The organism is Acidisoma sp. L85, from assembly GCF_009765865.1.
In the GTDB taxonomy this organism is placed as follows: domain Bacteria; phylum Pseudomonadota; class Alphaproteobacteria; order Acetobacterales; family Acetobacteraceae; genus Acidisoma.
Window position 1 is genome coordinate 238,312 of record NZ_LMUQ01000061.1, and the last position, 56,222, is coordinate 294,533.

The window sequence follows — 56,222 nt, forward strand, 5'->3', positions numbered from 1 at the left end:
ATGAGTTCCGCGAAACGGTTCTGTCGCAGATCGCCGAACAGAGCCCGAATTTCCGCGACCTGATCCGCCATGTGGAAACCCGCAGCCCCTGGGATATCGAAAACGAGGCCGGCTTGACCGAGGGCAATATCTTCCAGGGCGAACTCACGATGGACCAGCTCATCTTCAACCGCCCTGTACCCGGCTACGCGCAATACCGTGCGCCGATCGCCGGGATGTACATGTGCGGCTCCTCGACGCATCCCGGCGGCGGTGTGATGGGCGCGCCGGGCGCCAATGCGGCGCGTGAAATCCTGCGGGATCTTCGCATCAAAGGCTTCGACCCGCGCGAGGAGCATGACCTGTGAGCACGCGCTACGACCACATCGTCATCGGCGCCGGCCATAACGGCCTGGTCTGCGCCGCCTATCTCGCCCGCGCCGGCCGCAGCGTGTTGGTGCTGGAGGCGGCCGAGGAGGTCGGCGGCGCCGCGCGAACAGCGGAAATCGCGCCGGGTTTCCGCGTCTCGGCCTGCGCGCATCTGCTGTACGGCCTGCATCCGCGTGTGATCCGCGAGCTGAGCCTTCGCCGCCATGGCCTGGACTATGCCTCCGCGAGTTTGCAAACGGCTGTGATGGGCGCGGATGGTTCCGTGCTACGGCTCAAGACCGACCACGCGGCGGGTGCGATCGACGCGGCGGATATCGTGGCGCTGCCGGGTTTTCGTCGCCGCTTGCTGAAGATGGCGCGGCATCTGCGGCCGATGCTGCTTATGCAGCCCCCGCGTTTGGCGGGGCGCGATCTGAAGCAGAACATCGACCTAGCGCGCCTGGGCTTCGCCATCCGGTCGATGGGCCAGGCGGATATGCGCGACTTCCTGCGCATCGCCACGATGAATGTCTTCGATCTCGTGCAGGACAATTTCGCCTCGCCGCTGATCCAGGCGGCCTTCGCGGCGGATGCCGTGCTTGGCACGAATCTTGGGCCGCGTTCGCCCGGCACGGTGCTGACGCTGCTGTATCGCCTCATTGGCGAGGTTGGACCGGTACAGGGTGCGGTTGCCTTGCCGCGCGGCGGCATGGGCGCTGTGACGCAGGCGATCGCCGCCTCGGCCCGGGACTTCGGTGCGACCATCCGCATGGGCGCCGCCGTCGGCCGCATTCGTGTCGAGGGCGAGCGTGTGGTGGGGGTCGAGCTGGCAGATGGCGAGTTCATCGCCGCTGGCAGCGTGGTTTCCAATGCCTCGCCGCAACGGACCTTGCTGGATCTAGTGGGGCCGCGTCATCTGGATGCCGGTTTCCAGCGCGACATCGGCAAGATCCGCGCGAAGGGCAATACCGCGAAGCTGAACCTCGCCTTGAGCGGCCTGCCGGCATTCCGTGGCCTGGACGCAGCCGATCTTGCCGGCCGCATTGTGCTCGCGGGCAGCCCTTCGGCCATTGAGGCGCAGTTCGATCCGAGCAAATACGGCGAGTGGTCGCCCGAACCGCTGATGGAGATCACCATCCCCTCCGCGACCGATGCCACCGCGGCGCCATCCGGCCAGCACGTTCTCTCGGCCGTGGTGCAATATGCGCCCTATCGGCTGAAGGAAGGCTGGGACGCCGCCAGGGCGCGCTACCTGGAGGTTCTGCTCGACCATCTGGAGCGCTTCGCTCCCGGCATTCGGCAGCAGGTGGTGGCACAACAGCTTCTCACGCCGTTGGATCTGGAACGCGATTACGGGATGCCGGGCGGGCATTGGCATCACGGTGAACTCGCGATTGACCAGCTGCTCATGCTGCGGCCGGTCAATGGCGCGGCGCGCTATGCCATGCCTATCGCTGGTCTGTTCCTTTGCGGCGCCGGAGCGCATCCGGGCGGCGGGGTGACTGGTGCTCCGGGGCATAATGCGGCGCAGGCGGTTCTTGCGGAAGCCAAGCCCTTGGAGCGCGCGGCATGAACCCCGATCTCGCTCCGGCGCAGCACGATAGTGCCCGCGCCACCACGCGCATTGGCCTGAAGGAAACGCCCTTCGCGCCGCGCCTGCGTCCGCTCAACCAGTTCGAGGCGCTGGAATATTGGCAGGGCTATTGGTCGCCGGCGCATTTCGGCAATATGGAGCGCGAATACTTCGCGATCCGCAATACCGCGAGCGTCTTCGATATCTCGCCGATGAACAAGTATCGCATCACCGGGCCGGACGCGGATGCATTTTTGCAGCGGCTGGTGACGCGCGATGTCACTAAGATCAGCGTCGGTCGCGTCGCCTATACGGTATGGTGCGACGATGCCGGGCAGGTCATCGACGACGGCACGCTATTCCATCTCGGCGAGCAGGATTGGCGGCTGTGCTGCCAGGAACACCAGACCTTCTGGCTCGAGGCTTCCGCGCGTGGCTTCGATGTTTCGGTGCGTGAGGAAACCGAGGAGGTCGCCGGCCTGTCGCTCCAAGGACCGACGAGCTTTTCGGTGCTGTCCCGTCTCGGGCTGGGTGGGCTGGAGACGCTGAAGCCTTTCGGGATTCGGCGCTGGCCCTTCCGGGGTCATGAGTTGATGGTCTCCCGCACCGGCTTCACCGGCGACCTTGGCTACGAGCTGTGGATCGCGCCCGGCGGGGCGCTCGACCTTTGGGATGCCCTGATGGAGGCGGGCCAGGGCATCGGCGGCGTGGAGCCCACGGGCAGCCACGCGCTGAACATGGCGCGGATCGAGGCGGGGTTCCTCGGCGCCCAGCTCGACTTCATTCCGGCCGACAAGGCTATCCGGGCGGGGCGGACCCGGTCGCCCTACGAGCTGAACCTTGGGTGGCTGGTAGACCTTGCGAAGGGTCAATTTACCGGCCGCAAAGCGCTGGTGGAGGAGAAGGCTCGCGGATCTCGCTACTGCCTGGTCGCGGTCGATATCGAGGGCAAGGAACCGGCCGAAGGGTCGCTTGTCTACCACAAGCAGAAGACCGAGGTGGGCCATATCACCTCGGGCATCTGGTCGCCCACCGCCAAACGGAACATTGGGCTCGCCAGCCTCAAGCGGCCATTCGGCGATACGAAGACCGAGGATCTTTGGGTCGAGATCTATGCCCTGCACGAGCTGCGCTGGGAGAAGGTCATGGCGCGCGTCCGGGTGGTGAAGGCGCCCTTCTTCGAGCCAGCCCGCCGCCGCGCGACCCCGCCGCTGCCCTTCTGATTCGAGCCGGTCGTGGTAGGTTATCCGACGAACCCTGAGGGAGAGAGCGCATGAGCGCGACCAATTGGCATGAGAGAGCGGCGGCGCTGAAGCCGGAGACGCGGTTCTTCATCGGCGGCGACCTGGCGACCGGTTCGGGCGGCCATTTCGAGACCATCAACCCCGCCAATGGCCAGGTCATCGCCGCGGTCAGCGAGGGCACGCCCGCGGATATCGACCGCGCCGTGGCTGATGGGCTGAAGGCCTATCGCAGCGGAAGCTGGTCCCGCATGGCGCCGCGTGACCGCATGGCCGTGATGTATCGCTTCGCCGATCTCATCGAGCAGAATGTCGAGCTTTTCGCGCTGCTCGATACGCTGGATATGGGCAAACCGATCAGCGACATGGTGAATATCGATGTGCCCGCCTCGGTGCATTGCATTCGCTTCACCACCGAATGTATCGACAAGCTGACCGGCTCTACCACGGCGACGCCGTCCAATGTGCTGCATTACATCAATCGCGAGCCGCTCGGCGTGGTGGGCGCCATCGTGCCGTGGAACTATCCGCTGCTCATGGCGGTGTGGAAGATCGCGCCCGCATTGGCCGCCGGTAATTCCGTGGTGCTCAAGCCCGCCGAGCAGTCGCCGCTATCGGCTGTGCATCTCGCGCGGCTTTTCGCGGAAGCCGGCGGCCCCTCGGGCGTCTTCAACGTGGTGAATGGCCCCGGCGAGACGGTCGGCCGGGCCTTGGCGCTGCACAATGACGTGGCGAAGATCAGCTTCACGGGCTCGACCGAGGTCGGCAAGCTGATGCTGCAATATGCCGGCCAGTCCAACATGAAGAAGGTCGCGCTGGAATGCGGCGGCAAGACGCCTCAGGTGATGATGGCCGACCTGCCGGACCTCGCGACGGCCGCCAAAACCGCCGCCGCCGGCATCTATGGCAATATGGGCGAGGTCTGCAACGCCGGCTCCCGCTTGCTGGTGGATCGCAAGATCCATGACGAATTCGTCCATAGCTTCATGCGGGAAAGCGAAAGCTGGATTCCGGGCGACCCCCTGAACGAGGAGACCAATATGGGTCCCCTCGTCACCTTCGAGCAGCAGAAGCGCGTGCTGGGATATGTCGATATTGGCAAAAAGGGCGGCGCTTCGCTGGCCTTCGGCGGCAATGTTCCGCAGGGTCTGGAGAAGGGCGCCTATGTCGCGCCGGGTCTCTTTACGGGCGTCGACAGCGGCATGCGGATCGCCAAGGAAGAGATCTTCGGCCCGATCGCGGCGCTGATCCCCGTCGACGGCGTCGAGAACGCGATCGAGGTCGCCAATGACACGATCTACGGCCTCGCCGCCGGAATCTGGACCTCGAACCTCACCACCGCGCATACGCTCGCTCGCGAGATCGAGGCCGGGACGATCTGGGTCAATTGCTTCGACGAGGGCGACATGACGCAGCCCTTCGGCGGCTACAAGCAGTCGGGCAATGCACGCGACAAATGCTTCGACACGGTGCTGGCCTATACGCAGTCGAAATCGGTCTGGGTGAAGCTGGTCTGACCGTCGGCGGTCAACATGCGCGCGACTTCCCCGCCACCACCATCGCGGTGCGTGACGGGGAAGCTGAGGAAAAGCCTAGGCGGCGACTGCCCAATCCTGCTCGGCCGCCACGACATTGACGTCGATTCTGACTACGCGCTCGTGGTCGGAACGGCCGAGGTCCAGCAGCGCCTGCCCATCCGTCCAGCGCAGTCGGCCGCAGGTCTCGATGCCATGGAAGCCCAGCGCAAGACGGCCGTCATCCAGCGCTAGCGTATCGCCGTTGATGGTGACCGTGGTGATCCCGGCGCCCAAGCGGCGATGATCGCTGGCCGCTCTGGCGGCTACCGAAGCGAGGCGCACAAGGCCACTGCTTCCCGCTGGGACCGTCACGTCATGCGTGCCGACTGCTTCCAGCCATAGCGTCTGGGTCGCGCCTGCGCCCGCGCCGGTGGCGACGGCTCGTCCCTCGACCCGCGCACGGATCACGGCGAGGGCAACCCCGCCCTCGACGAGCGGGGCGCAAGCGCGCGTCCGCCATGCCTCAGAGGCGAGATCGGGGGCGAAGTCCCCGTGCAGATCGGCCGGCACAGCCGCGTTCGCGAACATGCCGCGATTGCCGGTGTCCAGCCAGCTCTCTGCCGCGGCGCCTTCCGCCATGAGCAGGTCGTGCTTCGGCAACTCGACATGGAAATAGGTGATCTCGGCCATGCTCGTGTCGCGAAGGATAGTGCTGCCGTTAACCAACAGCCGCGCCGGAACCAGCTTGCCGTCGAGGCCCATGGCATGCTCAGGGCTGACCAGGAGATCGCGCGACGGTACGCCCGCCGCCAGCGCGCCAGCGCGGATCCGGATCGGCGCTACATCCGGCCGTGCCGCGAGGCTGAAACGACGATGCCCGATCCAGGTCACCGCCGCGGCTTCGCCGGAAGCCGTCACCACGATGTCACCCGCTTTCAGCGACTCGACGGCGACGTAGCCCCCCGTCGTGGCGATCAGTGTGCCGAGCGCGAAACAGGTCGGCGTGCCCGGCGTGGTCACGAAGCCAGCAAGGGTTTCGCCGTTCGAGGTATCGGTGTTTCCGAGCAAAAAAGTTTGAAACTTCCACCCACCGTTCGAGGCGCCTTGGCTGGACGCCTGAACGACAACACCAGAGGAATTGACGCCGAGCACCGTGAAGGTCGTGCTTGCATTCGCCTGGTCGGTCGAAGCCGCTCCGAATGCGAGCTTGCCGCTATAGGTTGAGCCGACGACCAGATCAGAAAATGAAGATACGCCGTCAATCTCGACGAAATAGGCGTCGGTCACTCCGCTCGACAGGTTCTCATGCGATGCCGCGGCATTGAAGGTGCCGTTGGAAAAGCTGCCAGGCGATAAATCTCCGGAAGCTCCGCCATGCTGCGTGAAGCCGTTTGAGTTCTGATTGTAGAAATAGATCGACATTCTGCGGTCCTTCAGGATCGGGGGGCGGCGAAGCCAGGCTGGCTCGCCACGTCGCGGATCCTGTGTCAGTCGAGGACAGTCATCGTCAACATCATGGAAACGATCCGCAGCTCCGATATCAGGTCAATCAACTTTCTGCTGAATAAGCGACGGATTTTTCCAATACAAACACTGGTCACCTCTAATTTTTTCTTGGTGTTCAGCACTTCAGCGATAGTCAATGCTGGGGCTAAGGGCTTGGTTGTGGAGTGACAAAGCGCGACAATGGGTCACAGCGAAGAAACCGACGCAAGCAGCCCGCATGGTGTCACACCATCAGGCTTGCCAAAGCCGCCAGGAGTGCGGGCGGCATGACGATGGCACCGCGCAAGAGGAACTTCGTGAAGCTCACTTCCTCACCCTCCCGCCGCAATGCCGTCAGCCAAAGGATTGTCGCCAGCGAGCCGGTGATCGAGAGGTTCGGGCCAAGATCGACGCCGACCAACAGGGCGTTCGTCACTACTCTTGGAACATGCGCGGCGGCGACGGCGGAGCCCGCGATGAGGCCCGCCGGCAGATTGTTCATCACGTTGCAAAGCAGCGCGAGCAGCACCCCAGCCCCCCAGGCCGTGCTCGCCGTCGAGACCTCAGAGGCGTGATGTAAGAGGTCGGCGATCCCGGCAACCACGCCGGTCGCGGCGAGGCCCTGGACGAGCACGAACAGCCCAGCCACGAGCGGCAGGACGAGCCACGAAACGCCGCGCAAGGTCTCCCAGGGTGCCTCCCGCTTAGCGGCCAGCACCACGGCTGTCGTGACGACGCCCGAGAGCGCGGTGGGCAAGCCGAGCGGGACGTCCGCACCGGAGGCGGCGAGCAAGACAACGGCCGTCGCCAGAATGCCGGCGGCCGCGACCTTGCCTCCGAAGGGAAGCTCGGCATGCGGGATTTCAGCGGCGATCGGCGCCCTGAGACCGCGCCATTCGACCAGCAGCAAAGTCCCGAGCGTGACGAGGACGCAAACGGTGGCTGGCAACAGGAAGTCAGCGAGCCAAGCCATCAGCGCTGGCATGTGATTGCCGTAGAGCACGAGATTGGCCGGGTTGGAGATCGGCAGGATGAAACTCGCCGCATTGGCGATGAAGGCGCAGATGAAGAGATAAGGCAGCGGATCGGCCTTGGCGGCTCGCGTGGCGGCAAAAACGGCAGGGGTGAGCACGACGGCGGTGGCATCGTTCGAGAGGAAGGCTGTGACAATCGTTCCAACGCCATAGACGAGCAGGAAAAGCCGCGTGGCCGAACCTCGTGAATGGCGCACGGCGAAAACGGCGAGCCAATCGAACAGCCCCTCCCGCCGCGCGACCTCGCTCAGCAGCATCATGCCGAGAAGAAAGAGGTAGACATCCGTGCCCTTGCCGATCGCGAGCAGTGCCTGATGCCACGGCAACAATCCGCTCGCGACGAGCAGGACGGCGCCGCCGACCGCCCAAACCGCTTCGGGCAGGCGCCAGGGTCGGACGATCACACCGGCGGTCGAAACGCCCGCTATGATCCAGGTCGGCGCCGCGGCACTTGCGGCGATCATGGGGTCGGGTTCCGCTCACGGCAAAGCGATGCCGGCATTATCGAATTTACTTCGCCGTTCATCGTGGCTGTTTGGCCTATGCGGGTTGGATAGTCGCTCTGGGAGTTCGTCGTCTACGCGCCGTCATACACACTATCTTGGGCGCATCTTGCGAGACGGCTAGTCCTCGCGAGGTGACGACGCAGCGGAATTTACTTGTTGCTGTCGCCTAAGCAGCAGTCGGTGTAGGGGCTGGGCGCGGCGCCCAGCCTGGCTCCAATCCTAGAGGCAATGCGTATTCACCGCTTTCCATCTTGCGTTGAACCGTGGCCAGCGAACGCGGTCGGTCGAAGTAGTATCCCTGCACATAGGTGCAGCCGACGGCACTCAGGAAGTTCCACTGTTCCGCCGTTTCGATGCCCTCCGCCGTCGTCGCCATGCCGAGCTTGGTCGCGAGTTTGATGACGGATTCCACGATGGCGATCGAGTCGCTGCGGGAGCCTAGATCGCCGATGAAGGAGCGATCGATCTTGATCTTGTCGAAGGGGAAATGCCGGAGATAGCTCAGCGACGCGTAACCGGTACCGAAGTCGTCAAGTGCGATCGTCACGCCGAGCGCCCGCAGCTCAAGCAACATGGAGCGCACCTCGTCGCCATCGCGCAGCAGCGCCCCTTCGGTGATCTCAAGCTCGAGCCGCGATGGCTGCAACCCCGCGTTGCGGAGCGCGGATTCCACGACCTTCGTTAGTCCTCGATCCTCGAACTGCGTTGGCGACAGATTGACCGCCACGCGAATATTGGCAGGCCAGTCCGCCGCATCCATGCAGGCACGCCTGATCACTGATTCGCCGATGGGAATGATCAGCCGGGAATCCTCGGCGACAGGGATGAAGCGGCTCGGGAGGATGGTGCCGAGCGTCGGATGGTTCCAGCGCAGCAGGCCCTCGAATTGCGCGAGGTGCCCGGTCGCGACCTCGAAGACCGGCTGATAGAGCACCTCGAAGCGGTCCTGCTCCAAGGCATCGCGAATATCGGCGGCGATGGTGCTGCGGACTTGGACGGCTGTCTCCATCTCGGCCTCGAAGAACCGGGAGGTGTTGCGGCCCTCCGCTTTCGAGCGATAGAGCGCCATATCGGCGCTGCGGAGGAGTTGTTCGGCGTCATTCGTCTCGTCATTGCAGATCGCGATACCGACGCTGACGCCGGCCACGACGCGACGGCCGTCGATGCTGTAGGGCTGACCCACCGCCTCCACCAGACGATGCGCCAGGGTGACGGTCTCGTCCCGTGTGCGGGGCTGCATTTGCAGGATGGCGAATTCGTCGCCGCCGAGCCGCGCGACCACATCCTCGTCGCGCACGCAGCCGCGCAGCCGTCTCGCGATCATCACCAGCAGGGCGTCGCCCGCCAGATGGCCAAGCGTGTCATTCACATCCTTGAAGTGATCAACATCGAGCAGCAATAGCGCGAAGAAGCGATCGGCGGCGCGGTCGCGCAAAGCCTCGGCCATGCGAAGCGTGAACATGAGGCGATTGGGCAGATCGGTAAGAGCATCGTGATGGGCGATGTAGTCGGTATTCGCCTCGACCTTGCGTCTCTCGGTGATGTCCTCATAGGTCGCGACCCAGCCGCCTTCGGCCATCGGCATGTGACCGACCTGGATCGAGCGGCCATCGCTTTCCGCATAGAACGAACCACGCTCCTTCTGGGCGACGAAGGCTTGAGTCTGTTCGCGGATGCGCTCAATCACCGCTCTCGGTTGGGACTGCCGTTGCCCCATTATGCGGAACAGGTCCTCCAGCGCGGCTCCCGCCTCCGCTTCGGCGGGACGCAGGCCGAACATTTCGAGGAACCGGGTATTGGAGACGATGAGGCGGTCGTTCCGATCGGCCATCAGCAAGCCATGCGACATGTTGTTGAGCGCAGCATCGAAACGCGTGTTCTGAATGCGCAGCGCCTCGTCGCGATTGCGGAGGGCCGCGTTCTGCGCCGCCAGATCTTCGTTCGCCTTCGCCACAGCGGAATGCGCGGAAGTGAGCGCCGCCCCCGCGACCTGCAGATCCTCGGTGAGCAGACTGAGATGCCTGTTGGCCTCCATCATCAGGCGATTGTCGCGCAGCAGCATGATGATGAGCAGGACGCCCACGACGATGAGCGCGAATATGACGCCGGACGAAATGAGGTGGAGATTTTTAAGATGCGCCTGGTCGATCTCGATCTGAGTACCCACCAGCGTGCTCGTGATCGACGACAGCCGGGTCATGTCGGGATCGAGCGGCGTAAGTTCCGCGATGATCTGCGCCGCGACGCCCTTCTCGGACAATCGCGGCATGAGCACCTTGATGTCTTTGAGCGCTACAGAGAGTTCATCGAGCACGCCATCAATCTCAGAATGGCCGGCGATGAAGCTCTTGAACGACTCACGGCTGAGAATTTCGAAGCGGTTCTCGAAAATCTCGAGCCTGAGGTTAACGATATCCTCAGATGAATCGGGTAATCCGAGTGCGAAGGCGGAGACCGCGTCCTGGAATCGCAGCAACTCGACGGCGCCTTGCCCAGCGTCGAAGGCATCGTCGTAGCGAGCCAGCCGGTGAACGGTCTGGTCCTGCTGGATCGCCAGGTAGGAGGTGCAGCCGGCAGCCAGCGCGAAGCAGAACAGAATCAGGAGGAGCGGTAGCTTAGCCTGATTTCGTCGCCGCACCTTCCCGGTGGCCGTCAGCGGCATCTTTCAGACGATCGCGAGCCGGTTGAGCTGCCACACGCTACGACCGTAGAAAGTCTGACGCTCCAAGGTCGAGCGGCTGTCGAAGGGATAGACGATAAAAAGTGGTCCCTTGCTAGAGACCGGCATGTATTTGCCGTTCATCTTGGTCGCCAGCAGCGTGCCATATCGCGCGAAGTCGCTGATGGGGAGTTCGGCGCTGTAGTCATTCAGCGCGTAGGCGACGACGGTCTTGCCGCTCGCCCCGACACGCCGCATCAGCGTGTCGAGCAGGACACCCTGAAATTGCGTCTTGCCAGGGTCCCAGGGTGTGCTGGTACTGAACTCAGTCAGACCGAGGGCCTCAAGCGACGGCATGTCGAAGACCGCCGTTTTGCCTCGGTTGGCGTTGCTGATTTTTCCAGAGACAGTCAGGACGATGGGTCCTTTCGGCTCGGCGAGCGGAAGAGGGGCGTCGTCAGCTCTAAGAGGAGACGTGGCCAGAGAGGCGGCCGCGGTGCCGATACCGACCAGGAACGTCCGGCGCATACTCATGGTTAGCCATCCCTTACGTTGCTGAGACCGCGTTTCGTGCCCCCCATGGGCCGGCCCGGTATCAGGAGCACCAAGACATCCTCCGCAATTCGCCGTCCGAGCTAACAAAGCGGACGGCTCGGCTGCGCTCCGCCGAATCCGAAGGATTTGGCGGTTGAGTATCAATAAGGCTTATATCCCCGATCCAGCCATAGTTCTCGCTCTGCAACCAGCGGTTTATAATAAGTGTGACTCTTACGCCAAGCTGTTAGCCGCTTTTACCGCTGGAAAGAGCTCGGCTACCCTCAAACCATGACACCCCCTGAAAGCAGCCTCATGAAGACGGCCCCCGCCCCCTTGCCCGACCCCGATCTGCTGGAAAGCAGCCTGTCCGCTTTGCCCCCCGGAGCCACGGTTCTGGACTATGGCTGTTATGGCTGGTCGGCGGCGCAGCTTGGTCTTCACCTCGGCCGCGACGATCTGGATCACCTTGGGGTTGATCTCTACGAGGAGCCGCCGGGGCGGCCGCCTTCCGCCCGATATCTGCGACTCAGCCATTCCGGAGCCGCGTTGCCCCGGGAAACGGCGGATCTGGTTATCGCCTCTCATGTATTGGAGCATTGCGCTGATGCGGTCGGTGTCTTCGGCAGTCTCATTGCCGCCGTCCGGACCGGCGGCGCCGTCTATGTCGAGGCACCGAGCGAACTGACCGCGCTTCAGCCGAGCGACCCGGATGTCGAGGGCCACGCCTTTACGAGCTTTTGGGACGATCCGACTCATGTGCGGCCCTGGTCCCCGGCGGCGCTTTATCGCCTCGGCCTCTCCTTCGGCGCCAGGCCCGAGCGTTGCGGGCACGCGATGCGCGGCGGCATTCATTGCAGCCTCGCGCTCATCCGCAGAATTGATCCGGAGGCGCCGCGATACCGCTACGTCTCCCTCGCCGGAGTGCCGCGCGGCGTCGAAGCGGCGCTTGCCCATGTCGGGCGGCGCTCGGCATGACGCGCTGCGTTCTCGGGCTAGACATCGGCACGACCTCAACTATCGGCATACTTGTGGCGCTCCCCGACCGGGTTCTCGGCCTCGCCTCCCGCAGCGTGACGCTGCATTCGACGCGGGCGGGCTGGGCCGAGGAGGACCCCGAACAGTGGTGGTCGAACGTCCGCGAGATCACGCGTGAGTTGGTGGCGACGAGCGGGATCGACGCGGCGGACATCGCGGCAATTGGCGTCACCGGCATGCTGCCGGCGGTTGTTCTGCTCGATGCGGATGGGCAGCTCCTGCGTCGCTCCATCCAGCAGAGCGATGCGCGCTGCGGCGCGGAGGTCGAGGAGATTGGGGCGGAAATCGCGGAGGCTCGGTTCATCTCCAAGGCCGGCAATGGCATTAACCAGCAACTCGTGGCGCCTAAGATTCGGTGGCTGGAGCGCCACGAGCCGGAGGTCTTCCGGCGGATCGCGACGGTCTTCGGCTCCTATGACTATATCAACTGGCGGTTGACCGGTGAAAAGGCGGTCGAGCAGAATTGGGCGCTCGAAGGCGGTTTCGTGGATGTGCAAGGCGGCCGCCTGGATGACGAGCTTATCGCGCTTGCCCATCTGCGTCGTGACGCGATTCCCCGGAAAACGATCTCGCACGAGATATTGGGGCGGGTGACGGCGGAGGCCGCGGCGGAAACCGGGCTGGTTTCCGGCACGCCGGTCGTGGGGGGCGCCGCGGATTTCATCGCGTCCGCGCTCGCCGCCGGTGTCGTGCAGGGCGGTCAGGTGTTGTTGAAGTTCGGCGGCTCGGTCGATGTCATGGTAGCGGCCGAGACGGCAACGCCGGATCGCCGGATGTATCTGGACTACCACCTCGTGCCGGGCCTCTTCATGCCCAATGGCTGCATGGCAACCGGCGGCTCCGGCCTGAACTGGTTCGCCCGCACTTTCGCCGGCGGCGAGTTGGAGGCCGCGAAGCAGGCGGGCCTTACGTTGCACCAACACCTGGACCGGCTGGCGGATGCGGTGCCGCCCGGTGCCGAGGGCGTGCGGTTCCTGCCCTACCTGCTCGGCGAGAAGACGCCGGTGCATGATCCCGCCGCGCGCGGAGCGATTTCGGGTCTCACCCTGTCGCACGGGCTAGGCCATCTGTGGCGCGCGCTGCTCGAGTCCTATGCCTACGCCATCGTGCATCACGTCGAGGTCCTCAATGATATCGGCTATCCGACCGGGGTTTTCCTGGCCTCGGATGGCGGCGCGGGCAGCCGGACCTGGATGCAGATCGTCGCGGATGTTCTGCAACAGCCGGTGCAGCGGCTGGAGGGGCATCCGGGCTCATGTCTGGGCGCGGCCTGGACGGCGGCGATCGGCGTCGGCTTGGTCACGGATTGGTCGGGCACTTCGCGGTTTGTGACCTATGGGGAGGTGTTGCAGCCCGACCCCGAGAATGCCGAATTGTATAGGGATGGATATCACGCGTATCGAGCGCTCTATCGTCCGGCGGCCGGGGTTCGCTGATCTCCTGGTGACGGGTTGGCTACGGTCACTGCCGCTTTGTTCGGGCGCGTGCCGCCGCTCAGTAGCGGTGGGTGAAAAGGCCGCGCCGCTGATAGGCGGATGCCGCCTCCTCCATCATCGCGGCAATCCTCTGCGCTCCGAAATCGCGGCGTAGGCGCTCCGCCATGGCGAGGATGTCACTCGCGGCTTTGGCACGGCCCGGCCGCAGGATCTCGTAGGCCGCCAGCAATACGGTTTGCGGGACGGTCGCGAGTTCGGCCGCGCGTTCGAGGTTTTCGGCGAGGCGATCCCGCTGCGCCGAGCGCGCGATCTCGGCCTGCAAAACTAGCGCCGCCGGAGTGATGGTGATGTCCGCGGCCGATACCTCGCCCGCCATCACCGCGTCGAGCGTGAGAGTGTCCAGCGTCTTGCCGGAGGAGGTCAGCACCAGATCGGGCCGATTTTCCGCGAGGGGGTAGAACTCGATCAGCTTGGCGGAATTCGTCATGCGGCGGCCTCTCTGAGGAAGACGGGCCTCACCTCAACGGGTAGCGCCCCGGCTACCGTCAGCGCCGTCTCGACCGCGTGGATAAGCGCCACTTGGACATGAAAGCGCGCGCTGAGTGCCTGGCCGTGGCTTGGCACGACCACTGGGTCAGGCCGGCTTCCGCGCGCGTGTAGCGCGGCATTGCGCGCCAGGGCGTGATAATGCGCGAGGCTGGTAACGGGCGCGTTGGAGAACAGCTCGAGATTGAGATGCGGCAGACGGTCCGCGCGATGCAGCACCGTCGTGCCCTTTGCCTGGAGTCCGATGCCGATCCCCGAACCGGACAGCTTTGCCGCCGTGAGACCAATGAACGAGGTATCCGCCGTGTGGCGGCAGCGCACGAAACGCGCCGTGCCGCCGCCCTCGGAGATGCCCGCCATCAGAGCCCGGATCACCGCGGAAAGCGGATGGCCCGCCGTGGTCTCATGCAGATTCTCGCCGAAGCCGGGACTTATGCCGACTACAACCTCATGCGGGTCGGTTCCCCGAGCCGCTGGTCCCAGATTTTCCAGGGTGTAGCGCCGGCGTTCCTCCGTGCCGCGGATCGCCTGTCCCGCCAGCACGTCCTTGCGTGACAGGGTGCCGCGCAGGCGCTTGATCTTGGCCCATCGCTCTTCCGACATCTGGTAGCCGGTGCCGGGGCCCGCATAGTGGTTCGGATCGTTGATGGCGCTGATGACCCTCCCATCCCGGATGATCGCTGAGGTTTGCAGGTAATCTCCGCTGACCCGCTGCCGAAGCATCATCAGCACATGCTCCGCCTCAGCGACGAAGCCGCGTTTCGCCAAAGCACGCACCACGTCCACCGCCGTGATGCCGCGCGCGTCGATCGCCTCGCTCATCGGCGTGACCGCGCCGGGCTCGTAGCCCTGGGTCTCATCCGATCCCGATGCGAATACGACCGAGCGGCGCATCGCCGCGGTGGGATGCGCGAGGTCCAGCTCCTCCAGCACCGCGGTAATTGCATCGACCGCTCGCGTGCGGAGATCGATCGCCTCATCCTCGCCGATCGCGGTGAGGCCGCCATCGACCCGGAAATCGCGTTGCAGGACCAGGTAGTCCTCGATGTCCTCGCCGTTGAACAGGGAGACATTAAAGGAGTTGTCGTAGCCCTTGATGGAGCCGAAGCCGGAACAGATGAATTCGGAACCAGCAAGGAGAAAGGGCGCGATCTTGGCTCCCACCCGGATTTCCGAAGCACTCGTACGTACGTCGTTGCCTGATGCGCATTCGAGCCCCAGCCAAACGGCGAGAAGGTTCTCCGCCATCAGTTCCCGCACGCCGCTGGGCAAGGATGCGGTCAGTGAAGCGCCATCGACCCCGCCGTTCTGCGTGCCCTGAATGCCCATGGCGCGCTGCAGGCAAAGGCAGCGCGCTTCGAGGTAGAGGATCGACTTCCGCTCATGGAAACCCATGAGCAGTTCCGAGGCCCCGCCCGAGGTGCAACGCGCCTTGATGCCACGCGAGGCATAGGCGGCGGCGAGGAAAGCCTTCGACCAGGGCGTGTCGTCGCCATCGATGAAGCTCTGCTCGGTACCATAGACGGAGACTGTCTCGGCATAGGAGGCGAGACCGCTCATCCCGATCCGCAACTCCTCCGCCTCCTCGATCGAACATTGGAACAACACGCTGCCGCGCCCGACCGCGGAGCCCACGGTACAGGCCAAAGCGTTCGCCCAGGAATTGCTGGCGACCCGCATCGTGGTCTCGATCTCGTCGAAGCCGAGCGCCGCCGCCGTGGCGGCATCGGCGGCGAGTTGCAGAGGATCGTCCTTGGCATTGGTTACGTGGGCCTGGTTGCCGGGCCGCTGCCGGCTCCGCATCTTGGCGAAGGCGAAGGTGATTTCGAGGGCGGACATCTCGGCCACGACCTCAGCGAGCCGCGCGGGCGTCATCCCCGTCGCCAGACGCTGCAAATCCTCTCGCGGGACATGGATATCAACCAGCATCCGGGCGACATCAAGCGGTGCCAGGGCCATGGCCTCATCGACCACGGCGGGATCGAGGTGGTGGCGCGCGACGAATTCGTCGATGAGGTCGAAGTCGTGCTCGCCCTTGCCATCCAGCACCGTGACGCGGCCGGCGGAGATGGAACAGGAAGCCTTGGGATCGAAGGGGCTGCCGATTGCGCAGAAGCCCTGCTCCGGCGCTTCCTCGGCGAAGCGGTCCTGCCTCAGGGGCCGCGCATCCCATTCGTCGAAGCGCCGCCAGCGATTGGGCGTCGGAGGCTCGCGCGGGTCCATGGCGTCCATTCCTTCGCTGCCTCGGCCGATCCAAACACAGCAAGCTTTGGCGCCGCATCGACCGTCGTCGTTGATGCCATCAAGGCGTTGCCCGGCGGCGGTCACCGGCGGGCGCACCCACCCCTAACCCGTCCCTGGAAGGGAGGGGAAGCCCAAGCTCGCGGCTGGCCGCGGGCGGGTAGTGCTTCCTCTATTTTTAGAACGGCTCTAGGCTGAGATAATAGTTTGATCTCATGGCCAAGACGCCACCGAATCACGTTCGGCTTCTCGCTGACCAGCGGCTGGGCTTGCCCAATTGGGATGAAGAGCGCCGTCATTCCGGCCGGTCGCTGTCGCTAACGATTTTGATGGAAAGTCTCGACCAAGCGCGATGATCGCCCCCAAGCCGGCAAAGACCGATCTATTGCAGGGCTGCCTCCAGGCCTCGCGGCTGGGTCTGATGGATCAGGCCCGGGACCTCGCCCATCGCCTGATCGCCGCCGCACCTGCAGCGGAAGCGCCTCGGATCCTCGATGCGCGGATCCGGCTGATCTGGATTGAGTTCCAGGACGGACATCACGCGACAGCCCGGAGCGTCGCCCATACCGCCATCGCCGAAGCGGCGGCATTGGAAGACGTTCCCCGGGAATCGATCGCCCGATCACATTACGCGCGGTTGCTGGCGGAGGACCTCGAAACCTCTCGCGCGGCCGACGAGGCTTTGACCGCGTTGCGCCTCGCCAGGGTCTCGGGCGACGCGCTGGCTCTTTCGATCGCGTTGGTCGTGCCCGCGATCATCTGTTCCCGCGTCGGGCTTTACGAGGCCGCCGTCGAACTGGCGGATCAGGCGGTGCTCGAATCCCAGCGGTCAGGCGATACGGAGGCCATCGCGCATTCCATATCCAACTACGGATCGCTGCACGCGGACTACCTCTACCGCTTCGCGATCGCCACGCCGGAGCAGCGCCGGGAGTATCTGGACATCGCGATCACCCAAAGCCGCCGCGCCACGCAATACGCCCGCGGTCTCGAAGACAGCGAGATGCAGCGGCTGCCGGGCTACAACCTCGTGGAGTTTCTGCTGCTGGCCGGAGAGAAAGACGAGGCGGAAGCCGTGATGCGGGAGACCGATGCGGCGCCTGGCCGCCCATCCCGCCGCTCCGAGGTGCAGCGGGGCCATGTGCTGGCCAACCTTATGCTGGCGCGCGACGATCGCCAGGCGGCCATCGCCGCCCTGCGCGAAAGCCTGGAGCGCTGCGTCAACTATCCTTTTCTCGAACTGGCGGTTTTCGCTGCGAGAAATCTGGTCGATGTGCTGGCGGAGACCAGGGATTTCGAGGCGGCTTATGAGGCGCACCGGCGCTTCGACGAACTCTATTGCCTCCACGTCAACGAGGATGACAGCCGGCACATGCAAACCTCGATCCTGCATGACCGGATCGCCGAGATGCGGCTTCTGATCGCGGCTGAGGAAGGCCGCGCCAGCCGGCTGCTGGAATCGAATGCCAAGCTGGCGGAAGCGGCGGAGCGGCTGGCGCGCGAGACGCTTGAGGATGCCCTGACAGGAGTCGGGAACCGCCGCCAGCTCGATCTCACCCTGACGGAACTCGCGGCGCGGCGCGGTGGCTACGCGATCGCGATCCTCGACGCCGACCATTTCAAGCAAGTCAATGACCGCTATTCCCACACGACCGGGGACGCGGTGCTTCGGGGGATCGCTCAGGTCGTGAGGGACGCGCTTGTGAGGTCGGGCGGCGGTGGCGACTCGGTTGCCCGGCTCGGCGGCGAGGAATTCGCCGTGATCCTGGCCAATCGCTCGGACGTGCTGGCAGCGGCGGTTTGCGAAGATCTGCGGGAGGCCGTGCAGCGCCATAATTGGAATGGCGTCGCGCCGGGCCTCGCCGTGACGATCAGTATCGGTATTGCCTCGTCGGATGAGGCTGAAGATGCGGCGGGCTGCCTCGCTTTAGCGGATCGCCGCCTGTACGAAGCCAAGCGGGCCGGTCGCAACTGCATTGTCTGGGCAGGTTGCGCGCCGCTTGCCCATCAGCATGCGGCTCAACACACCGGCCTGGTGCCATCGGAGGCTAAGCCGGGACTGGCCTCACCACACTGAGCCGCCGCTGGCTTCGCACCTTTCAGGCCGGCACGACATCGGTAGCCCCAGCGTCGCGTAGCGCCGCCTCGGCCTTGGCATGAAGGTCGGCATTCTTGGTCTGGACGGTCAGAATGAGCGTGCCGGCGGAAGCCTTTCCGTCGCGATCGCGCTGCTCTTCGTCATTGGCGACGGTCGTCGCGGCGAAGGCACCGCCCCCTGCGGCCGCGCCAGCCGCCAAGGCGACACCGATGGCCGCAGCGGCGACTCCGCCCGTGCCTATGGTGATCGCCGCACCGGCCAGAGCCGCCACCGTGGCCGCGCCGCTCACATGGAGGGTTCGCGCCTGCTGCGCGTCCTCATCCGTGTAAGCCGTCTTGGCCTGGGCACCGGGTGTAGGCGCTCCCCCGGCCATACCGCCCTCCGAGATCGCGAGATCCGCGCGGTCGAAGCCGAGAAGGCTGAGTCGGCCGATCGCGTCCTGCATCTGGTCGGAGGACGCGAAACGGCCGGCGACACGATGTAGCTCGATTGCCATTGGCGACGGCTGGAGAGTCGGTGAAGCATTCGGGTCGGTCTGGGCCATGATCGCCTCCGCGGGAATGCGCCACCGGAGGGCGCTTCTGTGTCTTGAGCTAGGGTGCGATCGGTCAGCGCGCCGTCACGATCCCTTGAGGCTCGGCCAAGTCAGACAGGTGTCAGCGCACCCCGAGGGCGGCGGTCAGGCCGCCATCAATCCTGATATCCTCGCCCGTCATGAACGCCGCCTTGTCGGAAGCGAGGAACGCGATCAGCTCGGCAACCTCCTCTGGCTCGCCGATCCGGCCGAGGGGATGCGCCGCGCCGAAGCGCGCGAAGGCCGCCTCGAGATCGGCATCCGGACCATCGAAACGGCGCGCCGATTGCTCGAGAATTGGGCTCCGCACGGAGCCGGGGCTGACCGACAGAACGCGGATGCGCGAGGGAGCGAAATCCAGCGCCATGGCCCGCGTCATCGCATGGATGGCGCCCTTCGACGCGACATAGGCCGCGACCCCTGCCTGACAGGCATGGCCCTGGACGCTGGAGAGATTGACGATCACTCCGCCGCCCCGGCGCCGCATCACCGGCACCCCGAAATGCGCCGTCAGGTGAACGCCGCCGACATTGACGGCCAGGCAGCGTGCGAAGGTTTCGGGATCCGTCTCCACCACATCGCCAAAGGGATGCACGGCGGCCGCATTGACGATGATGTCGAGGCCGCCGAACAGGCGGTCCGTTTCCGCGACGGCTGTCGCAACTTCTTCCGGCTGTGAGACATCGGTGAGGCGTGTTTCCACCTGCAAACCCTCGGCGAGGGCTGTGGCCGCCAAGGCGGCGTTGCCGGACGCATCGATTCCGAGCGCCATAACCCGGACGCCGTCACGAGCTAGGCGCAGCGTTGTGGCGCGGCCGATGCCGGTCGTGCCGGTGACCAAAGCGACGCGCTCTTCTTTCTCCGCCATGAAACCTCCGCATGTATTCCGCGTGACGCTACACCCTTTCCAACGGCGGCCGCCAAGGCCAGGATCCGGCGCAACCGGGAGGGCGAACATCATGCTGCAGAGCTGGCGCTGGTTTGGTCCGGAGGATCTGATACCGCTCGACCATGTGCGGCAGGCGGGCGCGACGGGCATCGTGACCGCCCTCCACCACATCTATGACGGCCGCGCCTGGACCTCGGCTGACATCGCCGAGCGCCAAGCGATGATCGCGGCGGCCGGTCTGCGCTGGGACGTGTGCGAATCGATCCCCGTGCACAGCGCTATCAAGCTGCGGAGCGGCGACTGGCGCCGCTATCTAGACAATTGGAAGGACAGCCTCGCTGCTCTGGGCCGCGCTGGGGTGCCGGTGATTTGCTACAACTTCATGCCGGTGGTGGATTGGACGCGCACCGACCTCATGTTCAGGGTATCGAGCGGCGGTTTCGCGCTGCGTTTCGACCTTGTCGATTTCATCGCCTATGACGCTTTCGTCCTGCGCCGCGCGGGGGCCGAGAACGACTACGCGGCGCCTCTCCTCGATCTTGCGGAATCCCGCGTGGCCGTGATGGACGAAGCCGCGACGACCAGATTGGAGACCACCATCATTGCCGGGCTGCCGGGCGGCGAGGATAGCTATTCGCGGGAAGGCATTCGCGCCCGCATCGCCGAGTTCGGCGGGATGAGTGCCGACGAGTTGCGTGCCAACCTCCTCGCCTTCCTTTGCGAGGTCGTGCCGGTGGCTGCCGAGGTTGGCGTCCGCCTAGCGATCCACCCGGATGACCCGCCGATTTCGCTTTTCGGTCTGCCGCGCATTCTCTCAACCGCCGAGGACATTCGCGCCATTACGTCTGGTGTGGATCATTCGGCGAACGGTCTCACGCTCTGCGCCGGGTCTTACGGTTCCCGCCACGACAATGATGTTGTGGCGATCGCCGCGGAGTTCGCGACGCGTATCCAGTTCGCGCATCTGCGCAATGTGACCCTAGACCCTGACGGTTCCTTCATCGAGGACGATCACCTCGGCGGGAGGGTCGATATGCCGCGCCTCGTGCAGTTGCTGCTGCGCGAAGAGTCGCGGCGTCTTGATGCCGACGACACGCGGGAAATCCCCATGCGCCCCGACCATGGCCACCTGCTGGCGACCGATATCGGCACGCGCAGCAATCCGGGATATTCCTATATCGGACGCCTCAAGGGGCTCGCGGAACTACGTGGCGTGATGGCGACAGTGGGTGCGCTGGGGCTGTGATAGGCGCGATCCGTTATCTTGGATGTGCGGGCGCGGGTTAGCGATAGGCGTCCGGGGTGTCGAGGTAGGTGCGGACGAAATGCGTCACCGCCTCCTCCAGTTCTGTGGCCGGACGGTTATAGCCGGCGGCATGCAGGCGGGCTGGGTCGGCTTGGGTGAAATACTGGTAGCGGTCGCGAAGTCCGTCAGGCATCTCGACGAAGCTGATGCGGCGGGGCAGGCCGAGCGCATCGAAGATCGCGCCCGTTAGATCGATGAAACTGCGAGCCCGCCCGCTGCCGAGGTTGAACAGCCCTACGCCGCTCTCCTGGTCGAGCAGCCAGAGAATGACGTCGGTGACATCGGCGACATAAATGAAGTCCCGCAGTTGCTCGCCATCGGCATAGTCGGGACGGTAGCTGCGGAAGAGATCGATGGTCTGGCCCGCCTTGATGGCCGCGAAATACTTCGAGACCAGGCTCATCATCGGGCCTTTATGCGCCTCGTTCGGACCGAAGACGTTGAAGAACTTGAGGCCGATGCAGAGTGGCGGCAAGGCATCACCGGCTTCGCGCCGCGTCGAGACCACCTGATCGAAAAGATGCTTGCTCCAGCCATAGAGATTGAGCGGCCGCAAGGTCTGCAGGTGGCTGAGCGCCATATCGTCATCGAAGCCTTGCGCGCCATCGCCATAGGTGGCCGCGGAAGAGGCATAGATGAGTTTTACCTGGCGCGCGGTGCACCAGTCGAGCAAGCGAAGCGAGAAGCGGAAGTTGCGCTCGATCACCTCATCCGCATCGGTCGCCATGGTCGAGGAATTGGCGCCCATATGCACCACCGCCTCGATATCGTTGCGGGGTTCGAGCCAGGCGAGCAGCTCGGCCGGAGGAATGATGTCCTGCACGATGCGTTTGCGCAGGTTCTGCCATTTGCCGTCGGCGCCCAGCACGTCGCAGACCGCGACGTCCCGCCGCGCCTCTTCGTTGAGAGCGGCGACGACGTTGGAGCCGATGAAGCCGGCGCCGCCGGTGACGACGATCATGCGGGTGATCCTTCCCGGTGGCGTGGCGAGGCGAGCAGCCGATGGGCAAGCACCCCGGCGCAGGTCAGGTGGTAGAGGCTGCTGGCCGGAGCGTGGTCGCGCGTGAAATGACCTTCCGCCACACGCCGCTCGTACCATAAACCGCGCGGCTCGATATCGAGATAAGGTTCGAGCACCGCGAAGGCGGAGCCGATGCGCGCCGTGGTCGCATCAGGGCGCACGAGTTCCGCTTTCAATCGTTCGGTTTGCGGCCAGAGCCTGGCGCCGGTGGCTCGTGGCGCGCCGTCGCTCCAAACCTCGTCGAATAACGCGCCGGTTTCCGGATGCAGGCCATGATTGTCGATGAAATGCAGCAGAGCGCGGATGGCGTGACGGGACTCTGGTGGCGGGACGCGGCCGCGACGGCGGCAGAGCGATCCATGCCAATCGAGCAGCCAGACCCATTCAGCGTGATGGCCCGGCTCGACAACGAAGCGGCCGCCTTCACGCAGAGGGGTCAGCCGGTCATCGTAGAATTCAGGCAGCGCGCCCTCGTGCCATTGGAAGAGATGGCTGAGGAAAACCTCCACCAACTCATCCGCACGCTCGAGGAATTGTGGCTCATCAAAGGCCTCGGCGGCGGCGAGATAGGCTTCCACGAGATGCATATGCGGGTTCTGCCGCCGAGGCAGGCTTGGCGGCAGGCCTTCGAGATAGGCGAGCCCGCGATGGCGCAGCTTGCCCTGTAGAAAGCGGTCGAGCGATTGCACTTCCGCCCGCAGAGTCGAGGATGGCAGCACCCGGTAGGCGGTGGCGAGAGCGAGCAGCACGAAGGCGTGGTCATAAAGGTCGTGCCGCGCATCCGTGACCGCACCTTTGAGGTCGAAGCGCCAGGCATAGCCACCGGTCGGGGTGCGCGCGAAACGGTCGAGGAAGGCGAGGCCAAGCGACACCGCTTCCAGCGCGGCAATGCGAGCCGCTGGCGGCAGCCCGTCATGTTCGAGCCGCGCCGCCTCCGCGAAGACGATGATCTGACGCGTTACGACACGGAGCCGCCGGAAACCGGCGGTGCTGGCGACGGTGTCGAGTGCGAGATGCTCGTGGAAACCAGCATGGGCACGGTCGATGCCTTGAGCGAGCCAAAGCGGCCAAGCATCGTCTCGCAACCACCACAATAATTTGCTGGCAGCCGGCGCAAGGATCGCACGATTGGCAGGCGACAGAATTGTCATCGCCGTCAACCCAGCTGCAGGCTCGGCTCTCGCTCCAGAGACATTCCCTTCGCCATGCGCTTGATCATGAGCGTCGTGCTGGTGTTTGGCACGTAGTCGATGAGTTCGACACGTCCGCCATAAGCCTCCACCACCTCGCGCCCGACAACCTGATCGGGCCGGTAGTCACCGCCTTTGAAGAGGACGTTCGGACGCAGCGCGGCAATGAGTTCCAGCGGCGTGTCATTGTCGAAGACGGTCACCGCGTCCACCGCCTCCAGCGCCGCGGCGACGGTGACGCGCGCGGTCTCATCCTGCACCGGCCGGTCCGGTCCTTTCAGGCGCCGCACCGAGGCGTCGCTGTTGAGGGCGAGCACAAGCCGGTCGACGCGATTGCGGCAGGCGGCGAGATTGAAGATATGGCCGGGATGCAAAAGGTCGAAACAGCCATTGGTGAAACCGACCGATAGCCCTTCGGCCTGCCAGGACCGTACTTGCGCGGCCAGCAGCCCCGCCTCGCGGTAGATCTTGGGCGACACCCGATGCTCATAACGATGCAGCAGGAGATCCGCGAGTTCGTCGCCTTCGGGAAAGGCAGTCCCTTTTTTTGCGACCGCGACGCCCGCTGCGCCGTTCGCGATCCGCAGGGCCTCGGGCAGAGCGGCGCCCGCCGCCATGGCCACCGCCATCGCGGCGACCAGCGTGTCCCCCGCACCGGAAACGTCAACCACGCGGCGCGCAAAGCTGGGATAGCGCGCCGCCGTGCGGCCATTCACCACAAGCTGCACGCCGGCCTGGCTGCGCTTGACCGCGATTGCCGAAACGCCGCTGGCGGCACTTATCTCGCCGGCGGCGCACTCGACCTCGGCATCATCTTGCGCGACGGCGCGGCCGAGCAACAGCGCGACTTCCGCGAGATTCGGGGCGATGACCGTGGCGCCGCGATAGCGCTCGAAGTCTCGCCCTTTGGGATCGACGATGACCGGTATGCCGAGCGAGGCCGCCGCTTCGACCACAGCGCGGATCACCTCCGGCTGCAGGACGCCCTTGGCATAGTCTGACAACACGACGGCGTCACAGCCGGGCACCGCGCCCGCCGCCCGATCGATGAGTTCCGCCAGAACCGCCCCCTCGGCGGGACCGGCGATCTCCCAATCCAGCCGCAGCAGATGCGTGTTGTATTGCGGATTGACCAGCCGGATCTTGAGCGTGGTTGTGCGCGCGGGGTCGGCCACGAGTTCCGGGTGGATACCGTCGAACAGCGCCAGTTCGGCGGCCAGATCGCGCGCCGTGATATCGGTGCCGACCAAGCCCACCAGCCGGCATTCAGCGCCCAGGGCCACCACATTGCGTGCGACGTTCGCCGCACCGCCCAGCATCTGCTCCTGCCGCTCAGCGGCCAGGATGAGGGACGGCGCTTCTGGGGACACCCGGTCCGTGCGGCCATAGACGAAACGGTCCAGCATGAGGTCGCCGACCACGAGGACACACTTCCCCGGCATCGCCAGGAGAATATCTGCGATCGGTTTGCTCATGACGGGCGGTGCCTCCTGCGGCGAAGCAGCCGGAGGTTGCGTCCTTCCGGCTTCGCCAGAGGGTAGCGCCGCAGTCTGAACATTAAATGAAGACGAAGCGGAACGATCCGCGTTCATAACAGTCTCTTCGTCGGTGGGACGGCAGCCGTTAATGCCGCGCCTATTGCCCGGGATTGGCCTTTGCCGCTGGGCCGGGAGTCGCGGCACTGTTGATGAGGGGCTTCGGCGCGGCGTCGTCCAGATCCGCCGCCGAGACCATCACCACGAGGTCGCGCGGGTCAACGAGGTTGAGCATGCTGCGCGCTTGCCCGTCCAGCGCATCGAGATCAAGCCCCCGGTCGCGCATGCCGTTCAGGCGGGCCTGCCACTGTGCCTCCTCGGCATTGGCATGGTCGAGCTGCAGCTGGGCGACCTGGATATCGATCTTATCCTGCTGCTGGGCCACCAAGCCGCGATCGCCACGCGTGGCGTTCCAACCGAAATAGCCGGCCAGCAGAAGGAAGATGAGGGGCGGCAGGGCGGCGCGGAGGCGACGCTTAAACGCCACGGCCATCGACATCGGATACAGCTCCGGCGCGAGATGCGCTGCCGCTCTTCATGCCTTCTTCGCCGTGCCCGACGCAAGCGCGTTCGCGGAACAGCGAGCACTTGCCCGCAGCAAGTATCAGCCGCCCGCGTCAGAAGCCGGCATGAACGATGTCGATCTCCACTCGGCGCGCTTCCTGTGGCGTGAACTGGTAGGTGGTGGCGCCGCGCGACATGGTGACGACGCGGTCACCCGATATCCCATCCGCGACCAGTTGAGCCTCGACCGCCGCCGCTCGGTTGCGGGCCAGATCCATATTGGCCGCCACGTCCCCGACGGTGCTGGCGAATCCGATGACATTGACCTTGGCGTTCGGATCCGCCTGCGCGGCGGCAGCGGCGGAGCTCGCCGCCTTCAGCCCGGCCGCATCGAGCGTGGCAGACCAGGGGCTGAAGAAGACCAGGAATTTCGGAATCGCGTGATGATACTGCTGGGCGGCGTAGTCGGTCGGACTATTGGAATAGCCGCAGCCCGACAGGCCGGTCAGCATAAGGGCAAGCAGCGCGGCGCGGCGGGGCATGTCTTCACTCCAAGAGTCTTCGTTGAGGGCATTCCGGCCTGAGCGCCAGCCACACGTCAAGCGTCAAGCCGCCGCGGCAATCGCCTTACCACCGGAAAGGCGCCAAATCCGGTCTAACTTCTCGACACCGAGAAGTCGATGCGCGATGAGAATAAACGTTCGCCCCCGGCCCAGCGCGTTCAGCGTGGTCAGAAACGCCTGCTCGGTTTCCAGATCGAGGCCCGAGCCGGGCTCATCGAGAATGACGATCATCGCTGGCGACAGCAGCACCCGGGCGAGCGCCAGCCGCCTGCCCTGCCCGCCTGAGAAACGCAGCCCGCCCTCGCCTACCCAGCTATCGAGCCGGTCAGGCAGAAGCCGCACCATGTCGCCGATCTGCGCCGCGTCCAAGGCCGCCCAGAGGGCCGATTCGTCGGCGTCGGGACGGGCCAGCAGGAGATTCGCGCGAATCGTATCGTCGAACAGATGCGTGTTCTGGGACAGCAGCGCGATACGGGAGCGCAGATCCGTGGCCCTCAGTCCTGCGATATCGGCCCCGCCGAGGAGGATCCGCCCCTCCTCCGGCACCGCCAGACGCAAGGCAAGCGCCGCCAGAGTCGATTTGCCGGCGCCCGAGGGGCCGAGAATCGCGACGCGCGTGCCTGGCGCGATATCCATGGTCAGGCCGTCGAGCACAGCCGCCCGGCGCTCCTGCCAACGGAAGTGGACGCCCTCGAAGCGCAGCCCGGTTTCGCGCGGCAGCGGCGCCGGCTCCGGCGGATCGGGCGCGATCAGCGGTTCGGCCACGGCGCCCAGGACGCGCCGCGCGCTAGCGATGGCATAGCCCGCCAAGGCGCCAGCGCGCGGCAGACCGCCGATCGCCTCGAAAGCCGCGATGGTCAGGAAGGCTGCACCCACCGCGGCAGCGGGCGGTGCGCCGGCGCCGAGCAGGACTGCCAGGGTGGCGGCCTGAGCGCAGAGGAAGGAGCCGGCCTGGGCGAGCCGCGCATAACCGGCGACCTGGCGCTGCGCAGCGAGCAGATTCGCTTCCCGGGCCTGCACGGCTGCGAGCATACGCCCCTCGGCACCGAAGACCCGCACTTCGCGGAGACCGGACACGGCGTCCAGCACACTGACCCGGAGCGCCGAGATCGCCTCAGCGAGGCGCTGACCCGCGGCGGCGGTGGCGCGTGCCGCCAGCCAGGGCAGCAGGAAAGCAGCGGCCGCGAAGAGCACGCCGACGATGAGGGCGAGCCACGCATCCTGGGCACCGAGCACGAGCAACAGCAACAGGAGGGTCAACAGCGCGCCCACGACCGGGACGAGAATGCGGGAATAGAGACCGTCCAGCGCCTCGACGTCGCTCACCAGCCGGGACAGGACATCGCCGCTGCGGCGGAACCCGAGGCCTCCAGCCGCGCCGGCGGCAAGGTTGCGGAAGAACCACAGCCGCAGGTCGGCAAGCGCTCGAAAAGTTGCCTCATGCGTGATGATGCGTTCGAGATAACGCAGCACCACCCGCGCGACACCCGTCAGACGCAGCAGGATCGGCGCCGCCAGGACGCCGAGCGTGACGGCCGCCGCGGTCATCCGTCCCGCCAGCGCCATCAAGGCGAGTCCCGCGGCGAGGGCGAGCAGCGACAGCACGAGGCCGGCCGCCATCCAACCGAACCGGCCGCGCCACAAGGCAAAGATGCGGAGGATTTCGGTCATGCGACGCCGCTCCGCTCGCCCTGCTGAAGCCGTCCAGCCACGATATTGAGCCTGCGGCCACTAAGGAGATGCGCCTGAGCGGAGTGGCTCACCATGATCACCGTGCGCCCGAGTGCCAGACGGTTAAGGCTGTCGAGCACCTCGGCCTCGGTCGCCGGGTCGAGATGGGCCGTCGGTTCGTCGAGTAGCAGTAGCGGCGCGTTCTTGAGGAAGGCGCGGGCGATGGCGACCCGCTGGGCCTGACCGCCCGAAAGGCCGTAGCCACCCTCACCGATCAAGGTGTCCAGGCCATCCGGCAGGTCGGCGACAAAGCTCTCGACATGGGCGAGGCGGATTGCTTCATCGAGTTCCTCGGCGCTGGCCTCCGGCCGGGCGAAGCGGATGTTTTCGCGGATTGAGGTGGCGAAGAGCACCGGGCGTTGACCGATCCAGGCGGTCAGCCGCGCCAGCGCCTGCGGAACGATGCTGGAAATCTCGATGCCGTTGAGCAGCACCTTGCCCGAGTCGGGCCGCACGAAGCCGAGCAGGATTTCGATCACCGTGGACTTCCCGGCGCCCGATGGGCCGGCCAGGATCAGCGTGCCGCCAGCCGGCAGCCGGAATGTGACGCCGTCGAGCGCCTTGCCGCGCGCCTTGTCCCAACTCAGGTGGACGTCCTCGAAAGCGATGCTGATGCCATGGGCCGCGACGGTCTGTGGTGCGGTCGCGGGCGGCTCGATGCCCCTTTCGGCTCCGTCTTGTGTTGTTGGGGGCAGCGCCACCACCGCCTCGGCCGCCGCGAGACCGCTCATGCGATCCTGATAGGCAAGCGCGAAGGCACGAAGCGGGGCAAAGAATTCCGGGACGAGGAGGAGCAGGAACAAGGCGCGGGCGATGCCCGGCGCGTCTCCTGGGGTGAGCAGGCTGCGTCCCTGTTCGATCGCAATCGCCACAAGAGCGACGGCGGCGGCGCAGTCGAGCGCGGCGGAGGAGAGAAAGGCGACCCGCAGCACGCGCATCGTGCGCCGGCGCAGGTCGTCAGCTGCGAGCTTCAGCGCCTCGGCCTCCGATTCGGCGCGGCCGGCGAGGACTATTGTGCCGATGCCGCGCATACGGTCCACGAAGCGCGTCTGAAGCCGCGTCATCGCCTGCATCTGGGATCGCGAAGCCGCCGCCGCGCCGATGCCCGCGGCCGCCATGCCGACTGGTACGAAGAGCCCGCACAGAGCGAGGATCAGAGCGGACAACGGGTCCGCGATCAAAGTGGCGAGGAGCACGAGAACGGGGCCTGCGATGGCAAGCGTTGCCGCTGGAATCCAGCGTGCGAAGAGGCCGTCGAGCGCCTCGATCTTATCGACGACGATGCTGCTCAGCGTAGCGCTATGCTCGTGCCTCAATAGGCTTGGGCCGATGGACAGCAGCCGGCCCAGAATCTCGCTGCGAAGCCGCCGCCGTCCCGCCGCACCCGCCGTGAAGGCCGCACTGTCGGCGAGCACTGAGAGCGCGGCGCGGGCGAGTGCCAGCAAGCCGAACAACAGACCGAGCGTGATGAGTGGCGTGCCAGAGGGCTTGATGAGTCCGCGCAACAGGAACGCGGCGACGCCCGCCTGGATGATCGCGAGAAGAATACCGAACAGACCGAGCAGGATAGCTCCGGCGGCCGCACGGCGGCCGAGGCTGCCCTGCTGCTTCAGCCAGGTGGTCGCCGCTTTCTTCGTCACATCCATCGGAGGCGGACATAGCGCGCCCCGAGGCGGCTGCGAAGCGCCTCAGCGGTGCCAGTTGCGCGACACTCGGTCCCGCCGTGTGGGATGACGGCTCACGCCGGAGCGCTAAGCTTGAACGCGAGGCGCATTTAGCGCGTCTCGCGTTCATAAGTGCCGCCCCGGCAGATCGTCAGGCAGGTTCCTGGACGTGGGCCTCCAGGAACCACAGCGACTTGTCGAGGTCGCGGGAAAAGGCGGTGAAGATATCGGCCGTGTCGGCGTCACCCGCCTCATCCGTGTCGTCGATCGCCTTGCGGACGGAATTGGCGACCGCCGCATAGTGCTCGATCAGCGCCGCCAAGTGATCCTCGATCTTGTAGATGTTCGTCGGATAGGGCTTGAGGCTGGAATCGTTGGCCGCCTGGCTGGTGCCGATCGCGGTGCCGCCGAGCTGCACCACCCGCTCGGCAATGATGTCGACATGCTCGTCGATCGTGTCGCGGAACCCGTCCAGCATCTCGTGGATCATGATGAAGCGCGGGCCCTTGAGGTTCCAATGGGCCTGCTTGGTAATGAGCGCGAGGTCGATCGAGTCCGCCAAACGCTCGTTGAGGATCGCGATCGCCACCTTCTTCGCGTTGCTGTCGAGATTGTTGCGCGTCTTGTGCGGCTTGGTCGCGGCGTCAGCCATGCTTCGCTCCTGCTTGTTTTGGAGCCTATGCAGGTAAGCTGCCCTCTGCAGCCGTCAATCCGTCAGGGTCAGGAGGCTCGGTCGACCGTGTATGCCGCGACGTCGATGAGGGCTTGGCGCATCTCGGAATGGGGGAAGATATCGAGCGCATCCTGCGCGCTGCGGACGAAACGAGCGGCGCGGCCGAGGGTGGCGGCGATCGCGTCATGGCGCGCAAGCAGCTCCATCGCGCGCGGCAGATCCGCCTCGGTCTGTTCGCCCACCTCCAAGGTGCGTGACCAGAAAGCCCGTTCCTCAGTATTGCCGGCGGCGTAGGCGATCAGGATCGGCAAGGTGATCTTGCCTTCGCGGAAATCATCGCCGACCGTCTTGCCGAGAACCCGCTCATCGGCCGCGTAGTCGAGGGCGTCATCGACAAGCTGGAAGGCAATGCCAAGGTCCATGCCGTAAGTCGCGAGAGCATTCTCCTCCGCCGGCGGCCGGCCGGCGACCACCGCGCCGACCTCGCAGGCGGCAGCAAACAGGGCCGCGGTCTTGCCACGAACGACCTCCAGGTAGCGTTCCTCGGTCGTCGCCAGGTCATGCTGCGTGACAAGCTGCAACACCTCGCCTTCGGCAATGGTCGCAGCGGCATGGGAGAGGATTTGAAGGACGGAGAGCGAGCCGTCCTCGATCATGAGCTGGAAGGCGCGCGTGAACAGGAAATCGCCGACGAGGACGGGGGCCTTGTTGCCGAAGACGGCATTGGCGGAGGCCAGGCCACGGCGCAGCCGGCTTTCATCCACCACATCGTCATGCAGCAAGGTCGCGGTATGGATGAATTCGACACAGGCCGCGAGATTCACATGCCGCTGTCCGCCCTGGTAGCCGCATAGCCGGGCCGCCGCGAGTGTGAGCAAAGGGCGCAGCCGCTTGCCGCCCGCGGCCACGATATGCGCCGCCAGCTGCGGTATGAGCGCGACGGGACTATCCATCCGGGCGACGATCGCGCGGTTGCAGGCTTCCATATCCTCATGGAGGCTCGCCAGCAGAGTCGCGAGCGCGTCCGGCCCTTCGGCAAGGGCGGGTTCGCGGGAAGACGATGCGGTGGCCAGAACGCCCAAGCTTGATCCCTTCGTGACGCGCGGCCCAGCGGCAATGCGCGCTCCTGCGATCGCTAGCGGGATCGCATAATTCGCGCCGGACCGCTACCGCCCCACAGGCGAACGCGCAACACTTGGCCATGCACGGGAGACCGGTGCAGAGCCGCGTTTAGGAGCATACGGGATTTGGAGGCAAGCCAAGGCCATCTGCTCGGCGGCGCGGTCCGCTACGATCAGCCGCGACAAGGCTATCGCACCGGGATCGAGCCGGTGCTGATGGCGGCCGCGGTCCAGGCTCAGCCGGGTCAGGCGGTGCTGGAGGGCGGCACGGGTGCGGGTGCCGGGCTGCTGTGCCTCGCGCACCGTGTTTCGGGACTGGTCGGTTGGGGCGTCGAGATCATGCCCGAGATGGCCTCCCTCGCGACGGCCAACCTTGATGCCAACGGCTATGATGGGCTTCGTGTATCCTGCAGCGACATCAGGCGGGAAGAAGAAGAAGAAATATCGCGTCCAGAATGGATTGACGCGCTGTTTGACCATGCCATGGCCAATCCGCCGTGGCACGATGATGCGGGCACCGTGCCCGCTGAACCATTGCGACGGGCCGCGAAAATGGCGCGCAAAGGGGAGTTGGAGGCGTGGATCAGCGCGTTGTCTCGCCGTCTACGCCCGCGCGGCAGCATCACGCTCATCCTGCCTTCCGCCGCGACGCCCGCCGCGCTCGCCGCCCTGACTGCCTCGAATTGCGGGGGCGCACGGTTGTTGCCGCTCTGGCCGCGATCCGGTCAGACTAGCCGCATCGTCATCCTGCAGGCGCGCCTCGACGATCGCAGCGAGTTCCGGCTGCTCCCCGGCCTCGTCCTCCACCGCGACGGTGACTCTCGCTACACCGAAGCGGCTGAGGCGATCCTGCGCGGGGGCGCAGGGCTGGCCCTCGACTAGAAGCGGTTGGTCGGATGTCGCAGGTGCCAGAGTCGCTCATGCGCGGCGACCAAGGTCTCCATGGAGCGGCGCCGATTGGCCTCTACCTGGCGCGGGCGCCGCGTTAGCATTGTTTCAAGAACCTGGAGGAGCTGTTGCGCCACCTCAAACTCCTGCTGGTCGCAGGCTTGGTGGAAAGCGATCAGAACCTTGTCGGTCAGCCGGCGAGTATAACGCGGGGCTTCGCCCCGAACCCCAATTTGAACCAGCTCCTGAAGATCTTCCGTCACGGGCTTTCCAAGACCTCTCGCTGAAAATTTTAGGCCGATTCCCGTCTGGGGCGGCGGATCCACGATATACGAGGCTCAAATTAACTAGGTAACTAAAAACACGTCCGTTGAGACGTTGGTCATAAATGATCTTCTAGATGCTGGATCCATCCCTGCCAAGGGTTTTGCGCCAGGCCTGAGCGAGAACCGTCGGGGACAGACCGGGCGGGAACACTCCAGCGAGACGGCCCTTTTCGTCCATCAGATAGATAAAGGCGGAGTGATTGACGGCATAGGGTGCCCCGGAGGTCGCGGCGGGCACTTTCTGGACATAGACGCGATACGCGGAAACCACCCGATCAACCGCCTCCTGGCTTCCTGTGAGACCGATGAGCCTTGGGCTAAAGAGGGCGACATACCGGGCCAGTGCTTCTCGTGTATCGCGGGCCGGATCGACCGTGATGAAGATCGGCACGACCTTGTCGCCCGCCTTGCCCATCTGCTGCAACGCGGCGACGATGCGTTGCAAATCAGTCGGGCAGACATCCGGGCAGAAGGTATAGCCGAAGTAGACCAGCATCCATTTGCCATGGAAGCTCTTGTCGGTGACAGCAGCCCCGGTTGAGGCATTCGTCAGCGAGAAGGGTCCGCCGATCGGCACCCCCGCGAGGGCGGAATCCCCCGTGGTGGGCGAGACGAAGCCGGCATCCTGTTCCAGTCGTGTTGCCCAGCCGCCAAAGACCAGCGCACCGAAGGCGCCGATCAGTACAAGACCGAGCAGGCCAACACCGAACCAGCGCAACGCCCGGATCAGCTGATCGCCTGCGCCCTTCGGCCCCCCCCCGGGTAGCTCGTCGCCCTTATCCGCCACGAATAATCCTCAACCAAATTCTTAGGAATTATACGCGACATGGAGCCAACCGTATGCGGAGCTTTCCTCATGGCTGTACGTGAGATCCTGGGCTTCCCGCATTCAGGCCTCCGGGCGGTGGCGGAGCGTGTCAACTCATTCGACGCCGAGCTTCGCTCGCTCGCGAATGACCTGCTTGAGACGATGCGCGCGGCGCCCGGCATCGGCATAACGGCGCTGCATATCGGCGTTCCGCGCCGCCTAGCTGTTATCGAACTGCCCAGCAAGACGGCCTGCTTCTACGTCAATCCCCAGATCGACTGGGTTTCCGCCGAGTTGGTCCGCTACCCGAAAGCAGCGTTTCAATGCCTGGCGTCACGGATGACGTCGAGCGTCCTTCCCGCATTCGGCTGCGCTACCGGAATCTGGCTGGCCGCGGCGAGGTGGCTGAAGCCACAGGGCTTTTGGCGGTCTGCCTGCAGCACGAAATCGACCAACTCGACGGCATTTTCTGGCTCTACAGACTGTCCCGGCTGAGGCGAGACCGGCTGATCAAGCGCTTCGGGAAGCTGCGTCGTGCATTATGAGTTCTAGGGAAACGCCGCCGCATAGATCTCGGGCTTGAACCCTATGATCAGTTGGCCGCCACCTTCCAGAACGGGGCGCTTGATCACGGAAGGCTGGGCCAGCATCAGAGCGACCGCCTTCGTCTCGTCGAGGTCCGCCTTGTCCGTGTCGGGAAGCTTGCGGAAGGTCGTGCCGGCTCGGTTGAGCAGCCTGTCCCATCCGGCCTCACGAGCCCAGCCCTCCAGCTTGCGCCGCTCCACGCCTTGCAGCTTATAATCGTGGAATGTGTAGGCGACGTCGTGGCCTTCGAGCCAGGCGCGCGCCTTTTTCATCGTGTCGCAATTCTTGATGCCGTAAATCTTGACCGGCTTGGCCATCAGTCTTTGACCCCTGCCCTACCATGTTGCCCGTCGCAAAAGCGCGATTCCGACGAGTTCTCAGTGCGCGATACTACCAGTCCTCGACGGGCACGAGCGGGTGGATTTTGAACTGGTCCCGTGCGGTTCGGACAAATGTCGTGAGACTGGCTGAGGCTATTCGCCGCGCCGGATAGACGGCGCTCACCGGTATCGGCGGCGGCGCGAAGCTTTGGAGGATCCGGATCAGGCGACGGGCCATCACGGACTCCTGGACCTGATAGGAAAGCGCACGCGTGATCCCCATACCGGCCTCCGCGGCCGCGATTGCGGTATCGGCGTTGTTTACGGCCAGGCGGGGCTTTACCCGCACGAGTGCCTCGCCAGCGCTGAAGCGCCATTCATTGGTGGCATTGACGTTCTCGAAAGCAATGATGTCGTGGTCGGCAAGTTTCGCCGGGGAAAGCGGAATGCCATGTTGCTCCAAATAGGCGGGGCTGGCGACCAGGACGCGGCTGACGACACCAAGCCTCACCGCGATCAGATTGCTATCGGCAAGCTCGCCGATACGAACCGCGACATCGATGCCTTCTTCCACGAGATGGAGGTTGCGATCGGACAAAGTGAGCCTAATCGACAAAGCCTGGTGCTGGCGCAAGAGGCGGTCGATGACTCGCAGCACATGGAGGCGACCGAAGACAATCGGAGCCGTGACTTTCAATTCGCCCCGAGGTTCTGCGTTCTCGCCGCGAACTCTTCGCTCGGCGTCGTCGATATCGGCCAAAATCTGCTGGCAGCTTTCCAGGTAGATCCTGCCGCGTTCGGTGACACCGACCGATCGGGTCGTCCGGCTCAGCAGCGTCAGGCCGAGCTCATCCTCGAGCTGCGCGATCGACCGCGTGACGACCGAGGGCGATAGCCGCTTCTGCCGCGCCGCCTCCGCGAAGCTTCCGAGCGTTGCGACGGCGACGAAGATCCGCATGGCGCCAAGGCGGTCCATCGGCTATTGCTGCATTGGCAATAATGTCTTGTCAATCAGGCCTATTATCGCGCCTCGCGCATGATCCCACTTGACTGAAGAGTTGGGGCGTCGCCTGAACAAGCACTCGCCCGCGGAATGTGGAGTGACCGAATGCCCTATGGGTTCCTCGATATGGTCTCGACACCAAGCGTCCGCGCCGCCCAGGCGGCGAATGGCAGCCTGGGAATGTGGGAGCAATTTAGCGGCGACCGCGCATCCGATCGATTCACGGAGAGCGAAACAGCCTTCATCGGCGAGCGGGACAGCTTCTACATGGCGACGGTTACGGAGAATGGCTGGCCCTATGTGCAGCATCGGGGGGGTCCGCGCGGCTTCCTGAAGGTCCTCAACGATAAAACCCTTGGCTTCGCTGATTTTCGCGGCAACCGGCAGTATATTAGTCTTGGCAACGTCGCGGCGGACGACCGGGTCGCGCTGATCCTGGTAGACTATCCGAATCGCGGCCGCCTCAAAATCCTGGCGCATATGGAAACGCGTGATATTCGTGACGAGCCCGCTCTCGCAGAGCGCCTTATCGTTCCGGGCTACAAAGGAAAACCTGAGCGTGCGTTTCTGCTACACCTCGAGACTTTCGACTGGAACTGCCCGCAACACATCACGCCGCGCTTCACCGTGCCTGAAATTGAGAGCGCTTTGTCGCCACTGCATGAAAGGATCGCCGCCCTGGAGTCCGAAAACCAGATACTTCGGGCACAAGTTGCCGGCGCCGCCTGATTGAGCTTGGAGCGCAGATCATGAACCGCACAATACACGAGTATCTGATATTCGAAACCGCGAGCGGTTTTTGTGGCATCGCTTGGAATAGCGCCGGGATCACGCGGTTCCAGTTGCCGGCTCGAAGCGCTAAAGTGACGGAGGGCAATGTGTTGCGCCGTCTGCAGGGCGCCAAAGCTGGCTCGCCCCCGACGAAGGTGCTTGAGGCGATCGCGGCCGTGCAGCGCTACTTCGAGGGCAAACAGGTCGATTTCGGCGATATCCGGCTCGTGCTGGATGGCCAGGAGGAGTTCTACTCGCGGATCTATGCCGCCGCGCGACAGGTCGGGTGGGGCCATACGACCACCTATGGCACCTTGGCGAAAGAAGTGGGTGCCGGGCCCGAGGCCGCGCGCGACGTTGGCCAGGCCATGGCGAACAATCCGGTGCCCTTGATCATCCCGTGCCACCGTGTTTTGTCCGCCGGCGGCAAGGTCGGTGGCTTTTCGGCACCGGGCGGCTCGGTCGCGAAGATCCGTATGCTGGAACTGGAGGGCATACATCTCGGGCCGCCGCCGCCTGCCCAGCGATCGCTTGGGCTTTGACTAGGAAAAGCGGCCTGGCCGAGCCAGACGTCGTGTAGAGCTTTTTTCCGGTCGAAGTGATTCGGAGGAAAGCTCTAGCTCTTTGTTTTGGCGAGCATCTTATCCGATCGAAGAGCAAGGTCGACCGGATGATGCTTTAGCGATTCGGCCCGAATGACGCCATGAGCGGTTCCACGAAGACCATATGGTCATCGACAGCGACGACCCCGGCAAGGTTTTCCACCGCCACACGAATGGCTCCGCGCAACCGCTGGTCATGGATGACGCCGCTGAGCGTTACCACGCCACCTCGTGTTTGGCAGATGACGGAACTGTCTTCCAAACCGGGAATCCCATGCAGCTGGGCGGCAAGTCTCGCCTCGATGTCCTCGTCACTCGTGCCCGCGAGTGGAAGTTCGGCAAGTCTGCGACCTAGCGCCGCAACGAGATCCGCGCGGCTCAGAACACCCATGAGGCGATCGCCTTGGACCACAGGAACCCGCCGGATACGGTGCTTCTCCATAAGATCCACGACCTCGCTGAGCGGCGTCTCCTCGGTGACGGTGACGACCTGCGCGGTCATGATGTCATCGACGCGGCGGCTATGCGTGCGCACATAATCCGCCGCCCTGTCCCTGGGGCCGATCAGCAAACTCAGGAGGCTGAGATGGCGGTCGCTAGTGCCTGTCTCGACCCTCCGCAACAGGTCGCCCTGCGTCAGGATGCCGACGAGTTTGCCATCGCTTGCGACCACTGGAATGCCGCTTACCCGGTTGACCACCATGATGTCGATGGCGGCGTCAATCGACGCAAGTGATCCTATCGTCAGAACGCGCCGCGTCATGATATCGCCGGCTTTCATCGGCCCAGCTCCCTTTCATCATCCGGTCGTCTTGGCAACGAGAAAACCTGGTAGAAGGAGGATGCCTGTGGCGCCGGATTGGCGGATATCGCGATAGGTTAGGCGAGCAATTATGTCCTGTCGATGTCGCGCCTATGCCGTCAGCGGGCTTTCCCAAAATCACTCACGGCTGGCCGCCAGTTCCGGCATATGGGAGAACAATGGCGTGTCTATTGGGGAGCAATTGCGATGATTGAGGTCGGCCTCGCCGGTGTCTATCAAGATTACATTGCATGCCTCAATGAGCAGAATTGGCCGATGTTGAAACGATTCGTTCATGATGAAGTTCGCCACAATGGTCGAGCCGTCGGAATAGCGGGTTATCGCGAGATGCTGGAGAAGGATTTTCGTGACATTCCAGACCTTTATTTCAATATCCAGCTTTTGATCTCCGATCCCCCGTTTATAGCAAGCCGTTTGCAATTCGACTGCACCCCGAGGGCAAACTTCCTCGGTCTCGCTGTGCACGGAAAGAGAGTCATGTTCACCGAACATGTATTCTATGAGTTCCGGACAGAGAAGATATCGCAGGTTTGGTCGATTGTAGACAGGGCGGCGATCGAAGCTCAGCTTTAGCGCGTTTTTATTGCAGTCGGGTGTTGGGCCATGAAGATTGCTACCTTCAACGTCAACGGGATCAACGGGCGGCTACCCGCGCTTTTGAGGTGGCTGGAAGAAGCCAAGCCGGATGCCGTCTGCCTCCAGGAATTGAAGGCGCCGCAGGAGAAATTCCCTGACGTGGCCCTGGTGGAGGCCGGATACGGAGCGATTTGGCACGGGCAGAAGAGCTGGAACGGCGTCGCTATTCTCGCGCGCGGTCAAACGCCGGTGGAGACGGCACGCGGCTTGTCAGGAGAGCCCGAAGACACCCATAGCCGCTATATCGAAGGCGCTGTGAGCGGTGTCCTCATCGGCTGCCTTTATTTGCCGAATGGCAATCCTGCGCCCGGACCAAAGTTTGACTACAAGCTTCGGTGGTTCGATCGCCTCATTGCCCACGCCAATGAGCTGCTCCTGTCCAAAGCCCCAGTGGTTCTCGCGGGTGATTACAACGTCATGCCGACCGACCTCGACGTCTATAAGCCGGAGCGCTGGGTCGATGACGCTCTCTTTCGGCCCGAAGTTCGCGACGCTTTTCGCCGACTACTTGAGCAAGGCTGGACCGATGCGATCCGCGTACTGCACCCGCAGGAAAAGATCTACACGTTCTGGGACTATTTCAGGAACGCCTATAGCCGGAATGCCGGCCTCCGCCTTGATCATTTGCTCTTGAGTCCGTCGCTCAAGAAGCGCCTCATCAGCGCCAATGTAGACCGTGAAGTCAGAGGCTGGGAAAAAGCGAGCGACCATGCGCCGACATGGATAGAACTTGAGGATGACGAGAGGACGGCTTCACGCGGTCCCGACGCGACCGGAAAGACCCGGCATCGAGGATCTCCGCGCAAATCCTAAAACGCCAGACTTATGCCGCCGCCCAGCGCTCTGTCGCTGCCGCCCTGATACCAGGTGTCCTCTCCGTAGGCGGAGAGCCGAAGAGCCGCATTGAGGTTCCAATGGATGGTGCCACCGAAGCTGTTCTGACGCACATAGCTCCCGGCGGTATAGTTGCGATTTGCGGGCAGGTAAGATGCCACGATGTACACCTGGTCAAGAGGATGGAGCACGGCTATGAGCGTAACGCCGCGAATCGTTTGCGGCTGGTAATATTGCGTGGCGCTGATTGGTGTGATGTTCTCGAAGTTACCAAAAGCGTAGCCGATTTGTAGCTGCGGCAACCAGGCGGCGACATCGAGATCGAGTTTCGGCATGACCTGAGAAAAATTGCCCCGAACGTAGTTCTCGAAGGTGGTATCGGCCTCAAGCGCAACTCGCTTCTTGCCCTCGAAGCTCCAGGGCAAAACATACTGCGGCGATATATACGTGCTCCACTGATAGGTGTAGAGGGCATGGACACCTACGCCCGCGGTGACGTTGAGGCTGATGTCGTCGTTGGGCTTGTAATTGAACCCGCCAACAAAGTTAGCAAGGGTGATCGAGCCCTGTTGCTGGTAGAGTTCCTGGCCGAGAATCTTCCAGCTTTCGTTGATCCGGTAGAAGCCCTGGGCAGCTTCGGTGTACAGATCGCTTAGCGCTGGTCCGCTCGTCCAGCTCTGGATATTGCCGGAGATGGAGATCGGCAGGGGACCGGGTTGGCTCGCGAGACTCACCTGGTCTGACGTTGCCTGTAGATGCGAGGTGTCGCCGAAGAAGTGGATCGGCTCGGAGGCGTCGTCGCCCGCTGCGGAGGTCGCGGTCGCGGAGCAGGAGGCGGTGCTGTCGCAACCACTGGCCGTCGCAGGCAGGTAAGACGCCACCGCAAACACAACCACAGTAGCGGCGGCCCTAAGCTGCTGCCAGCCCCCATCGCCCCGGCGCACGCCGTAGATCCTCACCGTTCGCTTGAGGGAGGGAAATACCACTTGCCGTCGCGGATCGGCAAGAAGCTGCCGTCGTCTACGCCGACCTCCGACGCGATGAGATCATTCGTAACGGTATTCAGGGCAACCAGCTTGTCGCCATTCTTGACTGGATCGCTCGCAAGATTGTTCATCTCATCCGGATCCTCTTGGAGATCGTAAAGCTCCAGGTCGTTCTTGCCGAGTAACTCTTCCAGCGTTTTTGGAGTGTTGAACTGCATCGGGCCGAAATAGCGCGAGAAGCGGTATCGCCCGTCAAAGACGCTGCGGATCGCAACACGATCGTAGAAGTCCGGGTCGTTTTTCAACATTGTCTGGATCTTGTCGGCATTGGTCACCGAGCCGGAGAACATCAAGTCGACAAAGTGCTCTGCCCAGACGACATCCTGGTAGGAAAGCATATTGTAGTTGAACAGGGCAGCCGCCCGCAGGCTATCGGCCTTCGCTGCCGCCGGAGCCGCGAGCAGACCGGAGAAGTCACGCCCCTTGAGGCCGTCTGCCGCCTTGGCACGCGCGGTCTCGTCCAGCCCGGTGAGCGCGATCATCGTCGGCACGAGGTCGATCTGTGAAGTAATCGCTTCGCAGTCCATTCCACCGGGATAGGCCGGATGCACGATCATGAGAGGCACGTGGTTCTGCTCTTTGTAAGTGCAGTTCCCTTTGCCCCGCATCTGATGATGGCCGCCGAGTTCACCGTGATCCGCATTGAAGACAACAATCGTGTTTTTATCCATCCCGTTGTCCTCGAGCGCCTTGAGCACCTGCAATACCTGCTGATCACAGTCGCGGATGCAATTGTAGTAATAGTCTCGAAGCACATGCCACCGGCGATCCTCGTCGGGCCACTGGCCGACCATCATATCCTGGATCGATTGATAGATCGCATGGGCCTTGGGGCGGCCGGGCGCATTCAGGGGCTGGCTGCGATTCGCGGGCAGCGGCAGATCATCCCATCGCGTCTGATACAGTTTGTCTTCAGGCGTCGGGAAGATCGAGATGGCATATTTTTTGCCCTGGACCACGTGATCCGGCAGGTCGGAATTGATGTACATTACATCGTGCGGATTGACGAAATTGACGGCAAGGAACCAAGGCTGTCCTTTCGCTCGCAGCTCCTCACCCTGCCGGCGCATCCAGGTGGTCACGGTATTCGCCGTCATTCCGTCAAAGGTATAGCCGCCGAGACCGCTGTCGATGAGGTCGCCGACCCCGTAGAAATCGGCGAAACCGTAGCTCTCAATGATCTTGCGGTAGTCAGCGGTGGGCGCGTCGATCGCCGTCTTGGTCTGGTCGAGATTATAGCTGAGATGCCACTTGCCCTGGTAGGCAGCGTGATAGCCGAGCTCCTGCATGCGATCGCCGATCGTTCGCACGGACGTCGACATGTCAGGCTGCCACAGGTAGTTGAGATTGTCGAAGACGCCGGAATGCTGGATGTGCTCACCGGTGTAGATGACGGACCGCGCCGGCGAGCAGACACAGGACGCAGCCTGGTGATTGGTGAAGGTGATGCCTTTCGACTTCAACCACTCCCGCGCCGGCACCGGAAAAGGCCACTTCGGAAAGAAGTGCTCCTGATCGACCAGAATAAAGAGGATGTTGTAGCCCGCAGGCGGCGAATCGGGCGCCTGGATCGGCGCGGCCGGAGCCTGATCGGCTGCCCTGGCAGATCGTGCCGCTCCAGGAAATAAGTTGAGGCCAAGCAACGCCGCCGTCCCCGAGCCGAGAATCGCGCGACGGGATGGTTTGGGAAGGCCGTCCGGCTCTGTCATATAGTCAATCCTCTGTAGCCTAACTCAATCCTTTGCCGTTGCCTCTTCCTTATCCTGCACTATGCGCTCGTCTGCGCAGGATTGCCGGAGCACGGCGAGAATAACATCGTAAAATCGGCGGTCGAACTTTCGCTGGTTCGTAATACTCGATGACAGAAATATTTTTATCCGAAGGATTTTGGCCTTGCAATAGATTTCCATCTTAGTGGTGGAACCGGCATTTACGGGGATGTGACGGAGCTGTCGCCATGAACTTCGTTTGGTCATACGCCATTGCCTGTGCGTGATCTGCCCTTGCAGGAAGAGCTCAGCTTGCCGTCTATGCTTTCAAAACATGCCAGGGCATTGCAAAGGCCGGAACGAACGAGTCGCGTCCTGCATTAAGGCCGCTTAGTATCCCAGCGCGTTGGTGAGCGGGGCGCATGGGCACGCACCTCACATCATCGCGAGCACAGGGGAGGACAGTTGTGCAACTAGAAAAAATAGTTGATACGGCCAAAAAGATGATCCGCCTGCACGGAATGCGCGCACAAGCGATCGCTCAGGAGCGTGCGGACGAAATGCGGCATCAGGGCGACAGCGCCGACTTCGAATACTGGCAGCACGTCAACGGAGTGATCTGCGAATTGCGTCGGGAGGGGGCCTCCCTCCGGCCTGGCTGATCGGCCCGAACCTACACGCCGATTGCCCAGCGGGCGGTGTGCGGGGCGGGCTGCCGATCACGCAACTCGGGTGTCGTGGTCGGCACGATGGAGAGGTACGATGCATGCTCGGCCTCTCCTTTTTCTCGCACTTGTCCCTGTATTTGCGCTGTGCGCTGTGCGTGGCGTGGCTGAACCCGTTCAGCCAGATCGCGACGAGAGCCAGCTCGCCTACCGGCTGCAGGGACATGCAGGGCCCACTGTCGTCTTCGAGTCGGGGCAGGGTTTGGGTATGGCAAGCTGGGACCGGGTGGGGCCACGTCTCGCCGCATGCGTGAGGGTCGTCGTCTACGATCGTGCCGGCGTCGGCGCTAGCCCAGCGCGGCCGAACAACCTGCCTGTGATGGCTGACAGCGTCGCCGATGATCTCGCGCGGCTTTTGCGAATGATCGGCGCTGCACCGCCCTATATCCTCGTCGGCCATTCCCTCGGCGGGCTCTACGTCCAAGCCTTCGCGCGCGGTAATCCCAAAGATGTCGCGGCGGTTGTGCTGGTGGACGCCGCGAGCCCTTTGGAACCACCGGGTGTCTTCGTCTCAACCGCGCCGCTTACACCTGGTTCGATTTCCGCCGCTGAGGAAGCCGGCGTGGCACCCAGCGAGGCGGCCCTTCTTTCGGGACCGCCCTTCCCTCCGGTCCCCCTGATCGTCCTGGCGGCAACGAATCACGACGACACGCCGCAGCGTGAGGCGCTATGGCGGCAGGTGCAGTCGCGCACGGCCGCGCTCTCCCCGAGAGGTCACCTCGAAGTCGTCAACCACAGCGGCCACTTCATCCAGGTCGATCGGCCTGACGTCGTTTACGCTGCGGTGCTGGAGGCCGCGCGGCTAAGCGGCGTCATCTTATCGGGATGCTCGGCTAGCAATCCTCAAGAGAATTGACAGCGGAAGATGCCATGGAGGCGCCTTGGCGCCATCTCACTGCCTATACCTTCTAGGCATCCCCCTCACCCTACAAAGTCTTTTCCTCCCGCCATCATCAACGCTTAGATGTTTGTCGCCAGATTCCACCTGAGCACGAGCGGCGAAGCTGGCGGCAAGGTAGCCGACGAGTTGAAGGGAATCGAGCGGCGATGACTGCTCCCGCTCCCTCAGTTGAGATCAGTGCAACATTCGACTCCAAATAACAGCGCTAACGCTTAAGGAAATCCATGATGGCAAGCCTGACCAACAAAACAGCCCTCGTCACCGGAGGTTCGCGCGGAATTGGCGCAGGAATCGCAAAACGATTGGCCGCCGACGGGGCGAGTGTCGCGATTACCTACACCAAAGGTGCTGACGCGGCTGCCTCCGTCGTGACAGAGATCGAACGCGCCGGTGGAAAGGCGATTGCGATCGAAGCGGATGCCGCCAATGCCGAGGCAGTCACGGCCGCTGTGGAAAAGACAATCGCCACCTTCGGTCGGCTGGACGTGCTCGTGAACAATGCCGGCACCGCCATTCCGAAGCCATTCGAGGAAACAAGGCTGGAGGAGCTCGATAAAGTCATCAACATCAACCTTCGCGGTACGTTCATCGCGACACAAGCCGCGTTGCGGCACATGCAGGACGGCGGCCGCATTATCATGATTGGTTCTTGCGTCGGCGAACGCATGATGACACCCGGATTGGTTGCCTACGCGGCCACGAAAGGCGCAGTGAAGATGTTCACGCAGGGGTTGGCACGAGAAATCGGCAGCCGCGGTATCACGGTCAACAATATCCAGCCGGGTCCCATTGACACGGATCTGAATCCCGCCGCGGGTGATTGGGCGGCTCCGCAATTGGCCAATACGGCGCTCAAGCGCTACGGTCACGTCGAGGATGTCGCCGCGTTGGTGGCCTTCGTTGCGGGCCCGGAAGCAGCTTATATAACCGGAGCGAATTTGACCGTGGACGGCGGCACCAACGCGTGATTCGCGCGTGCTCGTCAGTCAACTTCTGCCCATAGGACAATAAGACAAGCCACGCCCAACAGCATCTCTGGAAAGGTGTATATCATCCGACTGTGCCGGCCGCGCTCACCGAAGACGGCGTTCAGGGTTTCTGAGGCGCCGTTCAGGACTTTCGGAGCGTCGTCGGTATAACCATGCGCGATATTGATCGAGCCCTCGAGCCGCACGATACGCCGGACGCGCTCCAGATTACCGACGGCATCCTTGAGCTGGGCGATGGCGTTCAAGGTGCTGAGCTTGCAAGCCTCAACGCCCTGATCGACCGTCAGTTCCCGCCCGATGGTGCCCTTGAACAGCAAGGTTTTGCCATCGCGCCAGGGCAACTGCCCCGACGTGTAGATCATGTTACCAGCGCGAACCCATGGCTCGTATGAGGCAACAGCCGCAGGGGGCGGCGGTAGTTCCAGACCAAGTTCGGCCAGCCTTTGTTCCGCGGTGGACATGTTCGTTCCTCCTTTTTTGCGTTGGCACGCTGCAGCGTGCATCTCCTGCTTCGGACAAGATACTGCTCGGCGTCAAGATCCCCACCACGCGAACCACGCGCTTGGATGGGTGAAGTCAGCACGATTATTGCGGGAAGGGACGTGACGGCCTAAGCTACGCTGGTGGAGTTGCTCGAATGGGTCTCGCCGGTAGCAGTGGGTAAATAGACATGTTCCGCGCCGTATTTTAGGCTGCCTTCGCCGTGGCGACGGCTGCATTCGCACAAGATGCGCCTGTCTTAAAGGAACCTGGGTAGGAAAGCCTATGGCCGTCTTCGTCGGAGCCAATCCCTACAGGGTGCCAGAACATAGCGGCCCCAATTTCCCGTCGAAATCGTTGCAATTCACCTTTGTCTTTGATCATCAGGAAGGAAACCGGTTCAGCGGCCAATCGACAGCCGGAATTTTCAGGGAAACCTTGATCGGCGCGATTGGCCCAGACAATCCGGCTTTTTCCTCGATGATGATGGGGAGTATGCTTTGACCTTGCGCGATGCGAATACGATGGACCTGTGTTACCGGCACTCCAACGAATCGAGCAAAGTCGTGGCATGCTTTACTGCGACGCGGGCGAAGCAGGTAGGGCGTGTCGGCTATCGAGAGCGGGGATAGACAATGAGCCAGAAGCAGTGGAGTCGGGTTGACGACTACATCGTCGACCGCCTCGTGCCCCAGGATCAGGCGCTCGAGGACAGTCTCGCGGCGAACAAGGCCGCTGGCCTGCCCGCCATCGATGTGTCTCCAAACCAAGGAAAGCTGCTGTATCTTTTCGCCCGCATGGCCGGTGCGCGGCGCGTGCTTGAGGTCGGCACTCTCGGTGGGTATTCGACGATATGGCTCGCGCGCGCCGTGCCCTCGGATGGTCGCGTCGTAACCTTAGAGGCCGAGCCCCGGCACGCGGAAGTGGCACGCCGAAATCTCGATCGAGCAGGAGTCGCCGATCGGGTCGACATCCGCGTCGGTCCCGCGCTGGACACTCTTCCGCAGATAGAGGCGGAGGGACTTGCTCCCTTCGACCTCATCTTCATCGATGCCGACAAGCCCAATAACCCTCATTACCTTGCCTGGGCCGTCAGGCTGGCACGGCCGGGCACGGTCATCATCGGCGACAATGTTGTGCGCGACGGTGCCGTGGCCGACGTGACGAGTGCGGATCCTGGAGTCATAGGAACGCGCCAGTTCTTCGACATGATCGCCGCAGAACCTAGGCTTGATGCCACGGCGATCCAGACTGTCGGCAGCAAGGGTTGGGATGGCCTGATGCTGGCGATTGTTCGCTAATCGTCACCAGGCTTACTGTCGTGCCAAACACCCCGTAGCCGCCGTGTACGGATCGCGTCAGCCGGCGGTGGATGTCGTTACCGCCAATTGCCGGCTCTGCCCGCCCGCTTTTATGCCTCCGCTGGAGGCCATGCCGCCGCCCGCAGCCCCATTCGTCGGCGACAGGCTGTAACCCTTGGTTTCTCCAAACGGCTTGTTGCTAACGGGTCCCGCGACCGCCGCGCGTGTTGTGGCAGGCGAAACGTCAGAACCTGACGCCGCAAAGCTGGCGGCCGGAGGCGCCAGTGCAAGAGCCGCCGCGAAGACCAGACTGTGAATTGGACGCATCGAATACTCCCGTCGAATGTGAAGTGGGGTGCAACCCACAACCGCGACGTGGTGAACGGCGGAACGTATCCAATGCCGGTTTCTGTGAAGGTTTAGCGGCGAAACAATGACACTCGAAGCAACTCCACCCCCACCCAAAAGGCGAACGTTCTGAGGATTGGGTTGTTCGGGGTGTCCGCCAGGGGTATCTTGGATGCAACAAGAGGCCGAAGACTGAGGGATGACCGTGGGCAACATCGATCGCCGCCATTGGACCGTTTCGGCCAAACTGGCAAGCTCGTAACGGGAAGGCGGCGTAACTCGCTATGCTAGACGGACCTAGTACCGACTATCACATCCTGACGGCGTCGGACGTCTCGGCCTATCTCGCCAATCACAGCACGCTTGCTGAGCACCTCGGCGGGCTGCCGTCCGAATGGGCATGCCGTGATGTCGCCGACGGCAATCTCAATTCTGTTTTCCTCATCGACGGTCCTGACGGCGGCCTGTGCGTCAAGCAAGCCTTGCCCTACGTCCGCGTGGCCGGAGAAAGCTGGCCGATGGACATAAACCGCGCCTTCTTTGAATATAGCTATACGAGCCGGCTCGAACCATTCGTCGGGACCCTTTTGCCGAAAATCTACCATTTCGATGAAGTTCAATTCATCATCGTCATGGAAAAGCTCGAGCCCCACGTCATTCTGCGCAAGGCGATGATCGAGGGAATTCATCATCCTCGCGTTCCAATCGACGTCGCTGCCTTTGTTGCCGCAGCGTCGTTCTATACCTCGGACCTTGCCGCGCCGTTTGAAGTGAAGTGCGCGGATCAGGCGATCTTCTCACGCAATGTCGCTCTGCAGCGCATTTCGGTCGATCTCGTCTTCATCGATCCTTATACGAGCGCGCTTCGCAACGTGATAAGCGAGCGTCTTGTGCCCTGGGCCGCTGCATTGCGTAACGATGTCGACCTGAAGGGAGCGGTCGCGCGCGCTCGGATTGCCTATCTGACCAAGGCGCAGTCGCTCATACATGGTGATCTGCACACGGGCTCGATCTTGGCAACACAAGACGACACGCGCATCATCGACGGTGAATTCGCATGGATTGGGCCGTCCGGGTTCGATGTCGGCAATTTTATCGCCCACTACATCATGGCTTGGTACGCGGAGCCGTTTCATCCTGCGGCGCCAGAGCCTGACAGGCGCTTCCGCGATTTGGTCGCCGCCGATATCGTGATCTTCTGGCAGCGATTCGAGGCGCAATTCCTAGGACATTGGCGTGCATTCAAAGGCGAGGCGGACGGCTTTCCGGCAAGCCATTTCGGTGATGCTGCCGCATCCTCGAGACTGGAAACCCTGCGCCGGGCCTACGTGGCCGATATCTTCTCGGACGCGCTTGCTTTTCTTGCGTGCAAGATCATCCGACGAATCCTAGGCTTCGCACAGGTCGCCGATTTCCTCAGTATCGATGACCTCGAGGCACGCTCGCATGCACAAGCCGGCGCGCTTGCTTTCGCGCGTTCGCTGCTGCTCTACCCCGAGCGCTATCGCGACATTGCCGCAGTGGTCGCCGCCCTTCCCCGCTTCGAGAATGCCGGCCTCTTCCCGACGGAGACACGCCATCTTTGATGCCGAGCCCCCGTGGCGGATGCAGTGTGTCGCCACGGAGATCACTCGATGGAAAGACTAGGTTCGATCGACCCGGCCAGAGTAGCAGCCCCGCTTGGCGTTGTGGACGTGGATGTATTCCACACTGGAGTTGACAAACATCCGGGCAATGACTGGCTCGATGTTCGCCCCCTCGACAAGATCCGCGTCGAGCATCATGCCCGCGGCATCATAGGCGCGTAGCGAAAGCGCACGTCGGCGCATGACCTCCGGCACTTGATCCATTTGGTTATAAGTCTCGGTTGCACCTTCGCGCACGAAGATGGCATGCGAAGCGCGGTAAGGCGTGTCGGCGGGTTGGCAGGTGTGATTGAGCAGAAGCAACGTTTCACCTAGCTCCGCGTCGCGCATCTCGATTCGGCAAGGGAAGCCTGGAACCTCGTCGGCGACGCAGCGTCTCGCGCCGTGTTTGGCCAATTCGTCGTCAGGCAGTCCGAAGAGGTGTTGGAAAGGCTTCGGCGACAGGCCGGTGATCCGGAAGGCCATGGAAATCTCCTATTCGTGACCGCCCCTTCCTAGGAGGCTGAGCGCGACGGCCACTATCCGCTTCTTGCTGTCCAATTCGGCTGGCAAATCCCTCTCGTGTGCTCTGCCCAACTAGTCTAGTTGTCGAGTTACAAAACGGGGGTCCAAACATGCGACGCCTTTGTCTGCGGCGAAATTGCCCTGCTCGCTTTCTCCTATGCCTCGTCCTTTGTTTGGGCGCCATTTGTTACGGTCTAGTTTGGCCGGCCAGCGCCATGGCCCAAGCCGCGTTGCCGACCGCCCTGTATCCCGTCGGAATGACACAACTGGAATTCGTCGATCCGGCCGAGGGCGGCAGACCTCTAGATCTTATGATGATTTATCCGGCAGCTCCGGCGGTTGGATCTGCTTCATTCAAGGTGTTCCTCGCCACCAACTTGCACCTGCACAAGGATGCCCCGATCGTATCCGATGGCCTCAAGCGTCCGCTCGTCATGTTTTCGCATGGGGCGGGCGGTAACGGCTCAGTCTACGCCTGGTTCGGCGAATATCTTGCATCGCACGGCTATCTCGTTGCGATGGTCTATCACTATCGAGCCAATACATTTGATTCGAGCGCGCTCTATGTGCGCAACAGGATTTGGCAGCGACCGCGCGACATCAGCCTGGACATTTCTTACCTGCTCCAGAACAAGGTCTGGGGTCCGCACATCGACCCGAACCAGATTGGCGTGGCGGGACATTCGCAGGGGGGATTTACCGCACTCTGGATCGGGGGCGCCCAGGTCAATCCGGATCTATTCGTGGCGTATCAGCGCGGATGGAAGAACAACGCGATCGTGCCGGCCTATCTGCGAGACCAGATGAGCCTCGACGCGGGCCCTACCCGAGCGCTGCGCGACGATCGCGTTAAGGCAGCCTTTGCGATGGCTCCTGGCGACATCCAGGGCTTCGGCATGGATGCGGCGGGGCTCGGGCAGATGGCGATCCCGGCCTACCTCATCGTCGGAGCCGGCGACACCACGACGCCACCCGAGGACAACGCGGCCTTTGCGGCAAAGTATATTCCGCAGGCTCAGCTCGACGTGTTGCCCGGCCAGGTCAACCACGAGATTTTCGACAATGAGTGCGACCAGATTGGACGCGACAACTATCCGGAAGCCTGCAACGACGCCCCCGGCGTGGACCGGGCGAAGCTGCACGAATACATCGGCAACGCCGCGTTGAAGTTCTTCGACAGGACCCTCGGGGTGCGGCGATAGGGCGCGGAGTGATGCGTAAGTCCCCGAACCGTGCGCCCGTAGCATGTGCGGCCCACCCCCGGAATCTGTTAACCCTCATGCGCTATATGACCATCTTTATGGTCATGAGTGTGATATGGACGCGATCAGTCTGGCAGACACCATGCACATCTGAGCGAGCTCGTCGATCGGGTCGCGTTTCCGGGCGGCAGCGAAGTTCGTCGATCAACAAGCGCTGAGGATTCGCGCCGCGGATGCCCTGCACCTAGCAACAGCTTCGGAGCATGGCGCCACGGTGCATGCGCTTGATTAGCGGCTCGCAGCGGCCGGCCCAGTGCTTGGCGTGCCGACTCGGCTGCTGGTACAATCAACAGTGAGGTAGTGGCAGGATAGCAGCAAACAACCGCCGCCGATCGCCCCTCATTCCCACTCGATCGTTCCAGGTGGCTTGCTGGTGATGTCGTAGGTGACGCGGTTGATGCCGCGAACCTCGTTGACGATGCGGTTGGCGACGCGGGATAGGAAGGCCATGTCGAAGGGATAGACATCCGCGGTCATGCCATCGGTGCTTGTCACGGCGCGCAGGGCGCAGGCCAGGTCGTAGGTGCGGCCATCGCCCATTACGCCGACACTGCGCACAGGGAGCAGCACGGCGAAGGCCTGCCAGATCGCGTCGTATAGCTTCGCTGTCCGCAGCTCCTCGAGGAAGATCGCATCCGCCCGGCGGAGGAGGTCGAGCTTCTCGGCGGACAGCGCGCCAGGGATGCGGATGGCGAGACCAGGGCCCGGGAATGGGTGGCGGCCGATAAGGGAGGGCGGCAGGCCGAGTTCCAGACCGAGTTTCCGCACCTCATCCTTGAAGAGTTCCCGCAGTGGTTCGACCAGTTTCATCCGCATGCGCGCCGGCAAGCCACCAACATTGTGGTGCGATTTGATGGTGACCGAAGGTCCACCCGTGAAGCTCACGCTCTCAATTACATCCGGGTAGAGCGTGCCTTGTGCGAGGAAGTCGGCGCCACCGAGTTTGACCGCTTCCTCCTCGAAGACATCGATGAAGAGGCCGCCAATGGTCTTGCGCTTAAGCTCCGGATCCGAGACGCCCTCTAGCGCGCTGAGGAACATTTCAGAGGCGTCGCGGTGAACAAGGGTGATGTTGAAGCGGTCACGGAAGACCTGCACCACCTCATCGGCCTCGCCCTGCCGCAACAGGCCGTGGTCGACGAAGATGCAGGTGAGCTGATCACCGATCGCCTCGTGAATGAGCGCCGCCGCGACCGCCGAATCGACGCCGCCGGAGAGGCCACAGATCACCCGCCCCTGCCCCACCTGCGCCCGGATCTTGGCAATCTCGCTCTGGCGAAAACCGGCCATCGTCCAGTCGCCGGCGCAGCCCGCGACGTGGTGCGTGAAGTGGCGAAGGATCGCCGCGCCATGTGGTGTATGCGCGACCTCGACGTGGAACTGTACGCCGTAGAAACGCCGCTCATCATCGGCGATCACCGCGAAGGGCGAGCCCTCGCTGGCCGCCACGGCCCGGAAGCCCGGCGGCAGGGCGGTGACGCGATCGCCATGGCTCATCCAAACCTGTTCGCGCGCGCCCGGCGCCCAGCCATCCGTGATGCCATCGAACAGCGCGCAGGGCTCGGTCACCTCGACAAAGGCGCGGCCGAATTCGCGGTGGTCATGCCCTTCGACCAGGCCGCCGAGCTGCAGGCACATCGCCTGTTGCCCGTAGCAGATACCGAGCACAGGAACGCCGAGGGTAAAGACAACCTCGGGAACGCGCGGGGAGACCTCCTCGGTGACGCTCGCCGGGCCGCCCGACAGGATAATGGCGCGCGGCGCAAATTCGCGGATGCGGGCTTCGCTCGCGCTGAACGGCCAAATCTCGGAATACACGCCGCTTTCGCGTACCCGGCGGGCGATGAGCTGCGTGAATTGGCTCCCGAAGTCCAGGATGAGGACGCGGTCAGCGTGAAGGGCGGCGGTGATCTGCTCCATGGCGCGATATGCCGTGCGGTCGGCCGCCTGACAAGCCGGGCTGCGGAAACGCAGCCGCGCGGAAGGTTTAAGCCTGAGCCTCGGCCAGGATCTCGATAGGGTCCCAGCGATAAGCGGTCTGCGGCTGGGCAACGCCACCCACGCCGACCTGACCCTCCATCATCCGAACCCCGCCGAGGCGCTCGTAGAACCACCGATTCGGGTTTTCGCTTAGTACCCAGACGAAGGCACTGCGGCAGCCGGCCGCTTTCAACGCCGCGCCCGCGCTCTGGATTAGACGGCGGCCGATCCCGCGCTCGCGCCAGTCGTCCAGCACATAGAGCGTCTCGATTTCGCCCTCGGCGGCCACGGCGCGAGAAATGCGCCGAGCCGTGACGAAGCCCACCACTAGGCCAGAGACCGGGGCGCCGCTGCGCGCCTCGGCCACCCGCACGATCTGCCCGTCACCGATGAGGCGGCCGTAATAGCCAGCCTGGCGAGGGATGGAGAGACCGGTCAGCGAGTGATTGGGCAAGATCCCGGCATAGGCGCTGCGCCAGGATGCGACATGAACGCCAGCGATCGCCGTGGCATCAGAAGGAACAGCCGCGCGGATAGCGACGAGGTCGGTTTCCGGCGCGCCGGTCATCGCCGCTCCAAAACGGCGGCGAAGAAGCCATCGGTTCCATCCCGCGCCGGGCTCAGCCGGAGCTGGCCATCCCGCATCCTCACGCCCTCGACCCCCGGATCCAGGGGGGTGAAGTCGGGGTTGGCGGCAAGGAAGGCTTTCACCTGGTCCTCATTCTCCGGCGGCAGCAGCGAGCAAGTAGCGTAGATCAGCCAGCCCCCTTTGCGAACCAGCCGAGACGCATCCTGCAATATGGCGGCCTGCTTCACCACTAATTCCGCGAGATCCCGCTCGGTCAGTCGAAGACGGGCGTCTGGATTGCGGCGCCAGGTGCCGGTGCCGGTGCAGGGTGCGTCCACCAGCACGCGATCCGCGCTTTCCCGCCGCCGCTTGGCCCATTTGTCGCCATCCACCAACTGGTGCTGCTCCACATTGTGGACGCCGGCGCGGCGCAAGCGGCGAACCGCACTGGTCAGACGCGGTGCCGAGGTATCGCAGGCGGTGATCTGGCCGCGATTGTCCATTGTCATGGCGAGCGCGAGCGTTTTGCCGCCAGCACCCGCGCAGTAGTCGATCACCCGCATTCCCGGTTTTGCAGAGGCCAGGAGCGCCACGATCTGGCTGCCCTCATCCTGGATCTCAACCAATCCGGCGCGGAAAGCGTCACCCGTCACGACCGGCTTGCGGCCTTCGATGCGCAAGCCCCAGGGGCTCAGTGGCGTCTCTCTTGCCTCGATACCTTCGGCGGCAAGAGCCACCAGCGCGGCGGCCCGATCGCCCTTGAGCAGGTTAACCCGAAGGTCGAGCGGCGCCGGTGCCAGAAGGCCGCCGACCTCGCGCTCGGTCTCGGCGCCGAAGCGGGCTTTGAAGAGCGGCAGCACCCAGTCGGGTATCTCCAGGCGCACGGCATCCGGCATCGCGGGATGGCCGAGATTATGGCCCTCAAGTCGTCGCAGGATCTCGAATTCCTCGGGCAAAAGCTCCGCGGGGGCATAGCGTCCGCCGGAATAGCGGGCGGCAACCTTGCCTGCCGGATCACCGTTCAGCACCGCCATGGCGCCAATCATCAGGCGAGGAGTCGCCTCGCCTTGGGCGCGTTCGACCCACCAGGCGAGGCGGCGCTGGTGGCGAAGAACGGCCCAGCTTTGCTCAGAAATCGCCTTGCGATCACTGCTGCCAATGAAGCGTCGGGCGCGGAAGAAGTCGTTGGCGACGGCATCAGCTGGCTTGCGCGGCGCCGCCGCGATCGCCTCCAGAAGCTCGATCGCGCCGGCGAGGCGGGCATTGGGGGTCAAAGCAGATTCCTGTCCCCCCTCCCTGGGAGGGAGGGGCCGGGGTTGGGTGGCCGCGTCCATCAGACTAGAGCGGATAGGTCCCTCATGAACCCATCCGGAGTGGGTTACGTCATGAACCCACCCCCGGCCCCTCCCTTTTAGGAAGGGGAGAAGCCAGCCGGCCCTCAGTCCTGGCGATAGTTCGGAGCCTCGCGGGTAATCGCGACGTCGTGCACATGGCTCTCACGCAGGCCGGCGCCGGTGACGCGGCGGAAACGTGCGCTGCGCTGCAATTCGGCGACGTCAGGGCTGCCGGCGTAGCCCATGCCGGCGCGCAAACCGCCGACCAGCTGGTGCACCACGGCCGAAACCGGACCCTTGTAGCCAACGCGGCCTTCGATCCCCTCGGGCACGAGCTTGAGCTGATCCTTGATGTCCTGCTGGAAATAGCGGTCGGCCGAGCCCCGCGCCATGGCGCCGAGGCTGCCCATGCCACGATAGGATTTGTAGCTGCGGCCCTGATACAGGAAGACCTCGCCCGGCGCCTCGTCCGTGCCGGCCAGAAGGCTGCCGACCATGACCGCATTGGCGCCCGCCGCGATGGCCTTCACCAGATCGCCGGAGGTACGGATGCCGCCATCAGCAATGGCGGGCACGCCCATCGCACGGCAGGCGGCGGCGCATTCGAGCACGGCGGAGAATTGCGGCACGCCGACGCCCGCGACCACGCGAGTCGTGCAAATGCTACCGGGCCCGATGCCGATCTTCACCGCATCCGCGCCAGAGTCAATCAGCGCCTCGGCGCCATCCGGCGTCGCGATATTGCCAGCGGCAACCTCGACCGCGTTGGACAGCTGCTTGATGCGCTCGATCGCCCGCATCACGCCCGCCGAATGACCGTGCGCGGTATCGACCACGATGACATCGACCCCGGCGGCGATCAGCGCCGCCGCCCGCTTCTCGCCATCCTCGCCGACGCCGGTGGCGGCCGCGACCCGCAAGCGACCGAGATCATCCTTGTTGGCGAGCGGATAGGCTTCCGCCTTGTCCATATCCTTGACGGTGATCAATCCGACGCAGCGATAGGCGTCATCAACCACCAGCAGTTTCTCGATGCGATGCTTATGCAGCAGGCCACGCGCCTCGTCAGGGTTCACGCCTTCCTGCACTGTCACGAGCCGGTCATGGGTCATGAGGGAGGCGACGAGTTCGCCTGGATCAGTGGCGAAACGCACGTCCCGGTTGGTGAGAATGCCGACCAGCTTGCGGGTGGACCGCTCGACGACGGGGATGCCGCTGATGCGGTGCGCGGCCATCAGCTTGCGGGCATCGGCGAGAGTTTCGTCCGGGTGGATCGTCAGCGGATCGACCACCATGCCGGATTCGAAGCGCTTGACGCGGCGGACCTGCGCCGCCTGCTCCTCGATATTGAGATTCTTGTGGATCACCCCGATGCCGCCAAGCTGGGCCATGGCGATCGCCATGCCGCCCTCCGTCACCGTGTCCATTGCCGCCGCGATAAGCGGGATGTTCAGGCCGATGCCACGGGTAAACCTCGCGCGCGTCGATACGCTGCTCGGCAAAACCTGCGAGTAATTAGGCACCAGCAGCACATCGTCAAAGGCGAGCGCCTCCTCGATCGGAGGCCGCGTGATCACCCCCCGAGGAAGGTCGAGCGCCTTTTCCATCGAATTTTCGGGAGAGAGGTCATCTTCAAGTGCCATGGCGTACACGTCCTGCGGAGCCTTGGCGCCCCCGCTTACGCTCGCGCAGGTTACAGATCAAGGAAGCGAACGCGACCCTGCCGTGCTTACGCCGCCATCCAACGGGCCACTCACAGTACTTCCAGGGTCTCCCCGCGCCAGATCGAAGCGAAGTCGGATCATGCGCGTGCTGGCGATCGGCCGGCCATCGACCTCCGCCGGCCGGAAGCGCCAGCTCCAGGCCCATTGCCGCGCGGCCTCGTCAAGTTCCGTGCTGCCACTGCTTCGAGCCAGCTGGGCCGCAGTCACCTCCCCTTGCGGACCGATCGACAGGGCAAGCGTAACCATGCCCTGGTCGCCACGACGTGCGGCATCCGCGGGGTAATCCTGGACCGCAAGCATCTCGGGCACCGCTGAACGAAAATCGAGCGCTGCTACCAGCCGATGCGGCGGATGCCGGACTGAGGGAAAGGTCGCCCAGACCGCGACGGCCGCCAGCACCATTGTCGCGGCGCCGATCATCACGCCGTAGCCAACCCCGCCGAATACGTCGCGCCGCCGTCGCCGCACGAAGTCCGCCGCATCTTGCAAGCGGAGTTGCTCGGCATAGGCGAGCTGAGAGCGTAGCGCATCGACCTGCGAGGTCAGCCGGCCGACCATCGCCGGCGCCGCCCCCGGGCCACCGAGAGAACTGGCATGATCGAGTTCCTCGGACGAGACCATGCCACTGATATGGACGAGGCGACGGAACGTCTCCTTCAAGCCGCCGCCCGTGACAGCGCTTTCCCTCGCCCGCCGCCGGATGCGGCTGAGGGCGGATAGAGCAACGCCATCCTGCTCATCGATGGTGAGTGCCAGGATGTCGGACATGATTTTGACCGCTCGCGGGTCGATCGTATCAATGTCCATGCGACAACTCCCTTGACGCGCTTTCCACTAGGCTCGTGGCGAATAGTCATGGATCGCTGCGGCACGGGTCCTCCGGCCGATCATTTGGCTGAACAGTCGGCTCATCGAATCGGCCCCTCGGTGGTGCGTTACACAAGGGCCATTATTTTCAATACGTCTTAACAACAAATTAAGCCCGGCGTCGCATAACGCCGCAATGAAGCCAGCGAAGATCACATCATGGCTGGCGCGGCTGGCGCTGCTCCTCGTTCTCACGACAATCGGGCTTCCGAGCG

Annotated in this window: 53 protein-coding genes and 2 pseudogenes (1 of these 55 running past the window's edge); 23 read left to right on the top strand and 32 right to left on the bottom strand. The window is 63.7% G+C overall.

The features are described 5' to 3' along the window. The 4 genes and pseudogenes from GSQ83_RS19505 to GSQ83_RS19520 all read left to right on the top strand — a co-directional run. Positions 1-347 (top strand): annotated as a pseudogene (locus GSQ83_RS19505) (NAD(P)/FAD-dependent oxidoreductase); the annotation flags it as partial. Continuing rightward, positions 344-1,921 carry an NAD(P)/FAD-dependent oxidoreductase gene (locus GSQ83_RS19510; RefSeq protein ID WP_158804543.1) on the top strand — a complete coding sequence of 526 codons (1,578 nt, stop codon included), beginning with the start codon at positions 344-346 and terminating at the stop codon, positions 1,919-1,921. The pseudogene GSQ83_RS19505 and the gene GSQ83_RS19510, both read left to right, overlap by 4 nt. Then, on the top strand, positions 1,918-3,144 hold the full coding sequence (locus GSQ83_RS19515; RefSeq protein WP_158804544.1) for an aminomethyltransferase family protein: 1,227 nt from the start codon (positions 1,918-1,920) through the stop codon (positions 3,142-3,144). Before GSQ83_RS19510 ends, GSQ83_RS19515 begins: the two co-directional genes overlap by 4 nt. Before the next feature lie 50 nt (positions 3,145-3,194). Beyond that, positions 3,195-4,679, top strand: a complete 1,485-nt coding sequence (locus GSQ83_RS19520) for an aldehyde dehydrogenase family protein (protein WP_158804545.1) — start codon at positions 3,195-3,197, stop codon at positions 4,677-4,679. Positions 4,680-4,754: 75 nt separating this feature from the next. On the opposite strand, the gene GSQ83_RS19525 is transcribed toward GSQ83_RS19520, so the two are convergent. The 4 genes from GSQ83_RS19525 to GSQ83_RS19540 form a co-directional block, all read right to left on the bottom strand. Then, positions 4,755-6,101 carry a Hint domain-containing protein gene (locus GSQ83_RS19525; RefSeq protein WP_158804546.1) on the bottom strand — a complete coding sequence of 449 codons (1,347 nt, stop codon included), beginning with the start codon at positions 6,099-6,101 and terminating at the stop codon, positions 4,755-4,757. Between the two features lie 307 nt (positions 6,102-6,408). Next, the gene (locus GSQ83_RS19530; RefSeq protein ID WP_158804547.1) at positions 6,409-7,662 is read right to left on the bottom strand and encodes an arsenic transporter; all 1,254 of its coding nucleotides are present in this window, start codon (positions 7,660-7,662) and stop codon (positions 6,409-6,411) included. Between the two features lie 208 nt (positions 7,663-7,870). Continuing rightward, positions 7,871-10,366 (bottom strand): bifunctional diguanylate cyclase/phosphodiesterase, encoded by a 2,496-nt coding sequence (locus GSQ83_RS19535; RefSeq protein WP_158804548.1) that lies wholly within the window; start codon positions 10,364-10,366, stop codon positions 7,871-7,873. A 3-nt stretch (positions 10,367-10,369) separates the two neighbouring features. Then, on the bottom strand, positions 10,370-10,897 hold the full coding sequence (locus GSQ83_RS19540) for a molybdopterin-dependent oxidoreductase (protein ID WP_216850363.1): 528 nt from the start codon (positions 10,895-10,897) through the stop codon (positions 10,370-10,372). A gap of 315 nt (positions 10,898-11,212) precedes the next feature. Here GSQ83_RS19540 and GSQ83_RS19545 point away from each other — a divergent pair, with 315 nt between their 5' ends. Together GSQ83_RS19545 and GSQ83_RS19550 are read left to right on the top strand one after the other, a co-directional pair. Further along, positions 11,213-11,875 (top strand): bifunctional 2-polyprenyl-6-hydroxyphenol methylase/3-demethylubiquinol 3-O-methyltransferase UbiG, encoded by a 663-nt coding sequence (locus tag GSQ83_RS19545; protein ID WP_158804549.1) that lies wholly within the window; start codon positions 11,213-11,215, stop codon positions 11,873-11,875. Continuing rightward, positions 11,872-13,371, top strand: a complete 1,500-nt coding sequence (locus tag GSQ83_RS19550) for an FGGY-family carbohydrate kinase (protein ID WP_158804550.1) — start codon at positions 11,872-11,874, stop codon at positions 13,369-13,371. The genes GSQ83_RS19545 and GSQ83_RS19550 overlap by 4 nt, the downstream gene beginning before the upstream one ends. Before the next feature lie 58 nt (positions 13,372-13,429). On the opposite strand, the gene GSQ83_RS19555 is transcribed toward GSQ83_RS19550, so the two are convergent. Next, a complete protein-coding gene (locus tag GSQ83_RS19555) occupies positions 13,430-13,858 on the bottom strand; it encodes a diol dehydratase small subunit (protein WP_158804551.1) in 429 nt (142 codons plus the stop codon). Continuing rightward, complete coding sequence (locus GSQ83_RS19560) at positions 13,855-16,140, bottom strand: propanediol/glycerol family dehydratase large subunit (RefSeq protein ID WP_174246694.1); 2,286 nt, start codon at positions 16,138-16,140, stop codon at positions 13,855-13,857. Before GSQ83_RS19560 ends, GSQ83_RS19555 begins: the two co-directional genes overlap by 4 nt. A 370-nt stretch (positions 16,141-16,510) precedes the next feature. Between GSQ83_RS19560 and GSQ83_RS19565 the strand changes: the two genes are divergently transcribed. Next, positions 16,511-18,235, top strand: a complete 1,725-nt coding sequence (locus tag GSQ83_RS19565) for a GGDEF domain-containing protein (protein WP_158804553.1) — start codon at positions 16,511-16,513, stop codon at positions 18,233-18,235. A 22-nt stretch (positions 18,236-18,257) separates the two neighbouring features. Here the strand turns inward: GSQ83_RS19565 and GSQ83_RS19570 are convergent, their stop codons facing one another. Beyond that, a complete protein-coding gene (locus GSQ83_RS19570) occupies positions 18,258-18,800 on the bottom strand; it encodes a hypothetical protein (RefSeq protein ID WP_158804554.1) in 543 nt (180 codons plus the stop codon). A 112-nt stretch (positions 18,801-18,912) separates the two neighbouring features. Continuing rightward, a complete protein-coding gene (locus GSQ83_RS19575; protein ID WP_158804555.1) occupies positions 18,913-19,698 on the bottom strand; it encodes an SDR family NAD(P)-dependent oxidoreductase in 786 nt (261 codons plus the stop codon). 91 nt (positions 19,699-19,789) lie between these two features. Here GSQ83_RS19575 and uxuA point away from each other — a divergent pair, with 91 nt between their 5' ends. Continuing rightward, on the top strand, positions 19,790-20,965 hold the full coding sequence (uxuA, locus tag GSQ83_RS19580; protein WP_158804556.1) for a mannonate dehydratase: 1,176 nt from the start codon (positions 19,790-19,792) through the stop codon (positions 20,963-20,965). A gap of 37 nt (positions 20,966-21,002) precedes the next feature. Here the strand turns inward: uxuA and rfaD are convergent, their stop codons facing one another. The 9 genes from rfaD to GSQ83_RS19625 form a co-directional block, all read right to left on the bottom strand. Continuing rightward, entirely contained in the window at positions 21,003-21,986 is a 984-nt protein-coding gene (rfaD, locus tag GSQ83_RS19585) for an ADP-glyceromanno-heptose 6-epimerase (RefSeq protein ID WP_158804557.1), read from the bottom strand. Continuing rightward, positions 21,983-23,197, bottom strand: a complete 1,215-nt coding sequence (locus GSQ83_RS19590; protein WP_158804558.1) for an AGE family epimerase/isomerase — start codon at positions 23,195-23,197, stop codon at positions 21,983-21,985. Before GSQ83_RS19590 ends, rfaD begins: the two co-directional genes overlap by 4 nt. Positions 23,198-23,202: 5 nt before the next feature. Beyond that, a complete protein-coding gene (locus tag GSQ83_RS19595; protein WP_158804559.1) occupies positions 23,203-24,711 on the bottom strand; it encodes a PfkB family carbohydrate kinase in 1,509 nt (502 codons plus the stop codon). A gap of 160 nt (positions 24,712-24,871) precedes the next feature. Then, complete coding sequence (locus GSQ83_RS19600) at positions 24,872-25,270, bottom strand: septum formation initiator family protein (RefSeq protein ID WP_158804560.1); 399 nt, start codon at positions 25,268-25,270, stop codon at positions 24,872-24,874. Between the two features lie 118 nt (positions 25,271-25,388). Continuing rightward, complete coding sequence (locus GSQ83_RS19605) at positions 25,389-25,817, bottom strand: OmpA family protein (protein ID WP_158804561.1); 429 nt, start codon at positions 25,815-25,817, stop codon at positions 25,389-25,391. 63 nt (positions 25,818-25,880) lie between these two features. After that, the gene (gene cydC, locus GSQ83_RS19610; RefSeq protein ID WP_158804562.1) at positions 25,881-27,509 is read right to left on the bottom strand and encodes a thiol reductant ABC exporter subunit CydC; all 1,629 of its coding nucleotides are present in this window, start codon (positions 27,507-27,509) and stop codon (positions 25,881-25,883) included. After that, on the bottom strand, positions 27,506-29,215 hold the full coding sequence (cydD, locus tag GSQ83_RS19615; RefSeq protein WP_158804563.1) for a thiol reductant ABC exporter subunit CydD: 1,710 nt from the start codon (positions 29,213-29,215) through the stop codon (positions 27,506-27,508). The genes cydC and cydD overlap by 4 nt, the downstream gene beginning before the upstream one ends. Positions 29,216-29,384: 169 nt before the next feature. Continuing rightward, positions 29,385-29,885 (bottom strand): DNA starvation/stationary phase protection protein Dps, encoded by a 501-nt coding sequence (dps, locus tag GSQ83_RS19620; protein WP_158804564.1) that lies wholly within the window; start codon positions 29,883-29,885, stop codon positions 29,385-29,387. A 68-nt stretch (positions 29,886-29,953) separates the two neighbouring features. Next, positions 29,954-30,892 (bottom strand): polyprenyl synthetase family protein, encoded by a 939-nt coding sequence (locus GSQ83_RS19625; protein WP_158804858.1) that lies wholly within the window; start codon positions 30,890-30,892, stop codon positions 29,954-29,956. 261 nt (positions 30,893-31,153) lie between these two features. Here GSQ83_RS19625 and GSQ83_RS19630 point away from each other — a divergent pair, with 261 nt between their 5' ends. After that, complete coding sequence (locus GSQ83_RS19630; RefSeq protein ID WP_158804565.1) at positions 31,154-31,909, top strand: tRNA1(Val) (adenine(37)-N6)-methyltransferase; 756 nt, start codon at positions 31,154-31,156, stop codon at positions 31,907-31,909. Here the strand turns inward: GSQ83_RS19630 and GSQ83_RS19635 are convergent. After that, positions 31,906-32,178 carry a hypothetical protein gene (locus tag GSQ83_RS19635; protein WP_158804566.1) on the bottom strand — a complete coding sequence of 91 codons (273 nt, stop codon included), beginning with the start codon at positions 32,176-32,178 and terminating at the stop codon, positions 31,906-31,908. The two genes, GSQ83_RS19630 and GSQ83_RS19635, sit on opposite strands and share 4 nt — an antisense overlap. A gap of 133 nt (positions 32,179-32,311) precedes the next feature. Next, positions 32,312-33,028, bottom strand: a complete 717-nt coding sequence (locus GSQ83_RS19640; RefSeq protein ID WP_158804567.1) for an SCO family protein — start codon at positions 33,026-33,028, stop codon at positions 32,312-32,314. 69 nt (positions 33,029-33,097) lie between these two features. Between GSQ83_RS19640 and GSQ83_RS31420 the strand changes: the two are divergent. Beyond that, a pseudogene (locus GSQ83_RS31420) lies at positions 33,098-33,286 on the top strand (peptide deformylase); the annotation flags it as partial. 86 nt (positions 33,287-33,372) lie between these two features. Further along, positions 33,373-33,594 carry a peptide deformylase gene (locus GSQ83_RS31425; protein ID WP_371418043.1) on the top strand — a complete coding sequence of 74 codons (222 nt, stop codon included), beginning with the start codon at positions 33,373-33,375 and terminating at the stop codon, positions 33,592-33,594. Between the two features lie 3 nt (positions 33,595-33,597). Here GSQ83_RS31425 and GSQ83_RS19650 read toward each other — a convergent pair whose 3' ends face one another. Together GSQ83_RS19650 and GSQ83_RS19655 are read right to left on the bottom strand one after the other, a co-directional pair. Beyond that, complete coding sequence (locus GSQ83_RS19650) at positions 33,598-33,951, bottom strand: ArsC family reductase (RefSeq protein ID WP_158804568.1); 354 nt, start codon at positions 33,949-33,951, stop codon at positions 33,598-33,600. A gap of 73 nt (positions 33,952-34,024) precedes the next feature. Next, entirely contained in the window at positions 34,025-34,930 is a 906-nt protein-coding gene (locus GSQ83_RS19655; protein WP_158804569.1) for a LysR family transcriptional regulator, read from the bottom strand. 132 nt (positions 34,931-35,062) lie between these two features. Here GSQ83_RS19655 and GSQ83_RS19660 point away from each other — a divergent pair, with 132 nt between their 5' ends. Both GSQ83_RS19660 and GSQ83_RS19665 read left to right on the top strand, forming a co-directional pair. Further along, entirely contained in the window at positions 35,063-35,686 is a 624-nt protein-coding gene (locus tag GSQ83_RS19660; RefSeq protein ID WP_158804570.1) for a pyridoxamine 5'-phosphate oxidase family protein, read from the top strand. A 20-nt stretch (positions 35,687-35,706) separates the two neighbouring features. Beyond that, positions 35,707-36,270 carry a methylated-DNA--[protein]-cysteine S-methyltransferase gene (locus GSQ83_RS19665; protein ID WP_158804571.1) on the top strand — a complete coding sequence of 188 codons (564 nt, stop codon included), beginning with the start codon at positions 35,707-35,709 and terminating at the stop codon, positions 36,268-36,270. Positions 36,271-36,406: 136 nt separating this feature from the next. Here GSQ83_RS19665 and GSQ83_RS19670 read toward each other — a convergent pair whose 3' ends face one another. Beyond that, positions 36,407-37,111, bottom strand: coding sequence for a CBS domain-containing protein (locus tag GSQ83_RS19670; RefSeq protein ID WP_158804572.1), 705 nt, complete (start codon positions 37,109-37,111; stop codon positions 36,407-36,409). Between the two features lie 228 nt (positions 37,112-37,339). Here GSQ83_RS19670 and GSQ83_RS19675 point away from each other — a divergent pair, with 228 nt between their 5' ends. Both GSQ83_RS19675 and xth read left to right on the top strand, forming a co-directional pair. Then, the gene (locus GSQ83_RS19675; protein ID WP_158804573.1) at positions 37,340-37,726 is read left to right on the top strand and encodes an ester cyclase; all 387 of its coding nucleotides are present in this window, start codon (positions 37,340-37,342) and stop codon (positions 37,724-37,726) included. Positions 37,727-37,756: 30 nt separating this feature from the next. Next, positions 37,757-38,602 (top strand): exodeoxyribonuclease III, encoded by an 846-nt coding sequence (gene xth, locus GSQ83_RS19680; RefSeq protein WP_158804574.1) that lies wholly within the window; start codon positions 37,757-37,759, stop codon positions 38,600-38,602. Here xth and GSQ83_RS19685 read toward each other — a convergent pair. Continuing rightward, complete coding sequence (locus tag GSQ83_RS19685) at positions 38,599-39,567, bottom strand: hypothetical protein (protein ID WP_158804575.1); 969 nt, start codon at positions 39,565-39,567, stop codon at positions 38,599-38,601. The two genes, xth and GSQ83_RS19685, sit on opposite strands and share 4 nt — an antisense overlap. An 11-nt stretch (positions 39,568-39,578) precedes the next feature. Continuing rightward, positions 39,579-41,378, bottom strand: a complete 1,800-nt coding sequence (locus GSQ83_RS19690; RefSeq protein ID WP_158804576.1) for a sulfatase-like hydrolase/transferase — start codon at positions 41,376-41,378, stop codon at positions 39,579-39,581. A 467-nt stretch (positions 41,379-41,845) separates the two neighbouring features. Here GSQ83_RS19690 and GSQ83_RS19695 point away from each other — a divergent pair, with 467 nt between their 5' ends. From GSQ83_RS19695 to GSQ83_RS19705, 3 genes are all read left to right on the top strand, one after another. Then, positions 41,846-42,040, top strand: a complete 195-nt coding sequence (locus GSQ83_RS19695; protein WP_158804577.1) for a hypothetical protein — start codon at positions 41,846-41,848, stop codon at positions 42,038-42,040. Positions 42,041-42,206: 166 nt separating this feature from the next. Continuing rightward, a complete protein-coding gene (locus GSQ83_RS19700) occupies positions 42,207-42,959 on the top strand; it encodes an alpha/beta fold hydrolase (protein ID WP_216850365.1) in 753 nt (250 codons plus the stop codon). A gap of 269 nt (positions 42,960-43,228) precedes the next feature. Next, positions 43,229-43,972, top strand: a complete 744-nt coding sequence (locus GSQ83_RS19705) for a 3-oxoacyl-ACP reductase family protein (RefSeq protein WP_254065795.1) — start codon at positions 43,229-43,231, stop codon at positions 43,970-43,972. Positions 43,973-43,986: 14 nt separating this feature from the next. Here the strand turns inward: GSQ83_RS19705 and GSQ83_RS19710 are convergent, their stop codons facing one another. After that, positions 43,987-44,454, bottom strand: a complete 468-nt coding sequence (locus GSQ83_RS19710) for a RidA family protein (RefSeq protein WP_158804579.1) — start codon at positions 44,452-44,454, stop codon at positions 43,987-43,989. Between the two features lie 304 nt (positions 44,455-44,758). Here GSQ83_RS19710 and GSQ83_RS19715 point away from each other — a divergent pair, with 304 nt between their 5' ends. Together GSQ83_RS19715 and GSQ83_RS19720 are read left to right on the top strand one after the other, a co-directional pair. Then, entirely contained in the window at positions 44,759-44,977 is a 219-nt protein-coding gene (locus GSQ83_RS19715) for a hypothetical protein (RefSeq protein WP_158804580.1), read from the top strand. A gap of 131 nt (positions 44,978-45,108) precedes the next feature. Then, entirely contained in the window at positions 45,109-45,774 is a 666-nt protein-coding gene (locus GSQ83_RS19720) for an O-methyltransferase (protein WP_158804581.1), read from the top strand. Between the two features lie 57 nt (positions 45,775-45,831). Here the strand turns inward: GSQ83_RS19720 and GSQ83_RS19725 are convergent, their stop codons facing one another. Continuing rightward, entirely contained in the window at positions 45,832-46,101 is a 270-nt protein-coding gene (locus GSQ83_RS19725; protein WP_158804582.1) for a hypothetical protein, read from the bottom strand. Between the two features lie 305 nt (positions 46,102-46,406). Here GSQ83_RS19725 and mtnK point away from each other — a divergent pair, with 305 nt between their 5' ends. Further along, positions 46,407-47,708, top strand: a complete 1,302-nt coding sequence (gene mtnK / locus GSQ83_RS19730; RefSeq protein WP_158804583.1) for an S-methyl-5-thioribose kinase — start codon at positions 46,407-46,409, stop codon at positions 47,706-47,708. A gap of 57 nt (positions 47,709-47,765) precedes the next feature. Here mtnK and GSQ83_RS19735 read toward each other — a convergent pair whose 3' ends face one another. After that, complete coding sequence (locus GSQ83_RS19735) at positions 47,766-48,233, bottom strand: DUF1203 domain-containing protein (RefSeq protein WP_158804584.1); 468 nt, start codon at positions 48,231-48,233, stop codon at positions 47,766-47,768. A 254-nt stretch (positions 48,234-48,487) separates the two neighbouring features. Between GSQ83_RS19735 and GSQ83_RS19740 the strand changes: the two genes are divergently transcribed. Next, on the top strand, positions 48,488-49,474 hold the full coding sequence (locus GSQ83_RS19740; protein ID WP_158804585.1) for a lipoprotein signal peptide: 987 nt from the start codon (positions 48,488-48,490) through the stop codon (positions 49,472-49,474). 399 nt (positions 49,475-49,873) lie between these two features. Here GSQ83_RS19740 and guaA read toward each other — a convergent pair whose 3' ends face one another. The 5 genes from guaA to GSQ83_RS19770 form a co-directional block, all read right to left on the bottom strand. Next, positions 49,874-51,454, bottom strand: coding sequence for a glutamine-hydrolyzing GMP synthase (gene guaA, locus GSQ83_RS19750; protein WP_158804586.1), 1,581 nt, complete (start codon positions 51,452-51,454; stop codon positions 49,874-49,876). Positions 51,455-51,521: 67 nt separating this feature from the next. Further along, positions 51,522-52,082 carry a GNAT family N-acetyltransferase gene (locus GSQ83_RS19755; protein WP_158804587.1) on the bottom strand — a complete coding sequence of 187 codons (561 nt, stop codon included), beginning with the start codon at positions 52,080-52,082 and terminating at the stop codon, positions 51,522-51,524. Beyond that, positions 52,079-53,356 carry an RsmB/NOP family class I SAM-dependent RNA methyltransferase gene (locus GSQ83_RS19760; protein ID WP_158804588.1) on the bottom strand — a complete coding sequence of 426 codons (1,278 nt, stop codon included), beginning with the start codon at positions 53,354-53,356 and terminating at the stop codon, positions 52,079-52,081. Before GSQ83_RS19760 ends, GSQ83_RS19755 begins: the two co-directional genes overlap by 4 nt. A 164-nt stretch (positions 53,357-53,520) precedes the next feature. Then, the gene (gene guaB, locus GSQ83_RS19765; protein WP_158804860.1) at positions 53,521-55,023 is read right to left on the bottom strand and encodes an IMP dehydrogenase; all 1,503 of its coding nucleotides are present in this window, start codon (positions 55,021-55,023) and stop codon (positions 53,521-53,523) included. Between the two features lie 93 nt (positions 55,024-55,116). Further along, positions 55,117-55,947, bottom strand: a complete 831-nt coding sequence (locus GSQ83_RS19770) for an energy transducer TonB (protein ID WP_158804589.1) — start codon at positions 55,945-55,947, stop codon at positions 55,117-55,119. A 196-nt stretch (positions 55,948-56,143) separates the two neighbouring features. Here GSQ83_RS19770 and GSQ83_RS19775 point away from each other — a divergent pair, with 196 nt between their 5' ends. Beyond that, a protein-coding gene (locus GSQ83_RS19775) for a tetratricopeptide repeat protein (RefSeq protein WP_158804590.1) crosses the window boundary here: on the top strand, positions 56,144-56,222 show its beginning. 785 nt of this gene lie beyond the right edge of the window; the window shows 79 of its 864 coding nt (coding positions 1-79); its start codon is at positions 56,144-56,146; its stop codon lies off the right edge, out of view.

Coding starts and splice junctions, on each gene's coding strand:
- GSQ83_RS19555 (WP_158804551.1), bottom strand. CDS start 13,858: ATGACGAATTCCGCCAAGCTGATCGAGTTCTACCCCCTCGCGGAAAAT.
- xth (WP_158804574.1), top strand. CDS start 37,757: ATGAAGATTGCTACCTTCAACGTCAACGGGATCAACGGGCGGCTACCC.
- GSQ83_RS19590 (WP_158804558.1), bottom strand. CDS start 23,197: ATGACAATTCTGTCGCCTGCCAATCGTGCGATCCTTGCGCCGGCTGCC.
- GSQ83_RS19550 (WP_158804550.1), top strand. CDS start 11,872: ATGACGCGCTGCGTTCTCGGGCTAGACATCGGCACGACCTCAACTATC.
- dps (WP_158804564.1), bottom strand. CDS start 29,885: ATGGCTGACGCCGCGACCAAGCCGCACAAGACGCGCAACAATCTCGAC.
- GSQ83_RS19715 (WP_158804580.1), top strand. CDS start 44,759: ATGGCCGTCTTCGTCGGAGCCAATCCCTACAGGGTGCCAGAACATAGC.
- GSQ83_RS19625 (WP_158804858.1), bottom strand. CDS start 30,892: ATGGAAGCCTGCAACCGCGCGATCGTCGCCCGGATGGATAGTCCCGTC.
- GSQ83_RS19710 (WP_158804579.1), bottom strand. CDS start 44,454: ATGTCCACCGCGGAACAAAGGCTGGCCGAACTTGGTCTGGAACTACCG.
- GSQ83_RS31425 (WP_371418043.1), top strand. CDS start 33,373: ATGCCTGGCGTCACGGATGACGTCGAGCGTCCTTCCCGCATTCGGCTG.
- guaA (WP_158804586.1), bottom strand. CDS start 51,454: ATGGAGCAGATCACCGCCGCCCTTCACGCTGACCGCGTCCTCATCCTG.
- cydC (WP_158804562.1), bottom strand. CDS start 27,509: ATGACCGAAATCCTCCGCATCTTTGCCTTGTGGCGCGGCCGGTTCGGT.
- GSQ83_RS19735 (WP_158804584.1), bottom strand. CDS start 48,233: ATGGCCTTCCGGATCACCGGCCTGTCGCCGAAGCCTTTCCAACACCTC.
- GSQ83_RS19740 (WP_158804585.1), top strand. CDS start 48,488: ATGGCCCAAGCCGCGTTGCCGACCGCCCTGTATCCCGTCGGAATGACA.
- GSQ83_RS19650 (WP_158804568.1), bottom strand. CDS start 33,951: ATGGCCAAGCCGGTCAAGATTTACGGCATCAAGAATTGCGACACGATG.
- GSQ83_RS19535 (WP_158804548.1), bottom strand. CDS start 10,366: ATGCCGCTGACGGCCACCGGGAAGGTGCGGCGACGAAATCAGGCTAAG.
- GSQ83_RS19755 (WP_158804587.1), bottom strand. CDS start 52,082: ATGACCGGCGCGCCGGAAACCGACCTCGTCGCTATCCGCGCGGCTGTT.
- GSQ83_RS19595 (WP_158804559.1), bottom strand. CDS start 24,711: ATGAGCAAACCGATCGCAGATATTCTCCTGGCGATGCCGGGGAAGTGT.
- GSQ83_RS19725 (WP_158804582.1), bottom strand. CDS start 46,101: ATGCGTCCAATTCACAGTCTGGTCTTCGCGGCGGCTCTTGCACTGGCG.
- GSQ83_RS19560 (WP_174246694.1), bottom strand. CDS start 16,140: ATGGACCCGCGCGAGCCTCCGACGCCCAATCGCTGGCGGCGCTTCGAC.
- GSQ83_RS19570 (WP_158804554.1), bottom strand. CDS start 18,800: ATGGCCCAGACCGACCCGAATGCTTCACCGACTCTCCAGCCGTCGCCA.
- GSQ83_RS19605 (WP_158804561.1), bottom strand. CDS start 25,817: ATGCCCCGCCGCGCCGCGCTGCTTGCCCTTATGCTGACCGGCCTGTCG.
- GSQ83_RS19515 (WP_158804544.1), top strand. CDS start 1,918: ATGAACCCCGATCTCGCTCCGGCGCAGCACGATAGTGCCCGCGCCACC.
- rfaD (WP_158804557.1), bottom strand. CDS start 21,986: ATGATCGTCGTCACCGGCGGCGCCGGCTTCATCGGCTCCAACGTCGTC.
- GSQ83_RS19690 (WP_158804576.1), bottom strand. CDS start 41,378: ATGACAGAGCCGGACGGCCTTCCCAAACCATCCCGTCGCGCGATTCTC.
- GSQ83_RS19565 (WP_158804553.1), top strand. CDS start 16,511: ATGATCGCCCCCAAGCCGGCAAAGACCGATCTATTGCAGGGCTGCCTC.
- GSQ83_RS19575 (WP_158804555.1), bottom strand. CDS start 19,698: ATGGCGGAGAAAGAAGAGCGCGTCGCTTTGGTCACCGGCACGACCGGC.
- GSQ83_RS19655 (WP_158804569.1), bottom strand. CDS start 34,930: ATGGACCGCCTTGGCGCCATGCGGATCTTCGTCGCCGTCGCAACGCTC.
- mtnK (WP_158804583.1), top strand. CDS start 46,407: ATGCTAGACGGACCTAGTACCGACTATCACATCCTGACGGCGTCGGAC.
- GSQ83_RS19525 (WP_158804546.1), bottom strand. CDS start 6,101: ATGTCGATCTATTTCTACAATCAGAACTCAAACGGCTTCACGCAGCAT.
- GSQ83_RS19720 (WP_158804581.1), top strand. CDS start 45,109: ATGAGCCAGAAGCAGTGGAGTCGGGTTGACGACTACATCGTCGACCGC.
- GSQ83_RS19520 (WP_158804545.1), top strand. CDS start 3,195: ATGAGCGCGACCAATTGGCATGAGAGAGCGGCGGCGCTGAAGCCGGAG.
- GSQ83_RS19600 (WP_158804560.1), bottom strand. CDS start 25,270: ATGTCGATGGCCGTGGCGTTTAAGCGTCGCCTCCGCGCCGCCCTGCCG.
- GSQ83_RS19770 (WP_158804589.1), bottom strand. CDS start 55,947: ATGGACATTGATACGATCGACCCGCGAGCGGTCAAAATCATGTCCGAC.
- uxuA (WP_158804556.1), top strand. CDS start 19,790: ATGCTGCAGAGCTGGCGCTGGTTTGGTCCGGAGGATCTGATACCGCTC.
- GSQ83_RS19540 (WP_216850363.1), bottom strand. CDS start 10,897: ATGAGTATGCGCCGGACGTTCCTGGTCGGTATCGGCACCGCGGCCGCC.
- guaB (WP_158804860.1), bottom strand. CDS start 55,023: ATGGAAAAGGCGCTCGACCTTCCTCGGGGGGTGATCACGCGGCCTCCG.
- GSQ83_RS19670 (WP_158804572.1), bottom strand. CDS start 37,111: ATGAAAGCCGGCGATATCATGACGCGGCGCGTTCTGACGATAGGATCA.
- GSQ83_RS19705 (WP_254065795.1), top strand. CDS start 43,229: ATGATGGCAAGCCTGACCAACAAAACAGCCCTCGTCACCGGAGGTTCG.
- cydD (WP_158804563.1), bottom strand. CDS start 29,215: ATGGATGTGACGAAGAAAGCGGCGACCACCTGGCTGAAGCAGCAGGGC.
- GSQ83_RS19545 (WP_158804549.1), top strand. CDS start 11,213: ATGAAGACGGCCCCCGCCCCCTTGCCCGACCCCGATCTGCTGGAAAGC.
- GSQ83_RS19675 (WP_158804573.1), top strand. CDS start 37,340: ATGATTGAGGTCGGCCTCGCCGGTGTCTATCAAGATTACATTGCATGC.
- GSQ83_RS19530 (WP_158804547.1), bottom strand. CDS start 7,662: ATGATCGCCGCAAGTGCCGCGGCGCCGACCTGGATCATAGCGGGCGTT.
- GSQ83_RS19660 (WP_158804570.1), top strand. CDS start 35,063: ATGCCCTATGGGTTCCTCGATATGGTCTCGACACCAAGCGTCCGCGCC.
- GSQ83_RS19665 (WP_158804571.1), top strand. CDS start 35,707: ATGAACCGCACAATACACGAGTATCTGATATTCGAAACCGCGAGCGGT.